52 protein-coding genes (2 of these 52 only partly in view) are annotated in these 57,671 nt (G+C 55.9%); 25 read left to right on the forward strand and 27 right to left on the reverse strand.

All coding sequences use genetic code 11. The features are described 5' to 3' along the window. The 6 genes from cysT to WFN75_RS11740 all read right to left on the reverse strand — a co-directional run. Nucleotides 1–56, reverse strand: the 5' portion of a protein-coding gene (gene cysT / locus WFN75_RS11715) for a sulfate/thiosulfate ABC transporter permease CysT (protein ID WP_040074581.1). The gene continues 778 nt to the left of window position 1, outside the view; only the first 56 of its 834 coding nucleotides appear in the window; the start codon lies at nt 54–56; its stop codon lies beyond the left edge, outside the window. Then, entirely contained in the window at nt 56–1,072 is a 1,017-nt protein-coding gene (gene cysP, locus WFN75_RS11720; protein ID WP_212478486.1) for a thiosulfate/sulfate ABC transporter substrate-binding protein CysP, read from the reverse strand. The genes cysT and cysP overlap by 1 nt, the downstream gene beginning before the upstream one ends. Nucleotides 1,073–1,243: 171 nt before the next feature. Next, nucleotides 1,244–2,143, reverse strand: a complete 900-nt coding sequence (locus tag WFN75_RS11725; RefSeq protein WP_040074579.1) for a Dyp-type peroxidase — start codon at nt 2,141–2,143, stop codon at nt 1,244–1,246. A gap of 94 nt (nt 2,144–2,237) precedes the next feature. Then, nucleotides 2,238–2,813 carry an RpoE-regulated lipoprotein gene (locus WFN75_RS11730; RefSeq protein WP_040074578.1) on the reverse strand — a complete coding sequence of 192 codons (576 nt, stop codon included), beginning with the start codon at nt 2,811–2,813 and terminating at the stop codon, nt 2,238–2,240. Between the two features lie 62 nt (nt 2,814–2,875). Next, on the reverse strand, nt 2,876–3,325 hold the full coding sequence (locus tag WFN75_RS11735) for a DUF2919 domain-containing protein (protein ID WP_040074577.1): 450 nt from the start codon (nt 3,323–3,325) through the stop codon (nt 2,876–2,878). Then, the gene (locus tag WFN75_RS11740) at nt 3,312–3,737 is read right to left on the reverse strand and encodes a GNAT family acetyltransferase (protein WP_040074576.1); all 426 of its coding nucleotides are present in this window, start codon (nt 3,735–3,737) and stop codon (nt 3,312–3,314) included. Before WFN75_RS11740 ends, WFN75_RS11735 begins: the two co-directional genes overlap by 14 nt. 213 nt (nt 3,738–3,950) lie before the next feature. On the opposite strand from WFN75_RS11740, the gene amiA reads away from it, so the two are divergent. Beyond that, the gene (gene amiA, locus WFN75_RS11745) at nt 3,951–4,823 is read left to right on the forward strand and encodes an N-acetylmuramoyl-L-alanine amidase AmiA (RefSeq protein WP_046884640.1); all 873 of its coding nucleotides are present in this window, start codon (nt 3,951–3,953) and stop codon (nt 4,821–4,823) included. After that, complete coding sequence (gene hemF / locus WFN75_RS11750; protein ID WP_207292181.1) at nt 4,823–5,722, forward strand: oxygen-dependent coproporphyrinogen oxidase; 900 nt, start codon at nt 4,823–4,825, stop codon at nt 5,720–5,722. The genes amiA and hemF overlap by 1 nt, the downstream gene beginning before the upstream one ends. A gap of 201 nt (nt 5,723–5,923) precedes the next feature. On the opposite strand, the gene maeB is transcribed toward hemF, so the two are convergent. Further along, nucleotides 5,924–8,203: an NADP-dependent oxaloacetate-decarboxylating malate dehydrogenase gene (gene maeB / locus WFN75_RS11755; RefSeq protein ID WP_336996184.1), complete on the reverse strand. Its 2,280-nt coding sequence runs from the start codon at nt 8,201–8,203 to the stop codon at nt 5,924–5,926. Between the two features lie 292 nt (nt 8,204–8,495). On the opposite strand from maeB, the gene tal reads away from it, so the two are divergent. Continuing rightward, nucleotides 8,496–9,446 (forward strand): transaldolase, encoded by a 951-nt coding sequence (gene tal, locus WFN75_RS11760; RefSeq protein WP_207292182.1) that lies wholly within the window; start codon nt 8,496–8,498, stop codon nt 9,444–9,446. Between the two features lie 19 nt (nt 9,447–9,465). Then, the gene (gene tkt / locus WFN75_RS11765; protein ID WP_040074571.1) at nt 9,466–11,454 is read left to right on the forward strand and encodes a transketolase; all 1,989 of its coding nucleotides are present in this window, start codon (nt 9,466–9,468) and stop codon (nt 11,452–11,454) included. Here tkt and WFN75_RS11770 read toward each other — a convergent pair. The 3 genes from WFN75_RS11770 to aegA all read right to left on the reverse strand — a co-directional run bounded on the left by WFN75_RS11770 (nt 11,451) and on the right by aegA (nt 15,224). Next, entirely contained in the window at nt 11,451–12,494 is a 1,044-nt protein-coding gene (locus tag WFN75_RS11770; protein ID WP_336996185.1) for a DUF1176 domain-containing protein, read from the reverse strand. The genes tkt and WFN75_RS11770 overlap by 4 nt on opposite strands. Nucleotides 12,495–12,617: 123 nt before the next feature. Continuing rightward, nucleotides 12,618–13,193, reverse strand: a complete 576-nt coding sequence (nudK, locus tag WFN75_RS11775; RefSeq protein WP_336996186.1) for a GDP-mannose pyrophosphatase NudK — start codon at nt 13,191–13,193, stop codon at nt 12,618–12,620. 66 nt (nt 13,194–13,259) lie between these two features. Then, complete coding sequence (aegA, locus tag WFN75_RS11780) at nt 13,260–15,224, reverse strand: formate-dependent uric acid utilization protein AegA (RefSeq protein WP_336996187.1); 1,965 nt, start codon at nt 15,222–15,224, stop codon at nt 13,260–13,262. A gap of 216 nt (nt 15,225–15,440) precedes the next feature. Here aegA and narQ point away from each other — a divergent pair, with 216 nt between their 5' ends. Together narQ and acrD are read left to right on the forward strand one after the other, a co-directional pair. Further along, nucleotides 15,441–17,114, forward strand: coding sequence for a nitrate/nitrite two-component system sensor histidine kinase NarQ (gene narQ, locus WFN75_RS11785; protein ID WP_336996188.1), 1,674 nt, complete (start codon nt 15,441–15,443; stop codon nt 17,112–17,114). A 220-nt stretch (nt 17,115–17,334) separates the two neighbouring features. Next, nucleotides 17,335–20,448, forward strand: a complete 3,114-nt coding sequence (gene acrD, locus WFN75_RS11790) for a multidrug efflux RND transporter permease AcrD (protein ID WP_263616894.1) — start codon at nt 17,335–17,337, stop codon at nt 20,446–20,448. Between the two features lie 107 nt (nt 20,449–20,555). Here acrD and ypfM read toward each other — a convergent pair whose 3' ends face one another. Further along, nucleotides 20,556–20,615: a protein YpfM gene (gene ypfM, locus WFN75_RS11795; RefSeq protein ID WP_001386977.1), complete on the reverse strand. Its 60-nt coding sequence runs from the start codon at nt 20,613–20,615 to the stop codon at nt 20,556–20,558. Nucleotides 20,616–21,003: 388 nt separating this feature from the next. Between ypfM and WFN75_RS11800 the strand changes: the two genes are divergently transcribed. From WFN75_RS11800 to WFN75_RS11810, 3 genes are read left to right on the forward strand one after another with little or no spacing between them, the layout of a single operon-like run. Then, the gene (locus WFN75_RS11800; protein ID WP_040074564.1) at nt 21,004–21,360 is read left to right on the forward strand and encodes an ArsC family reductase; all 357 of its coding nucleotides are present in this window, start codon (nt 21,004–21,006) and stop codon (nt 21,358–21,360) included. 3 nt (nt 21,361–21,363) lie between these two features. Then, complete coding sequence (dapE, locus tag WFN75_RS11805; protein ID WP_336996189.1) at nt 21,364–22,491, forward strand: succinyl-diaminopimelate desuccinylase; 1,128 nt, start codon at nt 21,364–21,366, stop codon at nt 22,489–22,491. A 26-nt stretch (nt 22,492–22,517) separates the two neighbouring features. Then, on the forward strand, nt 22,518–22,715 hold the full coding sequence (locus tag WFN75_RS11810; protein ID WP_040074562.1) for a YpfN family protein: 198 nt from the start codon (nt 22,518–22,520) through the stop codon (nt 22,713–22,715). 36 nt (nt 22,716–22,751) lie between these two features. On the opposite strand, the gene ypfH is transcribed toward WFN75_RS11810, so the two are convergent. From ypfH to dapA, 6 genes are all read right to left on the reverse strand, one after another. After that, nucleotides 22,752–23,447: an esterase gene (gene ypfH, locus WFN75_RS11815; RefSeq protein WP_212478479.1), complete on the reverse strand. Its 696-nt coding sequence runs from the start codon at nt 23,445–23,447 to the stop codon at nt 22,752–22,754. Between the two features lie 73 nt (nt 23,448–23,520). After that, complete coding sequence (locus tag WFN75_RS11820; protein ID WP_336996190.1) at nt 23,521–25,536, reverse strand: tRNA(Met) cytidine acetyltransferase TmcA; 2,016 nt, start codon at nt 25,534–25,536, stop codon at nt 23,521–23,523. Continuing rightward, nucleotides 25,536–26,399 (reverse strand): KPN_02809 family neutral zinc metallopeptidase, encoded by an 864-nt coding sequence (gene ypfJ, locus WFN75_RS11825; RefSeq protein WP_040074560.1) that lies wholly within the window; start codon nt 26,397–26,399, stop codon nt 25,536–25,538. Before ypfJ ends, WFN75_RS11820 begins: the two co-directional genes overlap by 1 nt. A 124-nt stretch (nt 26,400–26,523) precedes the next feature. After that, a complete protein-coding gene (gene purC / locus WFN75_RS11830) occupies nt 26,524–27,237 on the reverse strand; it encodes a phosphoribosylaminoimidazolesuccinocarboxamide synthase (RefSeq protein ID WP_046884628.1) in 714 nt (237 codons plus the stop codon). A 110-nt stretch (nt 27,238–27,347) separates the two neighbouring features. Next, nucleotides 27,348–28,382 carry an outer membrane protein assembly factor BamC gene (bamC, locus tag WFN75_RS11835; protein ID WP_040074558.1) on the reverse strand — a complete coding sequence of 345 codons (1,035 nt, stop codon included), beginning with the start codon at nt 28,380–28,382 and terminating at the stop codon, nt 27,348–27,350. Nucleotides 28,383–28,398: 16 nt separating this feature from the next. Then, nucleotides 28,399–29,277: a 4-hydroxy-tetrahydrodipicolinate synthase gene (gene dapA, locus WFN75_RS11840; RefSeq protein ID WP_040074557.1), complete on the reverse strand. Its 879-nt coding sequence runs from the start codon at nt 29,275–29,277 to the stop codon at nt 28,399–28,401. Between the two features lie 145 nt (nt 29,278–29,422). On the opposite strand from dapA, the gene WFN75_RS11845 reads away from it, so the two are divergent. Further along, nucleotides 29,423–29,992 (forward strand): glycine cleavage system transcriptional repressor, encoded by a 570-nt coding sequence (locus tag WFN75_RS11845; protein ID WP_040074556.1) that lies wholly within the window; start codon nt 29,423–29,425, stop codon nt 29,990–29,992. Beyond that, nucleotides 29,992–30,462 (forward strand): thioredoxin-dependent thiol peroxidase, encoded by a 471-nt coding sequence (gene bcp, locus WFN75_RS11850; RefSeq protein WP_040074555.1) that lies wholly within the window; start codon nt 29,992–29,994, stop codon nt 30,460–30,462. Before WFN75_RS11845 ends, bcp begins: the two co-directional genes overlap by 1 nt. 51 nt (nt 30,463–30,513) lie before the next feature. Here the strand turns inward: bcp and WFN75_RS11855 are convergent, their stop codons facing one another. Continuing rightward, entirely contained in the window at nt 30,514–31,575 is a 1,062-nt protein-coding gene (locus WFN75_RS11855; protein WP_046884627.1) for an AI-2E family transporter, read from the reverse strand. A gap of 220 nt (nt 31,576–31,795) precedes the next feature. Here WFN75_RS11855 and bepA point away from each other — a divergent pair, with 220 nt between their 5' ends. Together bepA and arsC are read left to right on the forward strand one after the other, a co-directional pair. Further along, complete coding sequence (gene bepA / locus WFN75_RS11860) at nt 31,796–33,259, forward strand: beta-barrel assembly-enhancing protease (RefSeq protein WP_207292191.1); 1,464 nt, start codon at nt 31,796–31,798, stop codon at nt 33,257–33,259. A 12-nt stretch (nt 33,260–33,271) separates the two neighbouring features. Continuing rightward, nucleotides 33,272–33,631 carry an arsenate reductase (glutaredoxin) gene (gene arsC / locus WFN75_RS11865; protein WP_040074551.1) on the forward strand — a complete coding sequence of 120 codons (360 nt, stop codon included), beginning with the start codon at nt 33,272–33,274 and terminating at the stop codon, nt 33,629–33,631. A gap of 29 nt (nt 33,632–33,660) precedes the next feature. Here arsC and WFN75_RS11870 read toward each other — a convergent pair whose 3' ends face one another. The 4 genes from WFN75_RS11870 to WFN75_RS11885 all read right to left on the reverse strand — a co-directional run bounded on the left by WFN75_RS11870 (nt 33,661) and on the right by WFN75_RS11885 (nt 38,058). Further along, nucleotides 33,661–34,362: a DnaA inactivator Hda gene (locus tag WFN75_RS11870; protein ID WP_212478503.1), complete on the reverse strand. Its 702-nt coding sequence runs from the start codon at nt 34,360–34,362 to the stop codon at nt 33,661–33,663. Between the two features lie 95 nt (nt 34,363–34,457). After that, a complete protein-coding gene (gene uraA, locus WFN75_RS11875) occupies nt 34,458–35,747 on the reverse strand; it encodes a uracil permease (protein ID WP_040074549.1) in 1,290 nt (429 codons plus the stop codon). An 87-nt stretch (nt 35,748–35,834) separates the two neighbouring features. Continuing rightward, a complete protein-coding gene (gene upp, locus WFN75_RS11880) occupies nt 35,835–36,461 on the reverse strand; it encodes a uracil phosphoribosyltransferase (RefSeq protein ID WP_040074548.1) in 627 nt (208 codons plus the stop codon). Between the two features lie 163 nt (nt 36,462–36,624). After that, nucleotides 36,625–38,058, reverse strand: coding sequence for a 6-phospho-beta-glucosidase (locus tag WFN75_RS11885; protein ID WP_288821721.1), 1,434 nt, complete (start codon nt 38,056–38,058; stop codon nt 36,625–36,627). 280 nt (nt 38,059–38,338) lie between these two features. Between WFN75_RS11885 and purM the strand changes: the two genes are divergently transcribed. From purM to ppx, 4 genes are all read left to right on the forward strand, one after another. Beyond that, nucleotides 38,339–39,376 (forward strand): phosphoribosylformylglycinamidine cyclo-ligase, encoded by a 1,038-nt coding sequence (gene purM / locus WFN75_RS11890; RefSeq protein WP_207292193.1) that lies wholly within the window; start codon nt 38,339–38,341, stop codon nt 39,374–39,376. Next, on the forward strand, nt 39,373–40,014 hold the full coding sequence (gene purN / locus WFN75_RS11895; RefSeq protein ID WP_263616824.1) for a phosphoribosylglycinamide formyltransferase: 642 nt from the start codon (nt 39,373–39,375) through the stop codon (nt 40,012–40,014). Before purM ends, purN begins: the two co-directional genes overlap by 4 nt. Before the next feature lie 212 nt (nt 40,015–40,226). Continuing rightward, nucleotides 40,227–42,287 (forward strand): polyphosphate kinase 1, encoded by a 2,061-nt coding sequence (gene ppk1 / locus WFN75_RS11900; protein ID WP_040074543.1) that lies wholly within the window; start codon nt 40,227–40,229, stop codon nt 42,285–42,287. A gap of 3 nt (nt 42,288–42,290) precedes the next feature. Next, the gene (gene ppx / locus WFN75_RS11905) at nt 42,291–43,832 is read left to right on the forward strand and encodes an exopolyphosphatase (protein ID WP_046884622.1); all 1,542 of its coding nucleotides are present in this window, start codon (nt 42,291–42,293) and stop codon (nt 43,830–43,832) included. 9 nt (nt 43,833–43,841) lie between these two features. On the opposite strand, the gene WFN75_RS11910 is transcribed toward ppx, so the two are convergent. Next, the gene (locus WFN75_RS11910) at nt 43,842–46,082 is read right to left on the reverse strand and encodes an EAL domain-containing protein (RefSeq protein WP_336996257.1); all 2,241 of its coding nucleotides are present in this window, start codon (nt 46,080–46,082) and stop codon (nt 43,842–43,844) included. A gap of 351 nt (nt 46,083–46,433) precedes the next feature. On the opposite strand from WFN75_RS11910, the gene WFN75_RS11915 reads away from it, so the two are divergent. Further along, nucleotides 46,434–46,622: a YfgG family protein gene (locus tag WFN75_RS11915; RefSeq protein WP_336996191.1), complete on the forward strand. Its 189-nt coding sequence runs from the start codon at nt 46,434–46,436 to the stop codon at nt 46,620–46,622. 44 nt (nt 46,623–46,666) lie between these two features. Here WFN75_RS11915 and WFN75_RS11920 read toward each other — a convergent pair whose 3' ends face one another. Beyond that, entirely contained in the window at nt 46,667–47,548 is an 882-nt protein-coding gene (locus WFN75_RS11920; protein ID WP_336996192.1) for a LysR family transcriptional regulator, read from the reverse strand. A gap of 97 nt (nt 47,549–47,645) precedes the next feature. Between WFN75_RS11920 and WFN75_RS11925 the strand changes: the two genes are divergently transcribed. From WFN75_RS11925 to WFN75_RS11940, 4 genes are all read left to right on the forward strand, one after another. Next, nucleotides 47,646–48,809, forward strand: a complete 1,164-nt coding sequence (locus WFN75_RS11925) for an MFS transporter (RefSeq protein ID WP_336996193.1) — start codon at nt 47,646–47,648, stop codon at nt 48,807–48,809. A 317-nt stretch (nt 48,810–49,126) separates the two neighbouring features. Continuing rightward, nucleotides 49,127–49,588: a DUF6130 family protein gene (locus tag WFN75_RS11930; protein WP_233801505.1), complete on the forward strand. Its 462-nt coding sequence runs from the start codon at nt 49,127–49,129 to the stop codon at nt 49,586–49,588. Between the two features lie 35 nt (nt 49,589–49,623). Beyond that, nucleotides 49,624–49,878 (forward strand): DUF1471 domain-containing protein, encoded by a 255-nt coding sequence (locus WFN75_RS11935; protein ID WP_212478468.1) that lies wholly within the window; start codon nt 49,624–49,626, stop codon nt 49,876–49,878. Nucleotides 49,879–49,888: 10 nt separating this feature from the next. Beyond that, on the forward strand, nt 49,889–50,638 hold the full coding sequence (locus WFN75_RS11940; protein ID WP_336996258.1) for an alpha/beta fold hydrolase: 750 nt from the start codon (nt 49,889–49,891) through the stop codon (nt 50,636–50,638). Nucleotides 50,639–50,698: 60 nt separating this feature from the next. On the opposite strand, the gene guaA is transcribed toward WFN75_RS11940, so the two are convergent. Further along, complete coding sequence (guaA, locus tag WFN75_RS11945) at nt 50,699–52,276, reverse strand: glutamine-hydrolyzing GMP synthase (RefSeq protein ID WP_040074536.1); 1,578 nt, start codon at nt 52,274–52,276, stop codon at nt 50,699–50,701. Between the two features lie 63 nt (nt 52,277–52,339). Continuing rightward, nucleotides 52,340–53,806: an IMP dehydrogenase gene (gene guaB, locus WFN75_RS11950; protein WP_207292198.1), complete on the reverse strand. Its 1,467-nt coding sequence runs from the start codon at nt 53,804–53,806 to the stop codon at nt 52,340–52,342. Nucleotides 53,807–53,964: 158 nt separating this feature from the next. Between guaB and xseA the strand changes: the two genes are divergently transcribed. Next, nucleotides 53,965–55,341 (forward strand): exodeoxyribonuclease VII large subunit, encoded by a 1,377-nt coding sequence (gene xseA / locus WFN75_RS11955; protein WP_336996194.1) that lies wholly within the window; start codon nt 53,965–53,967, stop codon nt 55,339–55,341. Here the strand turns inward: xseA and WFN75_RS11960 are convergent. After that, entirely contained in the window at nt 55,338–56,480 is a 1,143-nt protein-coding gene (locus WFN75_RS11960; protein ID WP_336996195.1) for an MFS transporter, read from the reverse strand. The genes xseA and WFN75_RS11960 overlap by 4 nt on opposite strands. A 159-nt stretch (nt 56,481–56,639) precedes the next feature. Between WFN75_RS11960 and WFN75_RS11965 the strand changes: the two genes are divergently transcribed. Continuing rightward, entirely contained in the window at nt 56,640–57,659 is a 1,020-nt protein-coding gene (locus WFN75_RS11965; RefSeq protein WP_046884562.1) for a M4 family metallopeptidase, read from the forward strand. Beyond that, nucleotides 57,660–57,671: the beginning of a protealysin inhibitor emfourin gene (locus WFN75_RS11970; RefSeq protein WP_336996196.1), read on the forward strand. 339 nt of this gene lie beyond the right edge of the window; the window shows 12 of its 351 coding nt (coding positions 1–12); it begins with the start codon at nt 57,660–57,662; its stop codon lies off the right edge, out of view.

A 57,671-nucleotide genomic window follows, 5' to 3' on the forward strand; every position in this document is an offset into this window, starting at 1 on the left:
GTCCCAAGGCTTAAAGTAAAGCCCGGCAGCACGCGTCTGGAGGAGACTGCAAACATTACTTACGCCCCGCCGCCAGCAATTTGTCTAACTCGCCGCCGCTGGTGAAGTGCGTTTTCATCACCTCAGGCCAGGAGCCAAACTTCTCTTCCACACGGAACAGCTGCGTCTGCGGGAATTTGTCTTTCAGTTTGTCCATGACTTCCGGGTTGTTCACGCGGTAGTAATAATCGGTAATGATGGTTTGCGCCTGTGGACTGTAGAGCCAGTTCAGGTACGCTTTCGCCGCTTTCTCAGTACCGTTGGCCTCGACGTTTTTGTCTACCCACGCCACCGGGAACTCCGCCAGAATATTGGTCTTCGGAATTACGACCTCAAAGCCCTGAGCTTCATACTGCTTACGGATGTTGTTCACTTCCGATTCAAAGCTGATCAACACATCGCCCAGGCCACGTTCGGCAAAGGTTGTGGTCGCGCCACGTCCGCCGGTATCGAACACTTCAACGTTTTTCAGGAACTGGGTCATGAACTGCTCGGTTTTTGCTTTATCGCCACCGTCAGCGTTATCTGCCGCCCCCCAGGCCGCCAGATAGGTGTAGCGCGCGTTACCGGAGGTTTTAGGATTCGGGAAGATCAGTTTCACGTCAGAACGTACCAGATCGTTCCAGTCGTGAATATTTTTCGGGTTGCCCTTACGCACCAGGAAGCCCATGGTGGAGTAGAACGGTGAGCTGTTATTGGGCAGGCGGCTTTGCCAGTTGGCCGGGATCAGCTTGCCCTTGTCATGCAGGATCTGCACGTCTGTCACCTGGTTGTAGGTCACTACATCCGCCTTCAGACCCTGCAGGATCGCCAGCGCTTGCTTGGAAGAACCCGCATGGGATTGCTTAATGGTCAGCTTGTCTCCGTTGTTCTCTTTCGCCCACTGCTGTTCAAACGGCGGGTTAAGGGCGGCAAACAGCTCGCGGGAGACGTCATAGGAGCTGTTAAGCAGCTCAGTTGCCTGCGCCTGCGCCACCAGCAGCACGGAAGCAGCCAGCGTCAGATATCCTTTTTTCAGTAACGTAACGGCCATTGAGCACCCTTATAAATGTGATGACTATCTTATGGTCATAATATTTATAACGAGTACGAAAGGAGTAACGGTTTTATATACCGTTTGGTGATTTACAAGCAGAAAAGAGAATAAGGGTGCGGCCTGAAGCCCGCACCCCAGCCCTCTCCCGCGGGAGAGGAAGGAAGGCTTTTACAACGCCAGCAGACGCTCGACGGACGGGGCGAAATAGTAACCACCGGTCACCGGTTTGGTGAAGCGCAGCATCGCGTCGCGCTTACCGTCAGTATCACCAAACATACTCAGCAACTGCTGCTCAATGTTATAGAGACGCGCGCAGTAGGCACAGAAGTAAAGGCCATGCGTGCCGCTCGCCGTGCCATAGGGCAGGCTCTGGCGCACAATCTTCAGCCCTTTGCCGTCTTCTTTCAGATCGACGCGGGTCAGGTGAGAGGTCACCGGGCGATCGTCGCCGTCGATCTCTTCATTGGCCTGTTTGGTACGGCCAATCATCATCTCCTGGTCATGCACGCTCATGCGGTTAAGCTGCTTCAGGTTATGCTCCCAGCGCTGAACGAATACATAACTGCCGCCCGCGTCCACGCCCTCTTTAATGACCGCCACGTCGCGGCGCGTCTCTTCCCCGGCTGGGTTTTCGGTACCGTCGACAAAGCCGCTCAGATCGCGCTCTTCAACCCAGCGGAAACCATGGACCTCGTCCTGCACCTCGATGCTGTCGCCAAAGGCTTCCAGCGCCGCCTGGGCAACAGAAAAATTCACGTCATGGCGCAGGGAAAGAATATGAATCAACACGTCATACTGGGTAGCCGGTGCCAGACCTTTCCCGTAAGGGATGAAGTCTTTCAGCTCTTCTGCCCCCTCACCGCCGCTCAGCTGACGCCAGACGTTGTTCCCGAAAGCAACGACCGCGCCCAGATGTGCCTCGGGAAATGCGGCCTGGAAAGTGGCCAGTTTATCGATAAAAATTTTGCTGGCCGCACGCAGGGCATCGACATCCCCTTTAATATTGGCTTCCATCCAAATCGCCGCGCGGCAATGCTCTGGCAAAATGCCACTCTGAACCTGAGACATCGCTCCTCCTGAAAAAAAAGATGCCACGTCAGCGTGGCATTGTTGGCGGCGATTATACCCGCTTTTTCAGCAAGGCAGATTGTCCAGACGCAATTTACTGCTGCCAGATAATTTTGCTGACTTTCCAGCTCTTCAGGGTATCGTCAGAAGGCATTAACCCTTCCGGGCCGCTCCAGCTGCCGCTAAACAGATAACGGATGTGCTGGCTCTCTTTCGCTTTACACTCAACCCCAACGCCTTCCTCTACCACGGCGCTGGTACAGTTTCCGAATGCTTTCTGATACAGGTCACTGAACGGCGTGCCGATTTTGACCCCACTGTCGGTTTCAATCTCGCTATCCAGAACTTCAACGCGTTTTACCGCACTATTATCACCGCTGATGACCAGCGCCAGCTTGTCATCTTTCAGCGCTTCGTAATAACGCACGATATTGCCATTTTCGGTTTTCATTCCGCTACGCAGGCGATAATCGCTGCTTAGCGCTGAGGCGATCGCCTCCTGCTCCATCGGCGTGGCGGAGGTGATATTGCCTACCCCCTCCTCGGTAACCTCGGTGGAGGCGCCAAACCAGTTCCAGGGATAAGCCGCAGACCAGTTAACCGACGAGAGAGTGGAACAACCCGTCAACACAACGGGGAGCGCGCAGATCAATAAACGCAGCGATTTCATGAGAGGGTCCTTTCTGGTTAATTCAACGCTTGTTGGAGTGCATCATCGGCAAAAAGTGCCGTTCAATCTTTCTCAGGTATGAAACAGGCGCGCAGACGGGGATTGGTGACCAGCCATAACAGCGCCACGATGTCCGCAATCACCAGCGTAATTCCAATGCCGCTTAACGGTTCGCCCTGCAGCCAGAGCCAGGGCTGCCAGGCCAACAGGATGAGCTGCGCCGCAATCAGCAGACTACGCAGCGCGAACCACAGGCGGGGCCAGAGATGGCGTCGTCCGCTCAGCAAAAACGCCAGCACCGCAGGCACGCCCGGTAATAGCCCGAGCCAGAAGTTATCGTGATCGGGATAAAAGAGGTTTAGCAGGGTGTTGCCCTGATCGCGTGAGGCCCCTGCCAGCACAAAGAGCACCCAGGTGCGTGCCTGAAGTAGCAATACGCACCAGAACAAGAGCGGCAAGCGCATGCGTCCCTGGCTGTCGTAGTCGCCGGGGTGAAACTCAATACTCTTCATCTTCTATCAGGCGCTTGCCGAGGGTCAGCACATCGGCGTGTTCATAAGCCAGCCGTTCGTACATCCCCAGCACCACATCGTTGTCTTCGCGAACCATGATCTGAATTTTGGGACAGCCGCGGGCAATCAATTTCTTCTCGAGACGGTTGAGCAACGCATTGGCAATACCGCGTCCACGGAACTCCGGATGCACACCAAGATAGTAGGCAGAGCCGCGATGGCCATCGTAACCGCCCATCACCGAGCCAACCACTTCGCCATTCACTTCCGCCACCAGGAACAGACTGACGTCATGATTGAGCTTACGTTCAATATCCATTTCCGGATCATTCCAGGGGCGCAGAAGATCGCAACGCTCCCACAGGGTGATGACCTCTTCGAAATCTGCCTGGCGAAAAACGCGTATCTCCATGGTATTAGCCGCCTTTTTAGGTTCAAAAACAGTGATTATCGCCCGAACGCCGCGTTGAGCCAATATTCGGGGAAAATCTCACCAAAATTTGGCATAATGTCACTCTGTCACGTATTGAAATGAAAAGTAAAACAATTATTAGCAAGGACTGTCGTAACGCGAAAGACGATACGATATAACACCGGGACCCCCATTTTTTACAATTCAGGCCGCATGAGCACATTCAAACCATTAAAAACACTCACATCGCGTCGTCAGGTTCTCAAAGCGGGGCTGGCAGCCTTAACTTTATCCGGCATTGCAAAAGCCCAGGCCAAAGAAGAGAGCACGCTTAAAACCAGTAACGGACACAGTAAACCTAAAGCTAAAAAACCGGGCGCTAAGCGCGTGGTCATGCTCGATCCGGGCCACGGCGGCATCGATACCGGAGCCATTGGCCATAACGGCTCTAAAGAGAAACATGTCGTGCTGGCGATTGCAAAAAAAGTGCGGACAATTTTACGCAGCAACGGCATTGACGCACGGCTGACTCGCACCGGTGATACCTTTATTCCCCTGTACGATCGGGTGGAAATTGCCCACAAGCACGGCGCGGATCTGTTTATGTCTATCCACGCGGACGGCTTTACTAATCCGAGCGCGGCCGGTGCCTCGGTGTTCGCCCTTTCGAACCGCGGCGCCAGTAGCGCCATGGCGAAATATCTTTCGGATCGCGAAAACCGCGCCGATGAAGTCGCCGGGAAAAAAGCCACCGATAAAGATCATCTTCTCCAGCAGGTGCTGTTTGACCTGGTGCAAACCGACACCATCAAAAACAGCCTGACCCTCGGGTCGCATATTCTGAAGAAGATTCGCCCCGTGCACCGTCTGCACAGTAAAGGGACCGAGCAGGCTGCCTTTGTGGTGCTGAAATCGCCCTCCATCCCCTCTGTGCTGGTGGAAACCTCCTTTATTACTAACCCGGAAGAGGAGCGCTTACTCGGCACTACCGCGTTTCGCCAGAAGATCGCTAACGCCATCGCCTCCGGGATAATCAGTTACTTTAACTGGTTCGATAATCAAAAAGCCCACGTGAAGAGACGCTGATGAAACCAAATGCGCAACGGGTTAAAACCTTCTTGCTACAGTTGCAGGACCAGATTTGCCAGAAATTGACCGCGGTTGACGGCGGAGCGTTTCAGGAAGATGAGTGGCAGCGCGAAGGCGGCGGCGGCGGACGCAGTCGGGTGCTGCGTAACGGCGGTATCTTTGAGCAAGCCGGCGTGAATTTCTCGCACGTCCATGGCGATACAATGCCTGCCTCGGCCACCGCTCACCGTCCAGAGCTGGCAGGCCGCAGCTTCGAGGCGATGGGGGTTTCGCTGGTGGTCCATCCCCACAGCCCTTTTGTACCGACCAGCCATGCTAACGTGCGCTTTTTTATTGCCGAAAAACCCGGCGCCGAGCCGGTATGGTGGTTTGGCGGTGGCTTCGATTTAACGCCTTTTTACGGCTTTGAAGAGGATGCCGTTCACTGGCACCGTACGGCCCGCGATCTTTGCCAGCCCTTCGGTGACGAGGTGTATCCCAAATACAAAAAATGGTGTGACGACTATTTCTATCTGAAGCACCGCGACGAGCAGCGGGGTATCGGCGGGCTCTTTTTTGACGATCTCAACACGCCGGATTTTGATACCGCTTTCGCCTTTATGCAGGCGGTGGGTAACGGCTTTACCGACGCGTATCTGCCCATTGTGGAACGGCGTAAGGATACCGATTACGGCGTACGAGAGCGTGAGTTCCAGCTTTATCGCCGGGGGCGTTACGTAGAGTTTAATCTGGTGTGGGATCGCGGCACGCTGTTTGGTTTGCAGACCGGCGGGCGTACGGAGTCGATTCTGATGTCGATGCCGCCGCTGGTGCGCTGGGAGTATAATTTCGAGCCGAAAGAGGGCAGCCCGGAGGCTGCCCTGAAGAATTTTATTCGGGTTCGGGACTGGGTGTAGCCTTTACCCCCTCACCCCGGCCCTCTCCCTGAGGGAGAGGGAGAAAACGGGGGGTTCCCGTCAGTCCCCTCTCCCCGTGGGAAAGGGAGAAAACGGGGTTCCCGTCAGTTCCCTCTCCCCGTGGGAGAGAGAAAAAACGGGCGTTCCCGTCTGTCCCCTCTCCCCGTGGGAGAGGGTTAGGATGAGGGGGAGAAATAAAAACTACAGCGGCTGCGTCTGCGCCTCTACCACCGCCAGCGCCACCATGTTCACAATACGACGTACAGAGGCGATCGGCGTCAGCACATGTACCGGCTTCGCCACCCCCATCAGCACGGGACCAACCGTCACCCCTTCGGAGCTGGAGACACGCAGCAGGTTGTAGCTGATACGCGCCGCTTCGACGTTCGGCATAATCAGCACGTTCGCCGAGCCTTTCAGCGGGCTATCCGGCATACGCTCATTGCGGATACTCTCCACCAGCGCGGCATCACCGTGCATTTCACCATCAATCATCAGCTCAGGCGCACGCGCACGCACCCGTTCCAGCGTCTCGCGCATCTTGCTCGCCGCCGGGGATTTTGATGATCCGAAGTTTGAGTGCGACAACAAGGCTACCTTTGGTTCGATCCCGAAACGACGCACGGTTTCTGCCGCCATCACGGTGATTTCAGCCAGTTGCTCCGGCGTCGGATCGTCATTCACATAGGTATCAGCGATAAAGGTGTTACCGCTTGGCAACAGCAGCGCGTTCATCGCCCCCGCCGTATGGACACCCTCACGATAGCCGAAGATCTCCTGCACCACGGTAAAGTGCTCGTGGTAATCCCCTACCGTGCCGCAGATCAGGGCGTCGGCTTCACCGCGGTGGACCATGATCGCGCCGATCACCGTGGTATTGCTGATGACCGCTTTCTGCGCCTGCTCCTGGGTGATCCCGCGACGTTTCATGATCGCGTAATATTCGTTCCAGTACTCTTTAAAGCGCGGATCGGATTCGTTGTTCACGATCTCAAAATCCACGCCCGGTTTAATCTGCAGCCCCAGCTTCTGGATACGCATCTCAATCACGCTCGGACGGCCAATCAGAATCGGCTTCGCCAGACCTAAGGTGATCAACTCCTGCGTGGCATGCAGCACGCGCGCCTCCTCACCCTCTGCCAGCACCACGCGCTTCGCGTCTGCGCGTGCCTGGGAGAAGATAGGCTTCATAAACAGGTTCGTTTTGTAGACGAACTCGGTCAGTTTATCGACGTAGGCATCAAAGTCCTGAATCGGACGCATGGCTACACCGGAGTCCATCGCTGCCTTCGCCACTGCCGGAGCGATCTTCACAATCAGGCGCGGGTCGAACGGTTTCGGAATAATGTAATCCGGACCAAAGCTGAGATCCTGATCGCCGTAGGCCGAAGCTACCACTTCGCTCTGTTCGGCGTGAGCCAGTTCGGCGATGGCGTGAACGGCGGCCAGCTTCATCTCTTCGTTGATTGCCGTCGCACCCACGTCCAGTGCGCCGCGGAAGATGAACGGGAAGCAGAGCACGTTGTTCACCTGGTTTGGGTAATCAGAACGGCCGGTACAGATAATGGCGTCTTCACGCACCGCTTTCGCCAGCGGCGGCAGAATTTCCGGCTCCGGGTTGGCCAGCGCCAGAATCATCGGCGCACGAGCCATCTTCTTCACCATCTCCTGGGTCAGCACTTTCGGGCCGGAGCAGCCGAGGAAGATATCCGCGCCATCAATCACATCATCCAGCGTGCGCTTGCCGTCATCCACGACCGCATAGGCGGCTTTGGTTTCAGCCAAATTGGGTTCGCGATCTTTGTAGATAACCCCTTTTGAGTCGCAGACCACAATATTGTGCTTCTGCATACCCAGCGCCACCAGCAGGTTCATACAGGCGATGGCTGCCGCACCGGCACCGGATACCACCATACGCACGTCAGAGATGTTTTTCTCTACCACCCGCAGGCCGTTCAGAATGGCGGCTGTACTGATAATAGCGGTGCCATGCTGGTCGTCATGGAACACCGGAATATTCATCCGTTCGCGCAGTTTTTGTTCAATATAGAAACACTCTGGCGCTTTGATATCTTCGAGGTTAATACCGCCGAAGGTTGGCTCCAGCGCGGCCACCACGTTGATAAACTTATCGGGATCGAGCTCATCGACTTCGATATCAAACACGTCGATACCGGCGAACTTCTTGAACAGAACACCCTTCCCTTCCATCACCGGCTTACCCGCCAGCGCACCGATATTGCCAAGTCCCAGCACCGCGGTACCGTTAGAAATCACCGCCACCAGGTTGCCGCGCGCGGTGTATTTGTAGGCAGCGAGCGGATCTTTCTCAATTTCCAGGCAAGGGGCGGCAACGCCCGGCGAGTAGGCTAGCGCCAGGTCACGTTGCGTGGCGAGAGGTTTGGTGGGGGAAACCTGGATTTTACCGGGAACAGGGAATTCATGAAAATCGAGGGCACTCTGTTTCAACTGATCGTCCATCTTATCCTTCCTTTAACGTATCGTTCAAAATGGGTGCTGTTTTTCTGTCCTGAGGCACACCCTGGCGTGCCGCATAGTATCGCCGCTGGCTGCGGTTCAAACTTTGAAGGCTGCCAAACTCTGACCAACAAACAACAAAATTTGTTATCAATTTATAACAAGCCTGTTACCCACCCGCCAAAGCAAGACCCTCCTCGTCTGCTATGCTTTTTTGTTAAGCACGTCGCGAATTTTCCAGAAGTGTGATCCAACGCACTCGACTAACTCTTTTGATTTCAAGGAGTCATACTTTATGAACCAACTAGACGGCATCAAACAATTTACCACCGTCGTTGCTGACAGCGGTGATATTGAATCTATCCGTAGCTACCAGCCGGAAGATGCGACCACCAACCCTTCGCTGCTGTTAAAGGCGGCGGGATTGACCCATTTCAGCCATCTCATTGACGACGCCATCGCTTATGGTAAGCAGCGCGGTAAAACGCAAGAGCAACAGGTGGCAGAGGCCAGCGACAAACTGGCGGTAAATATTGGTGCGGAAATTCTGAAAAGTATTCCCGGCCGTGTTTCAACCGAGGTTGACGCCCGCCTCTCCTTCGATAAAGAGAAGAGCATTAACAAGGCCCGTCGTCTGGTTGAGCTTTATCAGGACCAGGGCATCGATAAGTCGCGCATTTTGATCAAGCTGGCCTCGACCTGGGAGGGGATCCGGGCGGCGGAACAGCTGGAGAAAGAGGGAATCAACTGTAACCTGACGCTACTGTTCTCATTTGCTCAGGCCCGTGCCTGCGCCGAGGCTGGCGTCTATCTTGTCTCCCCGTTTGTTGGCCGCATCTATGACTGGTATCAGGCAAAAGAGCCGATGGACCCCTACGTGGTCGAGCAAGACCCCGGCGTGAAATCCGTACGTAATATCTACGATTATTACAAGCAGCACCGCTACGAAACCATCGTGATGGGTGCCAGCTTCCGCCGCACTGAACAGATCCTCGCCCTGGCCGGCTGCGACCGCCTGACCATCTCCCCGGATCTGCTGAAAAAGCTGCAGGACAAAGACGAGACCGTCATGCGTAAGCTGATCCCTACCTCAACCGTGCTGCCGAAGCCGAAAGCGATGACCGAAGCCGAATTCCGCTGGGAGCATAACCAGGATGCAATGGCCGTCGAAAAACTGGCAGACGGCATTCGTCAGTTTGCCGTTGACCAGCGCAAGCTTGAAGATCTGCTCGCCGCCAAACTTTAAATCAGCCATGGAGTGAACTATGTCCCGTAAAGAGTTAGCCAACGCCATACGCGCCCTAAGCATGGATGCCGTGCAAAAAGCCAATTCCGGCCATCCGGGGGCACCGATGGGCATGGCCGATATCGCCGAAGTGCTGTGGAACGACTTTCTGAAGCACAATCCTAACGACCCGGCATGGTACGACCGCGATCGCTTTATTTTGTCTAACGGCCACGCCTCCATGCTGCTCTATAGCCTGCTGCACCTCTCTGGCTACGACCTGCCGCTGGAAGAGTTGAAAAACTTCCGTCAGCTGCACTCCAAAACGCCAGGCCACCCGGAGCTGGGCTACACGCCGGGCGTTGAAACCACCACCGGTCCGCTGGGCCAGGGGCTGGCCAATGCCGTGGGGCTGGCCATCGCAGAGCGCACCCTGGCGGCGCAATTTAATCAGCCGGGCCATGACATCGTCGATCACTTTACCTACGTCTTTATGGGCGACGGCTGTCTGATGGAGGGGATCTCGCACGAGGTCTGCTCCCTGGCCGGCACCCTGGGGCTTGGCAAACTGATCGGTTTTTACGATCACAACGGCATCTCCATTGATGGCGAAACCGAAGGCTGGTTCACCGACGATACGGCCAAGCGCTTCGAGGCGTACCACTGGCACGTTGTTCACGAAATTGACGGCCACGATCCTGAGGCGGTGAAAAAAGCGATTCAGGAAGCGCAGAGCGTGAAGGACAAACCGTCCCTGATTATCTGCCGGACCACCATCGGCTTCGGCTCGCCGAACAAAGCGGGCAAAGAAGAGTCGCACGGCGCGGCGCTGGGTGAAGAAGAGGTGGCGCTGACCCGCCAGAAACTGGGCTGGAAATATCCCGCCTTTGAGATCCCGAAAGAGATCTATAGCGCCTGGGATGCCCGCGACAAGGGGAGCAAAATCCAGGCCTCGTGGAATGAGAAATTTGCCGCGTATAAAAACGCGCATCCGGAGCTGGCCGCCGAGTTCACCCGCCGGATGAGCGGCGGTATGCCAGAAGCCTGGGAAGAGAAGACCCAGGCGCTGATTGAGGAGCTGCAAGCTAATCCGGCGAAAATCGCTACCCGTAAGGCGTCGCAAAACACCCTTAACGCACTGGGGCCGATTCTGCCCGAGCTGCTTGGCGGTTCCGCGGACCTGGCGCCCAGCAACCTCACCATCTGGTCGGGGTCGACATCGATTAAAGAGGACCAGGCCGGTAACTACATCCACTACGGTGTACGTGAGTTTGGCATGACCGCCATCGCCAACGGTATAGCCCATCACGGCGGTTTTGTGCCTTATACCGCGACCTTCCTGATGTTTGTGGAGTACGCGCGTAATGCCGCGCGCATGGCGGCACTGATGAAAGCGCGACAGATCATGGTGTATACCCACGACTCCATCGGGCTGGGGGAAGATGGGCCGACCCACCAGGCGGTGGAACAGCTGGCGAGCCTGCGCCTGACGCCAAACTTTAGCACCTGGCGTCCTTGCGATCAGGTCGAGGCCGCAGTGGGCTGGAAGCTGGCCATAGAGCGCCATAACGGCCCGACGGCGCTGATCTTGTCGCGTCAGAATCTGGCGCAGATTGAACGTACGCCGGAGCAGGTCAAAAACATCGCCCGCGGTGGCTACATCCTGAAAGACAGCGGCGGCAAGCCGGACGTGATCCTGATTGCCACCGGCTCGGAAGTGGAGATCACCGTGAAGGCGGCAGAAAAACTTACCGCTGAAGGTCATGCGGTACGTGTAGTTTCTCTGCCTTCGACGGACATTTTTGATGCCCAGGATGAGGAATACCGTGAGTCGGTGCTGCCTTCAGATGTGAGCGCCCGCGTGGCGGTCGAGGCCGGAATTGCCGACTACTGGTATAAATATGTCGGCCTGAAGGGGGCGATTGTCGGCATGCGGGGATACGGCGAATCGGCCCCGGCTGATAAGCTCTTCCCGTACTTCGGCTTTACGGTCGAAAACGTGGTGGAAAAAGCGCAGAACCTGCTTTAACGGGTGATCCACAAGGTGGGCCAGGCATCTGGCCCATGCCAGTTATCGCAGCTTGGCTCTTCAGCATACCGCACCAGACGAAAGCGCTGGCCATTAAAACGCCAGCGCGTCTGGATGCCACAATCGGCAATACCCCGCCCTAACGCCAGGGTGGTGAGTTCGCGATTTTTCTCATCGAAACCCGCATTCATCAGCTCCATATCGCTGCTCTCGCTTGCGGCAACAAACGGCAGACGCAGGCGGACAGGCCGTGCGGCAAAGGGTTTTTTACGCGAAACCAGCCACGCCAGATCCACGGTATTGTAGGCCCCCGCTTCACAGCTAATCATCATCAACGCTTTATCATCGGTCAGGGCCGTTACCCGTACCTCCCGGCGCGCCGGATCGAGCGAGCACTGGCTGTTATTCATCCGCCAGGTACCGTAATCAATTAAATCGCTGCGCTCCTGGCGCGTCAGGGGCGTAGGCGTTGGATTAATTACCGCTACCTCTTTTAGCGCCGGTGCGGGTGGCACGCTGAGCGGCGGATCGTCGCCCTTTTTAATCCAGGCGGTTTCACTGCCCACACGCTTTTGCTGGCTGTCGATAAACAACAGCGTGGCCTTCAGGCCATCGAGGGAGATCTCTTGCTTGCCCCGGTTCAGGGCGATCATATGCTTTTCCTGAATAGTGGCCAGGAACGCATTAATAGTGGCGGTATCGTCAGTTGATAAACGCCAGGGGGAGAGTTGCCAGTGCCGGGTATCGAGCGCTAACGGTTCGCCGTCGAGGAGTAAACGGGGGGCGATCGCCGGTTCGCCGGTAGAAGGGGTCGCCAGCCCGCCGAGTTCAATGCGCAGGACCGCATCGGTTTTGGCACCGGCGCTACGGCTCAGGGTCATCACCAGCCCTTTATGCTCGTTAATATTGCGCGCAATGCAAAAATTCTGATTGTTGCAGGTCACCTGCCAGTCAGAAAAAGCTCGCTGCGCGGGGGCCGCCTGCACATAAAGTGCCGGCAGCATAGTGAGCATAAAGATAAATAAATAGCAGTGACGCATGTATGGCACGATCCCGGAAGCATGACTCAAAAACTGGCCGTATCTTCCTGCGCAAACCGGGATGGCTCAATCGGATTTATCGGATAGATTTATTTAAAATACATCTTATTAACATTAATAAGATCAAGTCATTAAGCCGGACGTCTGAAGATATTGCAGTAATATCACCGTCTTGCCATCCCGGATTTCGCCGGTTTTAACCTTCTCCAGCGCCTCCGTGAAAGGCATCTCCAGTACCTCGATCTCTTCATCTTCAATGCCGCCGCCCGCATTGGCGCGGTGAGCGTCGCTGTATTCCGCAACAAAAAAGTGAATGAGTTCGGTGACACCGCCCGGGGACATATACAGCTCAAAGACTTTACGCACTTCGCTGACGGCGAAGCCGGTCTCTTCAATTGCCTCTTTACGGACGCAGACGTCGGGTGCATCGTCATCCAGCAGACCGGCACAGGTTTCAATCAGCATACCGTCGGGATTGCCATTAACCCAGGTCGCTACCCGGAACTGACGGATCAGCACCACGGTTTTTTTATCCCGGTTATAGAGCATCACCGTTGCGCCATTACCACGATCGTAGACCTCACGCTTATGGCGCACGACTTCGCCGTTTTCACGCGTTAGATCGTAGGTCATGTTGCGAAGCAGAAAGTAATTGTCGGAGAGGATTCTATCTTTGATTAGGTCAATTTTCAGGGTCATGCGGACTCCACAGCGCAAAATATCCTCGTCATACTACGCCGTGAAGTCCGCTTTGTCGTGGCCGGGTTAATGGATAAGATTCTGATTTACGCCCAGCCAGTCGGCGATGCCCTGCGCCGCATGCCGCCCTTCGGCCATGGCGGTCACCACCAGATCAGCACCGCGAACCGCATCTCCACCGGCGAAGATTTGCGGGTTACTGGTCTGATAGCGGTAACGGCTATCCACGCCGGCGACAATCCGTCCCCACTCATCCACGGCAACCCCCTGCGCCTGCAGCCACGCCGCGGCATGCGGAGTAAAGCCAAAGGCCATGATTACCGCATCGGCAGGGATCACGAATTCACTGCCGGCAATCGGCACCGGACGCCGCCGCCCCTCGCCATCCGGCTCGCCGAGCTGAGTGCGCAGTAGACGAACTCCGTTGACCCGTCCGCTGTCATCCAGCGCCAGCGCCACCGGCTGGACGTTGAATTCAAAGGCGGCCCCCTCCTCTTTGGCATTTTTCACCTCTTTACGGGAACCGGGCATGTTGGCTTCGTCGCGACGGTAAGCGCAGGTGACGTTTGCCGCCCCCTGACGCAGAGCGGTACGCACACAGTCCATCGCCGTATCGCCGCCCCCCAGTACTACCACGTTGAGCCCGGCGGTATCGATAAAGGGATCGGCCACCGAGGCGGGCAGCCCCATAAGCTGACGGGTATTGCCCACCAGATACGGCAGCGCATCGTAAACACCCGGCGCCTCTTCGTTAGGGATGCCGGCTTTCATCGACCGCCAGGTACCGACTCCGATAAAGAGCGCATCATACTTCCGCTGAAGTTCAGCCATCGACACATCCTTACCCACCTCGCAATTGAGTACAAAACGGATCCCCATCGCGGTAAAGATGTCGCGACGGCGGGCCAGCAGCGACTTATCCAGTTTGAACGACGGTATGCCAAAGGTCAGCAAACCGCCAATCTCCGGGTGACGATCGTAGACGGTCACACTAAGGCCACGGCGCACCAGCGCGTCTGCGCAGGCTAACCCCGCAGGCCCGGCACCGATAATGGCCACACGTTTATCGACCGGCACCACCTGGCTGAGATCGGGCCGCCAGCCTTTCGCCAGCGCCTGGTCAGAAATATAACGTTCAAGGTTGCCGATGGTGACCGCGCCGGACGCCTCGCGCACCGTGCAGGCCCCTTCGCAAAGTTTGTCTTGCGGGCAGACTCGCCCGGTGATCTCCGGCAGGCAGTTGGTCTGGTGTGATAACTCGACCGCCGCCTCGATATCACCGGCTTTTACCCGCTCAATCCACTGCGGGATATGGTTGTGCAGCGGACAGGTCCATTCACAAATCGTGTGCTCGCCGCAGGTAAGACAGCGCGATGCCTCCCGCTGCGCCTGCTCTGTTCGAAATGGCAGATAAATTTCTGCAAAGTTGCCCACGCGCGCCTCAGGGCTGAGCTTATCCGGCTCGCCACGCGGGCTAAGCGCCTGCAGCTGCGCCTGCTTTCCGCCGGCTTTCACCGCCGCCGGGGCAATACCTTTCCATGGCTGCGCCTCATGACTCGCCGTACGCAGTCTGCGCGCGCGGGAGAGTTGATTCAGTGCGTCAGGGGTGGCAAGCGTCAGGACATCTGCCGGGCAGTTTTCCACGCAGGCTGGCCCCTGCGGTCGTCCGGCACAGAGATCGCACTTCTGCGCGGTGGCTTCACCCTGGGCGGTAACCACGATGTCCATCGTGCCAAAGGGGCAAGCCACGACGCAGGCTTTGCAGCCAATACAGCGCTGTTGATTCACCTGCACGCTGTCGTTTTCGCGGGCGATAGCCCCATTCGGACAGCTCTGGATGCAGGGGGCATTTTCGCAGTGATGGCAGGTGACGGTGTTGAAGCGGCTCCCCTCTTTCACCACGGTGATTCGTGGCGTGAATTCCCGCTGACTCAGCGCATGTTGTTCATTATGATGTGCCATCACGCAGGCGACTTCGCAGGCGTGACATCCGATACATTGCTGGCTGTTGGCCATAATAAAATGATTCATAGCGACACCTGCCCTGGTTATTAACCTTATCTTTTACAGGGGCTAAGTATTTACGCACCGGGGCGGGTTCAGGCAATGTTCATATGCCCAGAAACGCGAACTTTCTGCCCTGAACCTGAGTGAGATCAAATATATTTTGCGTAAAGGGAATAGCGTTTCCTTCGGCTGGTGCAGTCGCGCCGGACCTTTGTTCAGACATCATTCAGGAAGCCATGTGTGATAGTAAAACGACCCGTCTCGCGAAGCCTTGCCCGGGCATTCATCTCCATTATTGTGTTATCGGTCCTGTCCAGCGCAGTAGCGCTATTGACCCTTGCCAGCAGCCAACGCGATGCAGAAGCCATTAACATTGCCGGCTCCCTGCGTATGCAGAGCTATCGTCTTGGCTACGAGCTGCAGCGTGGTGGGAGCGATCTGCATGAGCACTTGCTTACCTGGCAAAACACGCTGAATGCGCCAGCGTTAACATCGCTGGATAAGTGGTATGTGCCGGAGGAGGTAAAGCAACGCTATCATCAGTTGCAGGCGGCATGGCAGGTGATGAATGAGCATTTATTGCAGGGCAACGAGGCGTGGTACCAGGCGCATATCAAAGAGTATATCGGGCGAATGGATGCCTTTGTGCTTTCACTGCAACATTATGCCGAACACAAGATGCAGCTGGTGGTGATCATTTCGCTGGCGGGCGGCGGCGGGATCCTGCTGTTGGTCTTTATCACGCTGCGTCGCATTCGCCGCCAGGTCGTCGCCCCGCTCAACCATCTGGTAAGCTCCAGCCTGCAGATTGAACAAGGCCGCTTTGATACCCCCGCTCCGGACAGCGATCTGCCCAACGAGCTGGGCCTGCTGTCGCGTACCTTTAACCATATGGCCGAGGAGTTGCACACTCTGTACCGCTCCCTGGAAAGCTCCGTAGAAGAGAAAACCCATCATTTGCACGAGGCCCACCAGCAGCTGGAGATGCTTTTCACCTGTTCACAGGCCCTGAATGCCAGCCAGACAGACAGCCACTGCTTTCGCCACATTTTGCAAATTGTGAAGGCGCATACCGGCATGCGCTATCTGGCGCTAAGCACCAGCGACGGCTGGCAGATGAGCGAGGGCTACAAAAGCGATCGTTTACCCATGCAGCAGTTGCCGGTGGTGATGCAGGAGACGCGATTTGGTGAACTCTGTTGGCAGAACGAGCACGGTACGGTGTCAGGGCCGCTAATGAAAAGCGTGGCCACGATGCTGGGGCGCGGTATCTATGTGAACCAGTCGCAGAAGCACTTCCAGCAACTGCTGTTGATGGAGGAGCGTGCCACCATTGCCCGGGAATTGCACGACTCGCTGGCCCAGGTACTCTCTTATTTACGCATTCAGCTAACGTTGTTAAAACACGCCGTACCGGAGGAGAACCAGCCGGCGCAGACCATTATTAGCGACTTCTCGCGAGCGCTGAACGATGCCTGGCTTCAGTTACGCGAACTGCTGACCACCTTCCGCCTGACGCTTAATCATGCCAACCTCCCCGCGGCGCTCCAGGAGTCGCTGGATGGCTTACAAAGCCAGACCCGCGCGAAACTCTCTTTAGATTGTCGTCTCTCCTCCCTCGCCCTCGATGCGCAAAAGCAGGTGCACCTGCTGCAGATTGTGCGCGAAGCGGTGCTGAACGCCATTAAGCATGCGCAGGCCAGTGAGATTGCCGTCGCCTGCGTGACCACCGCCAGCGGCGAGCACATCGTTTCTATTCGCGATAACGGGATTGGGATTGGCGATGCCAGCGAACCCCCTGGCCATTACGGGCTCAATATCATGCGCGAACGCGCTCTGCGACTGGGCGGTAGCCTGCACTTCTCGCGTCCAACTGAGGGGGGAACGCAGGTGGAGGTGCGTTTTCCGCAGTGAGCCGTGCAGAGGGTAAATAAGCGTAAAAAACCCTCGCATCTCATTAGAACGCCACGCGCATGCGTAATACTCAGCCGCACAGGAGGCGCGATTGCGCTGTAAACGCGCATGATAATTTACACTATCTCCTTATTTTCTCCACGTTTGACATCCGCCTTGCCGCTAGAGTGATGCGGGCAATGTACAATAACAATTCGACGCTAAATGAGGTCCTGGTTCAATGGCGAATTTTTTCATCGATCGCCCCATTTTTGCCTGGGTACTGGCAATCTTATTATGCCTGACCGGCACCCTGGCCATTTTTTCACTTCCTGTTGAGCAATATCCCGACCTGGCACCGCCGAATGTGCGTATCACTGCCAACTATCCGGGGGCGTCGGCACAGACGCTGGAAAATACGGTCACCCAGGTTATCGAGCAGAATATGACCGGCCTCGATAACCTGATGTATATGTCTTCCCAGAGCAGCGCTACCGGTATGGCAACGGTCACGCTGAGCTTTTCCGCCGGCAGCGATCCCGACGAAGCGGTGCAACAGGTGCAAAACCAGCTGCAGTCAGCCCTGCGTAAACTGCCCCAGGCGGTGCAGAATCAGGGGGTGACGGTGCGTAAAACCGGGGACACCAATATCCTGACCATCGCCTTCGTCTCTACCGATAACTCAATGGATAAGCAGGACATCGCCGACTACGTCGCCAGTAATATTCAGGATCCGCTGAGCCGTATTAACGGCGTGGGGGATATCGACGCCTACGGCTCACCATACTCCATGCGCATCTGGCTTGACCCGGCGAAACTGAACAGCGTTCAGATGACGGCGAAAGATGTGACCGACGCTATCGAGTCGCAAAACGCCCAGATTGCCGTAGGCCAGTTGGGCGGGACGCCCTCCATCGACAAGCAGGCGCTGAACGCCACCATCAATTCGCAATCATTACTGCAGACACCGCAGCAGTTCCGGGACATCACGCTGCGCGTGAATCAGGACGGCTCCGAGGTGCGCCTCGGAGACGTGGCGACGATTGAGATGGGTGCCGAGAAATATGACTATCTTAGCCGGTTCAACGGCAATGCAGCCTCCGGGCTGGGGGTGAAACTGGCGTCGGGGGCCAACGAAATGGCCACCGCCAAACTGGTCATCGACCGCCTCGATGAACTGTCGCATTTCTTTCCCCACGGGCTCGAATACAAGGTCGCGTACGAAACCACCTCCTTCGTGAAAGCCTCTATCGAGGACGTAGTCAAAACGCTGCTGGAAGCCATCGCGCTGGTGTTCCTCGTGATGTATCTGTTCCTCCAAAACTTCCGCGCCACCCTCATTCCAACCATCGCCGTACCTGTGGTACTGATGGGGACCTTCTCCGTGCTTTATGCCTTTGGCTACAGCATTAACACCCTGACGATGTTCGCTATGGTGCTGGCAATAGGGCTACTGGTCGATGACGCCATTGTGGTGGTGGAAAACGTCGAACGCATCATGAGCGAGGAGGGGCTCTCCCCACGGGAGGCCACCCGAAAATCGATGGGGCAGATCCAGGGGGCGCTGGTGGGTATCGCCCTGGTGCTGTCGGCCGTCTTTGTGCCAATGGCCTTCTTTGGCGGCACTACGGGGGCTATCTATCGCCAGTTCTCCATTACCATTGTCTCGGCAATGGTACTGTCCGTGCTGGTGGCGATGATCCTGACCCCTGCCCTCTGCGCTACCCTGCTTAAGCCGCTACACAAAGGCGAGCATCACGGGCAAAAAGGCTTGTTCGGGTGGTTCAACCGCATGTTCAATCGCAACGCGGCACGCTATGAAGCGGGCGTGGGGCGAGTTTTGCAGCACAGTCTGCGCTGGATTGTGGTGTACGTGCTGCTGCTGGGCGGAATGGTGTTCCTGTTCCTGCGCCTGCCCACCTCATTTTTACCTCTGGAAGACCGCGGCATGTTTATTACCTCGGTGCAGCTTCCCAGCGGTGCGACGCAGCAGCAAACGCTGAAAGTGGTGCAGCAGGTCGAACAGTATTTCTTCACCAAAGAGAAAGAGAACGTCGTGTCGGTGTTTGCCACCGTCGGCTCTGGCCCTGGCGGCAACGGGCAGAACGTGGCACGTATGTTTGTACGCCTGAAAGATTGGGAGCAACGTGATGCAAAAACTGGCACCTCGTTTGCCATTATCGAGCGTGCCACCAAAGCGTTCAGTCGGATTAAAGAAGCGCGCGTCTTTGCCAGCAGCCCGCCGGCCATCAGCGGCCTGGGCAGCTCCGCCGGTTTTGATATGGAGTTGCAGGATCACGCCGGTGCGGGACATGACGCCCTGATGGCGGCGCGCGATCGCCTGCTGGAGCTGGCCGGGGAAGAGCCCAATCTGACCCGCGTACGCCACAACGGCCTTGATGACAGCCCCCAGTTACAGATCGATATTGATCAGCGTAAAGCGCAGGCGCTGGGCGTCTCTATTGATGATATCAACGACACGCTGCAGACCGCGTGGGGCTCCAGCTACGTGAATGATTTTATGGATCGTGGCCGCGTGAAGAAGGTCTACGTGCAGGCGGCCGCCAAATACCGCATGCTGCCGGAGGATATCAACCTCTGGTACGTACGCAATAAAGAGGGCAGCATGGTGCCCTTCTCCGCCTTCGCTACGTCACGCTGGCAAACCGGCTCGCCCCGCATGGAGCGCTACAACGGCTATGCGGCGGTGGAAATTGTCGGGGAAGCCGCGCCAGGCGTCAGTACCGGTACGGCAATGGATGTGATGGAAGGGCTGGTCAGTCAGCTTCCGGCAGGCTTCGGGCTGGAGTGGACGGCCATGTCGTATCAAGAACGCCTCTCCGGCGCGCAGGCGCCTGCGCTCTATGCGCTGTCGCTGCTGGTAGTCTTCCTTTGTCTGGCCGCGCTCTATGAGAGCTGGTCAGTTCCCTTCTCGGTCATGCTGGTGGTGCCGCTGGGGGTAATTGGCGCCCTGCTGGCCACCTGGATGCGCGGGCTGGAGAACGACGTCTACTTCCAGGTCGGGTTGCTGACGGTTATTGGGCTATCGGCGAAGAACGCCATATTGATCGTCGAATTTGCTAACGAGATGAATGAGAAGGGCCAGGATCTGGTAGCCGCTACGCTGGATGCGTGCCGTCAGCGATTGCGTCCAATTCTGATGACCTCACTGGCGTTTGTTTTTGGCGTACTGCCGATGGCGACCAGTTCCGGTGCCGGTTCGGCAAGTCAGCATGCGGTAGGGACCGGCGTAATGGGCGGGATGATCGCGGCCACGATACTTGCCATCTACTTTGTACCGCTCTTCTTTGTGCTGGTGCGCCGTCGCTTCCCGCTAAAAGCGCGCCCGGAATAAGGCGTTAGAAATAAAAAAGGCGGCCTCACTAGCCGCCTTTTTTGTGTGCTTTTGTGCACACTATCATTATTTTACAACCAAGTGCTTTTTGCTGTTCTTCCTGAATTTCATTTACGAAGCATGACTTCGATAAAATCTTTCCAGTTCCCCAGTTCACGTTCAATCATAACAACCTCTCTTATTATTATGGGCATTTTACGAGAATATATCGACAATGTGAAGAATCTTTAATCAATCACTGCGATTGCCCTACCCTGCTATCACAGGGCTTGTAAGTAATATGGAGGGAGAACGATAAACTTTATGTGACGTACTGCAATATTTTGAAACAACCCTGATTTAAGTCGATGAAATAAATCCAGGCCGTTTTGCCAGGCATTTATTTGATTCTGGAGGGCTATGCAGCGGGAGTGAAAGAATATTCACAATTTCCCTTAAGCAGCGGTACGTAGCGTGTTTAAATAAAGTCATAAACTGAATGTGTTATATTTGTGCATCACTAACATATTCGAAAATACTGTGCGTTTGAGCGTAATTAATACAAAAGGATTCACCATGACCCAGCTCTATGGCATCAAAAATTGCGATACCATCAAAAAAGCACGCCGCTGGCTTGAAGATAACAATATTGACTATCGTTTTCACGACTATCGCGTGGACGGACTGGATGCAGATTTGCTGCAAAAATTTATCGCTGAACTGGGTTGGGAAGCGTTGCTGAACACCCGAGGGACGACCTGGCGTAAGCTGGATGAGAGCCTGCGCGCCAGCATTAATAACGCCGACAGCGCGGCGGCACTGATGATCGAAATGCCTGCAATCATTAAACGCCCATTGCTCTGGACGCCAGGTCAGCCTATGCTGCTGGGCTTTAGTGATTCCAGTTACCAACGCTATTTTGACGAGGTGTAGTTTATGTCATGCCCGGTCATTGAGCTGACTCAGCAGCTTATTCGCCGCCCCTCCCTCAGCCCGGACGACGCTGGTTGTCAGGCGCTAATGATAGAACGCCTGCGCGCTATCGGCTTCACCGTTGAAGCGATGGATTTTGGCGATACGCAAAACTTCTGGGCGTGGCGTGGCGAGGGCGAAACCCTGGCCTTTGCCGGACACACCGACGTGGTGCCTGCGGGCAAAGCCGACCTCTGGATCAACCCGCCTTTCGAACCCACCATCCGCGACGGTATGCTGTTTGGTCGCGGCGCGGCAGACATGAAAGGCTCGCTGGCGGCCATGGTTGTGGCGGCTGAACGCTTTGTCGCTCAGCATCCGAACCATAAAGGCCGTCTGGCATTTCTGATCACCTCTGATGAAGAGGCCAGCGCTAAAAACGGCACCGTGAAGGTAGTCGAAACCCTGATGGCGCGTAATGAACGCCTGGACTACTGCCTGGTGGGTGAGCCCTCCAGCACCGAAGTGGTGGGGGATGTGGTGAAAAATGGCCGTCGGGGCTCACTCACCTGCAACCTGACCATCCACGGCGTGCAGGGCCATGTTGCCTACCCACACCTGGCCGATAATCCGGTACACCGCGCAGCCCCTATGCTCAACGAGCTGGTGGGTATCGAGTGGGACAAAGGCAATGAGTACTTCCCGCCCACCAGCATGCAGATTGCCAACATCCAGGCCGGAACCGGCAGTAACAACGTGATCCCGGGCGATCTGTTCGTTCAGTTTAACTTCCGCTTCAGCACTGAGCTGACCGACGAGATGATCAAAGCCCGCGTGGCCGCGCTGTTGGATAAATATGCGCTGCGCTACAGCGTGGATTGGTGGCTCTCAGGCCAACCTTTCCTGACCGGACGCGGCAAGCTGGTCGATGCGGTCGTTAACGCTATCGCGCACTATAATGAAATTAAACCGCAGCTACTTACCACGGGCGGCACATCCGATGGGCGCTTTATCGCCCGTATGGGTGCGCAAGTGGTAGAACTTGGGCCAGTGAACGCCACCATTCATAAAATCAATGAATGCGTGAATGCGGCTGATTTACAGCTACTGGCTCGTATGTATCAACGTATCATGGAGCAGCTCATCGCCTGATGAGTGTTCTGTAAAAGGAAAAGCGAATGGACTGGCTGGCAAAATACTGGTGGATTCTGGTGTTGGTTTTCCTGGTGGGCGTGCTGATCAATGTCATCAAAGATCTGAATCGCGTGGACCACAAGAAATTCCTCGCCAACAAACCCGACCTCCCGCCGCATCGTGATTTTAACGATAAGTGGGATGATGACGACGACTGGCCGAACAAAGACCAGAAGAAGTGAAAATCAGCCCTCTCCCCACCGGGAGAGGGCTTTTTATTACAAGAACTCTACGATGTCATCGTCGTTAGGCTTACCGCCGCTCAGCGCTTCGTCAAAATAGTGCTTCGGTACGGTAAAACGCAGATGGTCCAGTGCGAACTGCATACTGCGATCGTCAATGGCGTGACCCAGATCTTCAACGATATCCAGCGTCACATCTCCTCCCGCCCGCAGCAATGCCTCCTGGGCGTCGACGGCGTGCGATAACTCAATGACCCGGTCTTCACCACCGTGAATCAGATGGATGGTCGTGGCGGTATCGGCACGTTGCGGCAGGGTGGCGTAGCGGCCATTAAAGGCAATTACCCGTGATGCCAGGCCCGGCTCTGCTTTTATACTTTCCAGCGACATAATTGAGCCCTGCGAGAAACCAATCAGCGCGGTGGCATTGGCGCCTACCCCACTCTGCTGCTGCCAGTAGTGCACCGTTTCGATAAATCGCGGCATGATGGCGTCCACCCGCCCCTGACGGCTCTCTTCGGTCACTCCCTGCACGGCGAACCACTGGCGGCCGTTCGGGCCGCACGGCTCTGCGCCACCGATGCTGACAATAAGCGCATCCGGGAAATGCGGCGCAAACCAGGATCCGATCTGCGCCATGTTAGCCGCGCTATCGCCTACGCCATGAAACAGCAGCAATAATTGTTTTGCCGGTTGCACCGGGCTTTGAACAACAAAATGATCATGTTTCATGGCACTCTCCTTATTTGATGAACCCGATTTTACGCCTGATGGGCATATTAACCATGCCAGTTCATTGAAGAAGTCATTGAAAAAATTGCCATTGCAATATGTCGTTTTTGAGCTGCTGGCTACGCGGCAGATCCTGCTGCGCCAGTGTCTGGCCGGTTTCGGCACGCAACCGCGCTAACAGCGCTTTACGCCCGTTTAGCCCCAGCCTGCGGCTCATTTCGCCCTCCTCCAGCTGCAGCTCGATTTTGCCCCTTAACGCCTCCAGCGGTGCTGAGGTGGCATTTAACAGCCGGGTGAGGCTGCTCACAGAGGCGGAAAACGGGCGATGACCCCAGGCGAATCCCGCCAGCTCCAGCCAGTCATCATCCGTAAGGGTAGTCGACTCAAGCGTCTCTACCGGGATCTTTTCACCGTTCCAGCGCTCAATGATGCGGGCATCCCGGCGCAGGCGTTGATGCTCATGCGCGCAAAGCGCTCGCCCTGCATCGCTGAGGGGACGTATCGCCATGGCGCTGTAACAGCCGCTGCTCGCCTCCCGGTGGCTGCCTATTCGTACCAGCACAAAACCGCAGCGCTGCCAGAAGCGCCAGAGCTCCTCGGTATAGCCAAAGCTGACCGAGAGGTAATCGACCGTTGCGCTGGCCGCCGCGCTGGCAATCAGCGCCTGACCGAGCCCCTGCCGCTGGTGGCCGGGATGGACGGCCACCCGGGTTATTCGTCTGCCGCTGAGGGTCGCGGCAAGCGGCGAACCGCCATGTGCTGCCAGAGACTGCGCCACCAGATTACCGCGCGGCCGCCGGTACCCGGCCCAGACCGCCCGGCTGAGCCCAGGCGCTAAACCGCCTTCATCGACCAGCCACACTGCCCCCGTTACGCGATCCCCCGTGTAGGCGACGGTAAAATGTTGGCCCGGAGCATCCATCATCCGCCGTAAGTCGAGCGGAGAGGTACGATAATGGGCGGCACACAGGAGTTTATAGACCGCGGTTGGCCGGGCGGGGGCAGAGAGCCAGGCTTCCGGCTCAAGGGGTAAAAAACGGACCTCGCCCTGCGCTGGCTCACTGTCAGGGCGATCGTCAAACAGCAGCACCTCATCGATAAAGCGCTCCAGCGGACAGCCGATGGCCCAGCGCATCGGCTCGGAAAGCGGGAAATAGCGCAGCCCGGCAAAGCGAGCGCAGAATTTCAGTAAAAATCCCCGGCCCGTGCCTTCGTACCCCTGTACGGTTGTGGTTAACAGTACCCGCGGAAAACGACTCACCAGCTGTTCCAGTAGCGGGCCGGGGATGGCAGCAGCCTCGTCAACAATGAGCCAGTCAGCCACTCGCCCTGAGGCCAGCAGCGCGTCCGGCGCCATAAAGTGAAAGTGCTTATCGGCGAAGTGGGCAATAACGTCCGTGGCGCCTCTGGACGGTGCCGTCACGATTGCGTTGCCGGTAATACGTTGCAGTAGCATGCCCGCCAGCGCCGATTTGCCTCGCCCGCGGGGGGCAGTAACGGCGGTGATGCCTGGAGGCTGGGTCAGTAAACGCTCGAGGATTTGCGCCTGCTCGCGCTGGGGTTCACCGCTGGCGGGTTGCCAGGGGATCGCTGGCGGTAGGTCCGGAAGGATCAACGGGTCGCCCTGCTGCCACAGGAGCACCTGCGGATCGGCAGCGAGGTGGCGACAAAAGTGCTGCACGAAACGCGGTGTAGCAATTGGCTCCGCGCTGTCGCTCCAGCGCACGGCGTCCTGATCAGGTTTGGATGGCCACTGGGGTAAAGGGGGCGTCAGCAGGACTAGCAGACTGCCGGCGCGCAGTGTGCCGCAGAGCGCCGCCAGTGCGGCCACGTCAAAGCCGTAACGTGCATCAAACACGGCGTGAAGATGCTCTCGCCCCAGCAGGTTACTTAATGCCTGCGGGGCGCAGGCGTTCGGAACCGGCGCGTTATTGCCCACCCAAAGCCAGTCGCCGGCAAGCGTATCGCAAAGGGTGAGCGCCTGCTGCTGCGCCCATTCATCGTCACCGCTGACCACCAGCAGACGCCGATGCCCGGCACGCGTCAACTGCAGTTGAAACCGGGATAATGCCTCAACGCCCTCAGACATTACATTGCGCGGCCAAAGGTATTGCACTGCGCCGGGTCACCGCTATCGAAACCGCGTTTGAACCAGGTGTAGCGCTGCTGCGAGCTGCCGTGAGTGAAGCTGTCGGGGACGACGTGCCCCTGGCTTTGCTGCTGCAGGCGATCATCACCAATGGCTTCGGCGGCGTTGAGCGCCTCTTCCAGGTCGCCCGCTTCCAGCACGCCTTGCTGCTGCATATTGTGTCCCCACACGCCGGCGTAGCAGTCGGCCTGTAGCTCCATGCGCACCGACAGCGCGTTTACTTCAGTCTGGCTGGCATTTTGTTGCAGCTGACGCACCTTTGGCTCGATACCCAGCAGCTTCTGCACGTGGTGCCCGACTTCATGGGCAATAACATAGCCCTGAGCGAAATCGCCATCGGCGCCCAGTTTTGATTTCATGTCATCATAAAAAGAGAGATCGATATAGACGGTTGAATCGGCCGGACAGTAGAACGGCCCCATTACCGACTGGCCGGTGCCGCATCCGGTGCGCGTGGCGCCGCGATACATCACCAGTTTCGGCTGCTGATAGGTTCGACCCATTTTGTCGAACAGCTGGCTCCAGGTGTCTTCGGTCGTGGCCAGGATCACCGAAGTGAATTTTGCCGCTTCGTCCTCATTAGGGCTAATGGAACGCTGCGATTGCTGCTGTTCCATCGGTTGGCCGGTGAGTAAACCGGTCAGGTCGACGCCGTAGTACCCTGCTACCAGCACCACCACCAGCAGAACCAGCCCCCCTTTACCGCGAGGTAAGCGAAAGCCCGGGCCGCCCATCATCGGACCGCCGCCACCGCTGCGCCTGTCTTCTACATTGTCACTTTCACGACGCCCTTGCCAGCGCATATCCCACCTCAATAATATCGCATTGATAATATGTCTGATCGTAGGCGTTTAAGGGAAAGATTACCACAGGCAACACGGATGAAACGTCAGAGGCAGGTATCTACCTCTGACGGAAAAGCGGGGATTAATCGAGGTTCACACCCAGACGATGGGCAACGGCTTCATAGGCTTCAACCACGCCACCCAGGCTCTGGCGGAAGCGGTCTTTGTCCATTTTATCCAGGGTCTCTTTATCCCACAGACGGCTACCGTCTGGAGAAAATTCATCGCCCAGTACCACTTCGCCTTTATAAAGTCCGAATTCCAGTTTGAAGTCGACCAGAATCAGGCCGGCGTCATCGAAGAGTTTTTTCAACACGTCGTTGGCTTTGAAGGTCAGCTCCTGCATGCGCGCCAGATTCTCTTTGCTCACCCAGCCAAAGGTTTCGCAGTAAGACTCGTTCACCATAGGGTCGTGCATCGCATCGTTTTTCAGGAACAGGTCGAACAGTGGCGGGTTCAGTTCAATACCCTCTTCAACGCCCAGACGTTTCACCAGGGAGCCAGCGGCACGGTTACGGACTACGCACTCAACCGGAACCATATCCAGTTTTTTCACCAGACATTCCGTATCGGACAGCAACGCTTCCATCTGCGTCGGAATACCCGCTTCCGCCAGTTTGCTCATAATGAAATAGTTAAACTTGTTGTTCACCATCCCTTTACGATCGAACTGCTCAATGCGCGCGCCATCTCCTGCTGACGTATCATTGCGGAACTCGAGCACCAACAGATCGGGATTTTCCGTGCTGTATACGGTTTTCGCTTTGCCACGATACAACTCAGCTTGCTTCTGCATCTTCTCTACTCCTGGTGTGATGATTTGTGTACAAAACCCGGCGTATTATGCCACGCACACGTTTGCGTAGCACTAAAATAAAAAGGGCTGGATAAACCAGCCCCTTTTTTTTATTTGCTGAATGCGGCCTGGAAGGCAGCAACCAGCGCATCGTTTTGCGACTGGGTCAGCGTATGCCCTTTCGGGTCGATAAATTGCAAACTACTGCGGTTATCCAGATCCCCTACCTGCAACTTATAGTCGCCGGCTGCGAGGCCTGGGTCACGCGCGCCAAGCTCTTCCCAACTGCTATCGGAAAGCGGCTTGTAGGTCACCGCCATGCTGCCGGTAGAGCGGGTGCTGTCGTTGACCTTCATCCCTACGCGCTCCAGCGTCGACGGCAGACGTTGCCAGACCTGGTTGAACGGACCACGTACCACGAGCATCGGCAGGCCAGTATCGTCTGCAGCGCTCTGTACATCGAAGGTGGCGCCGTTACGGCTCTGCGCCGCGTTCGCCGCGTCGGTAGCGTTTTTATCAAGGCCCGCAGAGATCACGTTCAGCATCTCGGCGCTGTAGCGCTGCAGAGAAGCAGCATCAGCAACCGGTTTACCCGCCTGCTCCAGGTTCAACAGTTTGACCACCACGGCCTGTTGATAACCCTGAGCCTTAACAGAGACTTGATAACGACCACGGTACTGCTGATCTTCATCCAGACGGTTCCATTCGATCCAGTCCGTTGTCAGCGTCTGGCTGGCATCATCACGTTTATCGATGGTGTAGTTCTTCGCCTGCAGCACGCTAACCACCTGTGGCCACAGGTTAGCGTTACGCGCGCTTTCAACCTGCAGGGTGGCGGTATCACCGGTAAACTGCGTGCGCGCTCCGCTCACCAGCGCCAGCGGCTGTGCCGGCGGACGGATATCCAGCGCTTTACCCACCGCGCCACTGCCATTGGTGACAGGAATGGTGTAATCGCCATTCTCAACCGGCAGGATCATGCCCGCAGGAGCATGAAGTTCAGCAAGCGGCGTAGCATCCAGGTAGGATTCGTCACCGCTCACCTGGCGTTTATAGCGTGAATCTGAGCTACAGGCCGCAAGCAGCATAACAAGCGAAACACCCGCAACCTTCGCCAGGCGCGATTTCTGTACTGAGTAAGCCATCAAATCTCCCTAAACTTTACAGCAAACCAGCATGCTTCAACGCGCCGGTAACCACTTCACGACCATGGTCGGTGATGGGGGTCATCGGCAGACGCAGCGTGTCAGTTGCTACAAGTCCCAACTCCTTACATGCCCATTTCACTGGGATCGGATTGGGTTCGACAAATAATTTATTGTGCAGCGGCATCAGACGCTGGTTGATCAACCGTGCTTCCTGGAAATGCCCTGCGGCAGCCAGTTTGCACATTTCAGCCATATCACGGGCCGCGATGTTTGAGGTCACGGAAATGACCCCATGACCACCGAGCTGCATAAAGTCCAGCGCAGTGGCATCATCCCCGCTGAGCAGGATGAAGTCGTCTGAAACCAGCTCTTTGATCTGGTGAACACGGCTTAAGTTCCCGGTCGCCTCTTTAATCGCAATAATATTTTTTACTTTGGCGAGACGGCCCACGGTTTCTGGCAGCATATCGCAGCCAGTACGCGACGGCACATTATACAGGATTTGCGGCAAGTCAGTATGTTCGGCGATAGCTTTGAAGTGCTGGAACAGACCTTCCTGGGTAGGACGGTTGTAGTATGGTGTTACCGTCAGGCAACCCACAACGCCGCTGTCGTTAAAACGCTGCGTCAGGCTGATGGCCTCAGCAGTAGCATTGGCGCCAGTTCCGGCAATGACCGGGATGCGGCCGTCAGCCAGTTCAAGGGTCATCAATACGACATCGCCATGCTCATCGTGGCTCAGCGTGGCAGATTCACCGGTAGTCCCTACCGATACAATCGCCGAGGTTCCGCTGGCGACATGATAATCAATCAGTTTCTTCAGGCTTGACCGGCAGACATTACCTTTTTCATCCATCGGTGTAACAATCGCGACAATACTTCCCGTGAACATGGGCCATCCTCAATGCGTGCAAGAGCCTCAATGGTACGTTTGGAACTGTAATAAAAGCAAGCGACCTGAGGCCCCCAGGTTGTTGTATGCCGGTTTTTTTTATGCTTTCCTTAGTAAGACTTAACCACGCAAAGGAAGAACAGGTTTGACAACCCCATCACAACATTACCTGGTTATCACTGCGCTGGGTGCCGACAGGCCTGGTATTGTGAACACCATCACCCGTCACGTCAGTAGCTGCGGCTGTAACATTGAAGATAGCCGGCTGGCGATGCTGGGCGAAGAGTTCACGTTTATTATGCTGCTTTCCGGGTCATGGAACGCCATTAACTTAATTGAGTCGACGCTGCCGATGAAAGGGGCTGAGCTGGACCTGCTCATCGTCATGAAGCGCACCACTGCACGCCCTATTCCGGCCATGCCCGCAACCGTCTGGGTGCAGGTCGAGGTGAATGACTCACCGCATCTAATCGAACGTTTCACTGCGCTGTTCGACAGCCATCAAATGAACGTCGCAGAGCTGGTTTCTCGCACGCAGCCCGGAAATGATGAGAATGCCCCACGGCTGTTCATTCAGATTACCGCTCATAGCCCCGCCTCGCACGATGCGTCAAATATCGAGCAAGCGTTCAAAGCCCTATGTACAGAATTGAATGCGCAAGGCAGTATAAACGTCGTCAACTATTCACAGCATGAACAGGATGGAGTTGAGTAATGAATCCACTGAAAGCCGGTGACATCGCACCGAAATTTAGCTTGCCCGATCAAGACGGTGAGCAAGTAAATTTGGCCGACTTCCAGGGACAGCGTGTTCTGGTCTATTTCTACCCGAAAGCCATGACGCCAGGCTGTACCGTACAAGCGTGCGGTTTACGCGATAACATGGACGGTTTGAAAAATGCAGGCGTTGACGTGCTGGGTATCAGCACTGACAAGCCTGAAAAGCTCTCTCGCTTCGCCGAAAAAGAGCTGTTGAACTTTACGCTGCTTTCCGACGAAGACCACAAAGTTTGCGAAAGCTTTGGCGTCTGGGGTGAGAAATCCTTTATGGGGAAAACCTATGACGGCATTCACCGTATCAGTTTCCTGATTGACGCCAACGGCAAAGTCGAACATGTGTTTGACGATTTTAAAACCAGCAATCACCATGACGTGGTGCTTAACTGGCTAAAAGAGAACGCCTGATTCAAAACAAAACGGCAACCCTGAGGTTGCCGTTTTTCATGTTGAGGCTCGCTACTCTTCTACCGCAGGAACATCTGGCCATGCGTGCACCACGGCCTTGATGAGCGTCGCCAGTGGAATTGCAAAGAACACGCCCCAGAATCCCCATAGCCCGCCAAAAATCACCACCGACAGAATAATCACCAGCGGATGCAGGTTCACCGCTTCAGAGAAGAGCACCGGGACCAGCAGATTGCCATCCAGCCCCTGGATAATCAGGTACACCGCGAAGCAGCTCCAGAACTCAGTACCCAGGCCAAACTGGAATAGCGCGACCCCGACCACCGGAATCGTCACCACAAATGCCCCGATGTAGGGGATCAGCACCGAGAAGCCGACCAGCACTGCCAGTAGCAACGAATAGTTGAGCCCAAAGATGACGAAGCCAATCCAGGTCGCCACACCCACTACAATCATCTCCAGCACTTTGCCGCGAATGTAGTTCGTGATTTGCTGATTCATCTCTTGCCATACCTGCCCAGCCAGCCCGCGGTTCCGCGGCAGTACGCGGCGTACCGCGTTGAGCATCTGCTCTTTATCCTTCACCAGGAAGAAGACCATCAGCGGCACCAGAACCAGATAAACCGCCAGCGTCAGCAGCCCGACCAGCGAGGCGAGGGAAAATTTCACTACCGTATCCCCCATCGTCATGATGCGGGTACGCACATTTTCCGCCATGGCATCAATGATGCCCGCGTCCATCAGCGCCGGATATCGGCGCGGCAACGTAGCGGCAAAATCGGAGAGCTTGCTGAGCATACCGGGCATATCGCGTATCAGGTAGATGCCCTGCTGCCAGGCAATGGGCAGAACCACAAAGGACATCAGCAGTAAGATTCCGACAAAGAGCACCAGCACGATGGTGCTTGCCCAGCGGCGAGAGCAGCCGATATGTTCCAGGCGAACGGTAGGCCACTCCAGAAGATAGGCCAGAACGATGGCGACCAGTAGCGGTGCTAAAAGTCCGCTAAAGAAGAAGAGAATGCCAAATCCGGCAACAAGAATAACCAACAAAGCAATGGCTTCCGGATCGCTAAAACGCCGGCGATACCACTGCATCAATAACTCAAGCATACAGTCCTTACCTGGGGAGGTGGCGAGAGAGAACAGGCGAATTGTATCGAAGAGTCGTTGAAAAGACTTTCGCTTTTTATCGTCTTGTCGCAAAACGCAAAAGCTGAGACGGGGGATTTTCTTATCGCCCCGACACGGCTACACTCGCAAAGCAGCCGCTGGTGAACGATATACGGGTTCGCCGGTCAAAATAGCACACCCAACAGACAGGACCGAGGTTATGTTCAGGCAGTTGAAAAAAACGCTGGTTGCAACGCTTATCGCTGCTCTGACCGTGGGTCAGATGACGCCAGCCTTTGCCGATTCGGCCGATTCATTGCCGGATATGGGCACCTCAGCAGGAAGCACGCTCTCCATTGGCCAGGAGATGCAGATGGGCGATTTTTATGTCCGCCAGCTTCGTGGCAGCGCGCCGTTGATCAACGATCCCCTGCTGGTGCAGTACATTAACTCACTGGGCATGCGGCTGGTCTCCCATGCAGATTCAGTGAAGACACCGTTCCACTTCTTTTTGATCAACAACGACGAGATCAACGCCTTCGCCTTCTTTGGCGGTAACGTGGTATTGCACTCGGCGCTGTTCCGCTATGCCGATAACGAAAGCCAGCTGGCGTCGGTGATGGCGCACGAAATCTCCCACGTTACCCAGCGTCACCTGGCTCGGGCCATGGAAGATCAAAAACGTAGCGCCCCGCTGACCTGGGTTGGCGCGCTGGGTTCGATCCTGCTGGCAATGGCAAGCCCCCAGGCCGGTATGGCCGCCCTGACGGGTACGCTGGCGGGCACCCGCCAGGGGATGATCAGCTTTACCCAGCAAAACGAACAGGAAGCCGACCGTATCGGTATCCAGGTATTGCAACGCTCTGGCTTTGATCCGCAGGCTATGCCCACCTTCCTTGAAAAATTGCTCGACCAGGCGCGTTACTCCTCCCGTCCGCCGGAAATCTTGCTGACTCACCCCCTGCCTGAGAGCCGCCTTTCTGATGCCCGTAACCGTGCCAATCAGATGCGTTCGGTGGTGGTGCAGTCTTCAGAAGATTTTTACATGGCGAAGGTGAGAACGCTCGGGATGTATAACTCTGGTCGTAATCAGTTAACCAGCGATCTGCTCGACAGCTGGGCTAAAGGGAATGTGCGCGAACAGCGCGCGGCGCAGTATGGCCGGGCCCTGCAGGCGATGGAGGCGAGTAATTACGATGAGGCACGCAAGAATCTGCAGCCTTTGCTGACGGCTGAACCGGGCAATGCCTGGTATCTCGACCTCGCCACCGACATTGATTTGGGCCAGAAACGCGCCACAGAGGCGATTAATCGCCTGAAGGGCGCACGCGATCTGCGCAACAATCCGGTGCTGCAACTCAACCTGGCGAATGCTTACTTACAGGGTGGTCAGCCGCAGGAGGCTGTGACCATCCTCAATCGCTATACCTTCAGCTATAAAGACGACCCCAACGGCTGGGATCTGCTGGCGCAGGCCGAAGCCGCGCTGAACCATCGCGATCAGGAGCTGGCCGCGCGCGCCGAGGGTTATGCCCTTGCCGGACGCCTGGATCAGGCTATCTCGTTGCTGAGCAGCGCCAGCTCGCAGGCGAAGCTGGGGAGCCTGCAGCAGGCGCGCTACGATGCCCGTATCGATCAGCTGCGACAGTTACAACAGCGCTACCGCCCGTATGAAAAGATGTAAAAAGGAGAACAGATGACTAACGCGGTAAAGATCTACCATAACCCTCGCTGCTCCAAGAGCCGCGAAACGTTAAGCTTGCTGCAATCGAACGGTATTGAACCAGACGTGGTGCTTTATCTTGAGACGCCGCCGGATGCCGACACGATCAAGGCGCTGCTGCAAATGTTGGGAATGGGTAGCGCACGTGAACTGATGCGCCAGAAAGAGGAGCTCTATAAATCGCTCAACCTGGCTGACAGCCACCTGAGCGAAGCCGCGCTAATCCAGGCGATGGTAGAGAACCCGAAACTGATTGAGCGGCCGATTGTGGTCGCGAACGGTAAAGCGCGTATCGGACGCCCGCCGGAACAGGTACTGGATATCGTCAAGTAAGAAGAGGTCAACCCGGCAGTCGGCCGGGTTCAGAGCGCCAGAATATCTTTTACGAAAGGAATAGTCAGCTTTCGCTGGGCGGTAATAGAGGCATGATCCAGCTTGTCGAGCGTGACAAACAGCGTGCGCATTTCACGATCCAGCCGCTTCAGCAAGAAGCGCCCCACATCTTCCGGCAGTTCAAAACCTCTCAGCCGCGCCCGCAGTTGCAAAGCCTGCAGTTTGTCTTCGTCTGACAGCGGTTGCAGCTTATAGATCTGTCCCCAGTCCAGTCGCGACGCCAGATCCGCCAGCCCCAGGTTCAACTGGCGCGGAGGACGATCGCCGGTGATCAACAGCCGGGTGTTTCCGGATTCAAGGATGCGGTTGTAGAGATTAAAGATCGCCATCTCCCAAAGTTCATCACCCGCCACGCACTCAATATTGTCGATACAGACCAGGGAAAGCTGCTCCATACCATCAAGCACTTCGGGTACAAACCAGGTGCGTTTATCGAGCGGAACGTAACCCACGGCGTCACCACGCTGAGAGAGCTCAGCACAGGCTGCGTGCAATAAATGGCTGCGGCCCGCACCTTCGCGCGACCAGATATAGATGTAACCGCTATGCTCCTGGCGCAGCACGTTTTGCAGTGCAGCCAGTAAAGAGGGGTTATCACCCGGCCAGAAACTGGCAAACGTTTCGTCGTCGGGTAAATAAAGTGGCAAAGAGAGCTGTGCCGGTGCGTTCAGAAATACCTCAACCAGGTCTTACTCGTAATCGGCAAAGAGTTTAGCACGGAACATGCAGGGAGAGAACCGGGCGGAACGGCCGCCCGGTTTATCGATCAATGTGCGGATTTTTCGCTCTCTTCCGCATCCAGAACTACCTCTTCCGGACGCAGAACCGAGATCGCTTTGAAGATCAGGCTCAGGGCGATGCCGACAATCGTGGCCAGCGCCATCCCTTTCAGCTCTGCGGCGCCGATGTGTACCTTCGCACCGCTCACGCCGATGATCAGAATCACGGAGGTCAGGATCAGGTTCTGCGCTTTGCTGTAATCGACTTTGGATTCGATCAGGACGCGGATACCGGATGCGCCAATCACGCCGTACAGCAGCAGCGACACGCCGCCCATTACCGGAACCGGGATAATCTGAATCGCCGCAGCCAGCTTACCCACGCATGAAAGCAGAATGGCGATGATGGCCGCGCCGCCAATTACCCAGGTGCTGTAGACGCGGGTGATCGCCATAACGCCGATATTCTCACCGTAGGTGGTGTTTGGCGTGGAGCCGAAGAATCCGGAAATCATGGTCGACAGGCCGTTCGCAAACATTGAGCGATGCAGGCCAGGGTCGCGGATAAGATCGCGCTTAACGATATTCGCCGTGACCACCAGGTGGCCGACGTGCTCCGCAATCACCACCAGCGCAGCAGGCAGGATGGTGAAGATAGCGAACCACTCGAAGCGCGGAGTATAGAAGGTTGGCAGAGCGAACCAGTGCGCCTGGGCAATAGGGGTGGTATCCACAACGCCCATTGCGAAGGAGAGCGCATAACCCGCCAGCACGCCGATCAAAATCGGGATAATGGCCATAAAGCCACGGAACAGCACGGAACCAAATACCGTTACACCCAGCGTGACCAGCGAGATGATAATGGTTTTAGAATCCGGCGATTGTCCCTCAGCAGGGAGTAATCCCGCCATATTGGCCGCCACGCCTGCCAGTTCCAGACCGATGACGGCCACGATCGCCCCCATCGCCGCAGGCGGGAACATGACGTCCAGCCAGCCGGTACCGGCTTTCTTCACAATGAAAGAGACCAGACAGAACAGCACGCCACACATGATAAAGCCGCCCAGCGCCACTTCATAACCCAGCGGCAGCAACAGCAGCACCGGAGAGATAAATGCAAAGCTGGAACCCAGGTAAGCCGGGATTTTACCTTTACAGATGAAGAGGTAAAGCAAGGTGCCGACACCGTTAAACAGCAGCACGGTAGCCGGGTTAATGTGGAACAGGATGGGCACCAGCACGGTTGCGCCAAACATGGCAAACAGGTGCTGCAAACTAAGCGGGATCGTCTGTAAAAGCGGCGGTCTTTCACTCACCCCGATAGCACGGCGCGTCATAGTGTTGTCCTCTGAGTAATGATTATTGTGGGTGTTGTATTCAAAAAAAAGCCGACTATCAAAGTCGGCTTCTTTATCGTTATTCGATTACTTAGTACCAAAAATCTTGTCGCCGGCATCGCCAAGCCCCGGGATAATGTACCCGTGCTCGTTCAGCCCCTGATCAACGGACGCGGTATAGAGCTCGACGTCCGGGTGCGCTTTTTCCAGTGCCGCGATACCTTCCGGTGCCGCCACCAGAACCAGCACTTTAATGCTGCTGCAGCCCGCTTTTTTCAGCAGGTCGATAGTGGCGATCATCGAACCGCCGGTCGCCAGCATCGGGTCAACGACCAGCGCCATACGCTCGTCGATGTTGGAAACCAGCTTCTGGAAGTACGGCACGGGCTCCAGGGTCTCTTCGTCACGGTAGATACCCACTACGCTAATACGTGCGCTGGGTACGTGCTCCAGAACGCCTTCCATCATGCCCAGACCTGCGCGCAGGATCGGCACAACGGTAATTTTTTTACCTTTGATCTGCTCAACCTGCACCGGGCCGTTCCAGCCTTCGATGGTCACTTTTTCGGTTTCGAGATCGGAGGTCGCTTCGTATGTCAGTAAGCTGCCCACTTCAGAGGCCAGTTCGCGAAAACGTTTCGTGCTGATGTCATGCTCACGCATCAGGCCCAGCTTGTGTTTTACCAGCGGGTGTTTCACTTCAACAATCTTCATACTTTTCTCCTTCGGGGGTGGCAGCCACAAAAAAAATCGCCGGATTATACCGCTTTTTCGGGATTGCGCCATACCCAACTTGCTTGACGCAAATCAAGCAAAGTGTTCTGAGCATAAAAAAGCCGGAGAACAAGCTCCGGCTTTTTAACGGCATTTTGCCCGCTTATTCAATATTAGCGCCGTTGCTGGCAATTACCTGTTTATACCAGTCAAACGACTTTTTCTTACTGCGATTCAGGGTGCCATTGCCTTCGTTATCTTTATCTACAAAGATAAAGCCGTAGCGTTTTTTCATCTCACCGGTGCCGGCGGAGACCAGATCGATACAACCCCATGGGGTATAGCCCATCAGATCCACGCCATCCTCAATGACCGCTTTTTTCATTTCGCTGATGTGGGCAGAGAGATAATCAATGCGGTACTGATCGTTGACCGTGCCGTCACTCTCCTGCACGTCGATAGCCCCGAAGCCGTTTTCAACAATAAAGAGCGGTAACTGATAGTGATCCCAGAACCAGTTCAGGGAGTAACGCAGCCCCACCGGGTCAATCTGCCAGCCCCAGTCCGATTTTTGCACGTAAGGGTTGGAGACCAGACTCTTGCTCTCGTCGTAATCCAGCTGCGGGTTGTCGGGGGTCGCTTTGGTGGCAAACGACATGTAATAGCTGAAGCCGATGTAATCCACACAGCCCTGCTTCAGCGCAGCGATATCCCCGTCGGTGATATCCAGCGCGAAGCCGCGGCGCTCGAAGTAGTTGAGCAGATGTTGCGGATAGGCGCCGCGCACATGTACATCGGTAAACCAGTAGCGACGGTGCATCGCATTCATCGCCATCATCATGTCGTTTGGCGCGCAGGAGAACGGATAGATCGGGCACATGGCAATCATGCAGCCAATCTGCAGCGACGGGTTTATCTCCCGCCCTGCTTTCACCGCCAGCGCGCTGGCCACCAGCTCATAGTGCGCGGCCTGGAACATCACGGGCTCGCGCTCTTCTCCCGGCTGATATTTCAGGCCGGAGTTAGTAAAGGGGGCGAAGTCTTCATGGAAGTTAGCCTGGTTGTTGATCTCGTTGAAGGTCATCCAGTACTTCACTTTATGTTGATAACGCTCGAACACGACGCGGGCAAAGCGTACGAAGAACTCAATCAGCTTACGGTTGCGCCAGCCGCCATATTCGCTAACCAGGTGATACGGCATTTCAAAATGTGAGAGGGTAATAACCGGTTCGATGCCGTGCTTAAGGCACTCATCAAACAGATCGTCATAAAACTGCAGACCGGCCTCATTCGGGGTCTGCTCATCCCCTTTCGGGAAAATACGCGTCCAGGCGATAGAGGTGCGGAAACACTTAAAGCCCAGTTCGGCGAAGAGCTGAATATCGTCTTTATAGCGATGATAAAAATCGATGGCTTCGTGGTTAGGGTAATTTTTGCCCGGCATCACGCCGTCGGTGATCTCACGCGGAACGCCATGCGCGCCGGCGGTCATAACATCTGCCACGCTTACGCCTTTGCCACCCTCCTGCCAGCCGCCTTCAAGTTGATGCGCCGCAACCGCGCCGCCCCACAGAAAACCCTCTTTAAATCCTGACATGCGATATCCCTCATTCAGCGTTAATTATCGGCAAAATTGAGCACAGAAACCGGTTTCAGTGGAATGATGTTCATTCATCGTAACGGTTGCAAGAACAAGACTGTACCCGGTTTCATTTTCGTGAACAGTATCAACTTTGTACCGCCTCGCTGGCTGATGCAGAGCAAAAATCTTCATGCAAACTTCTGTTGCAGAATAGGCTCGCAAACGTTTGCCTGGACTGTTAGAATTGCGCCGATTTTTCTTACTATCGCAATGCAATCGCGTGGGGACTTGAGCCGTGACCAACAAAACTTCTCTCAGCTACAAAGATGCCGGTGTTGATATTGACGCAGGTAATGCGCTGGTTGACCGAATCAAAGGTGTGGTGAAAAAGACCCGCCGCCCTGAAGTGATGGGTGGTCTGGGTGGATTCGGCGCACTGTGCGCACTGCCACAAAAATATCGTGAACCGGTACTGGTCTCTGGCACCGACGGCGTAGGCACCAAATTGCGTCTGGCAATGGATCTGAAACGCCACGACACTATCGGTATCGACCTGGTCGCTATGTGCGTTAACGATCTCGTCGTCCAGGGCGCTGAGCCGCTCTTCTTCCTCGACTACTATGCGACCGGAAAACTGGATGTCGACACCGCAGCAAGCGTCATCAGCGGCATCGCTGAAGGCTGTCTGCAGTCTGGCTGTGCGCTGGTGGGCGGTGAAACCGCAGAGATGCCAGGCATGTATCACGGTGAAGATTACGACGTGGCCGGTTTTTGCGTAGGCGTGGTAGAAAAATCAGAAATTATCGACGGTAGCAAAGTTGCAGATGGCGATGTGCTGATCGCGCTGGGCTCCAGCGGCCCACACTCAAATGGCTATTCACTGGTGCGCAAAATCATTGAAGTGAGCGGCTGTGATCCTGAAACAACCGATCTGGAAGGTAAACCGCTGGCCGACCATCTGCTGGCACCGACCCGTATCTACGTGAAAAACATTCTTGAGCTGATCGAGAATGTCGATGTCCATGCTATCGCTCACCTGACCGGCGGCGGCTTCTGGGAAAACATCCCGCGCGTTCTGCCTGACAACACCCAGGCCGTGATCGACGAATCCTCCTGGCAGTGGCCGGCTGTCTTCAACTGGCTGCAGGAAGCCGGTAACGTCAGCGATCATGAGATGTATCGTACCTTCAACTGCGGCGTAGGCATGCTCATTGCCCTGCCGGCAGCCGAAGCCGATAAAGCCGTGAGCCTGATGCAGGCCAAAGGTGAAAACGCCTGGAAAATCGGTATCATCAAAGCCTCTGATTCCGAAGAGCGTGTGGTTATTGCATGAAAAACATCGTGGTGCTCATTTCCGGTAACGGAAGTAATTTGCAGGCCATTATTGATGGCTGCAAACAGAAAAGAATTAACGGCACCATCCGTGCAGTATTCAGTAACAAGGCCGACGCGTACGGTCTTGAACGCGCTCGTGAAGCCGGCATTCCGGCGCACGTCCTTGAGGCGAGCCAGTTTGCGGGCCGGGAAGCGTTTGATCGGGAGCTGGTGCAAGAGATCGACGCTTACGCCCCCGATGTCGTCGTGCTGGCAGGCTACATGCGTATTCTCAGCCCGGCGTTTGTTGCACACTATGCCGGACGCCTGCTGAACATCCACCCTTCCCTGCTGCCAAAATACCCGGGCCTGCATACCCACCGCCAGGTCCTGGAAAACGGCGACGAGGAGCACGGCACCTCCGTTCATTTTGTTACTGACGAGCTGGACGGTGGCCCGGTCATTCTGCAGGCCAAAATCCCGGTGTTTGACGGCGACAGCGAAGAGGACATTACGCACCGCGTTCAGGCACAAGAACATGCCATCTACCCGCTGGTAGTAAGCTGGTTGGTTGATGGCCGCCTCGCCATGCGTAACGGTGCGGCCTGGCTGGATGGCGTACAACTTCCCCCGGAAGGACATGCCTCCGAAGCGTAACGTGATACCGAGCCGGCGATTGCCGGCTTTTTTTTATCTGCAAATCGCAAAAACTGTAAAAAATCAGGCGTCTGATGACGGTTATGCCCCTCCTGCGGTCAGTTAACTGTCATACTTTTCTGGCACAGTTGGACATATCGTGACAATGCTCGCCATAATAAGGTTGAGACGGATTTGCCACGTCCTGTGATTGAACTGGAGTGTGAGTAGTAATGGGTCAGGAAAAGTTATACATCGAGAAAGAGTTAAGCTGGTTAGCATTCAACGAGCGTGTCCTTCAGGAAGCGGCTGACAAGAGCAATCCGCTGATTGAGCGTATGCGTTTTCTGGGGATCTATTCCAATAACCTGGATGAGTTTTATAAAGTTCGCTTCGCTGAGCTGAAGCGCAGAATCATCATTAGCGAGGAGCAGGGACTCAACTCGAATTCACGCCATCTGCTCGGTAAGATTCAATCCCGCGTTTTGAAAGCCGATCAGGAATTCGATAGCCTGTATAACGAATTGCTGCTGGAAATGGCACGCAATCAAATCTTCCTCATCAATGAACGCCAACTCTCTGTCAACCAGCAAAGCTGGCTACGTCACTACTTCAAACAGTACCTGCGCCAACATATCACGCCCATTCTTATCAATCGTGAAACCGATCTGGTGCAGTTCCTGAAAGATGATTACACCTATCTGGCGGTAGAGATTATTCGTGGCGATAACATTCGTTATGCGCTGCTGGAGATCCCGTCAGACAAAGTGCCGCGTTTCGTTAACTTACCGCCGGAGACCCCACGCCGACGTAAGCCAATGATCCTGCTGGATAACATCCTGCGCTACTGTCTGGATGATATCTTTAAAGGTTTCTTCGATTACGATGCGCTGAACGCCTACTCCATGAAGATGACCCGTGATGCCGAGTACGACCTGGTACACGAAATGGAAGCCAGCCTGATGGAGCTGATGTCATCGAGCCTGAAACAGCGCCTGACGGCCGAGCCGGTACGCTTTGTCTATCAGCGCGACATGCCCGATGCCATGGTGGAGATGCTGCGCGATAAGCTCACCATCTCACGCTATGACTCCATCGTGCCCGGCGGGCGTTATCACAACTTTAAAGACTTCATTGGCTTCCCGAACGTTGGCAAAGCCAACCTGGTGAACAAACCGCTGCCGCGTCTGCGCCACCTCTGGTTCGACAAATTCCGCAACGGTTTCGATGCCATTCGCGAACGCGATGTCCTGCTTTATTATCCGTACCATACCTTCGAGCACGTGCTGGAGTTGATGCGCCAGGCCTCATTCGATCCGAACGTGCTGGCGATCAAAATCAACATCTACCGCGTAGCGAAAGACTCCCGCATTATCGATGCCATGATCCACGCCGCCCATAACGGTAAAAAAGTGACCGTAGTGGTTGAGCTGCAGGCGCGTTTTGACGAAGAGGCCAATATCCACTGGGCCCGTCGTCTGACAGAAGCCGGGGTACACGTTATCTTCTCCGCGCCGGGTCTGAAAATTCACGCCAAACTGTTCCTTATTTCGCGTAAAGAGGGTGAAGAGGTGGTGCGTTATGCCCACATCGGTACCGGCAACTTTAACGAGAAGACGGCGCGTATTTATACCGACTACTCGTTATTGACCGCCGATGCGCGTATCACCAATGAAGTGCGGCGGGTCTTTAACTTTATCGAGAACCCTTACCGTCCGGTGAGCTTCGACTATCTGCTGGTCTCTCCGCAGAATTCGCGTCGCCTGCTGTATGACATGATCGATCGTGAAATCGCCAATGCGCAGCAAGGGGTGCCAGCAGGCATTACCCTCAAGCTGAACAACCTGGTCGATAAAGGGCTTGTTGATCGTCTGTACGCGGCCTCCAGCTCCGGTGTGCAGGTGAATCTGCTGATCCGCGGTATGTGCTCTCTGATCCCGGAACTGGAAGGTATTAGCGATAATATTCGCGTTATCAGCATCGTCGACCGCTATCTGGAGCACGATCGCGTCTATATTTTTGAAAACGGCGGCGACAAACGGGTGTATCTCTCCTCCGCCGACTGGATGACTCGCAACATCGACTACCGCATCGAAGTGGCGACACCGCTGCTTGATCCGCGGTTGAAACAACGCATTCTCGATATCATTGAAATCCTGTTAAGTGATACCGTAAAAGCACGTTATATCGATAAAGAACTGAGTAATCGCTATGTGCCGCGCGGTAACCGCCGCAAAGTGCGGGCGCAGCTGGCGATTTACGACTATATCAAATCACTCGAGCAACCCGATTAACCTATGCCGATAAATGATACGACCCCACGACCGCAGGAATTTGCCGCGGTCGACCTTGGTTCTAACAGCTTCCACATGGTCATCGCCCGTGAGGTGGATGGCGCGATGCAGATCATCGGTCGCCTGAAACAGCGTGTCCATCTGGCGGATGGTCTGGATGAGAACAGCATGCTCAGCGAAGAGGCTATTGAGCGCGGGCTGAACTGCCTGTCGCTGTTTGCTGAACGCCTGCAAGGTTTCGATCCCTCAAGCGTCTGCATCGTGGGCACCCATACGCTGCGTCAGGCGCTCAACGCGTCAGAGTTCCTAAAGCGCGCAGAGAAGGTCATCCCCTACCCGATCGAGATTATCTCGGGCAATGAAGAAGCCCGGCTGATCTTCATGGGCGTGGAACATACTCAGCCGGAAAAAGGGCGCAAGCTGGTAATCGATATCGGCGGCGGCTCCACTGAGCTGGTGATCGGCGAAAACTTTGAACCGCATCTGGTTGAAAGCCGCCGGATGGGCTGCGTAAGCTTTGCCCAGCTTTACTTCCCGGGCGGCGCCATCAGTCGCGATAATTTCCAGCGCGCGCGCATGGCCGCCGTGCAGAAACTGGAAACGCTGGCCTGGCAGTATCGTATTCATGGCTGGAACGTAGCGCTGGGCGCCTCAGGCTCCATTAAAGCCGCCCACGAAGTGCTACTGGCGATGGGTGAAAAAGATGGATTTATCACCCCTGAACGTCTGGTTATGCTGACGGAAGAGGTGCTCAAACATAAGAGCTTTGACGCGCTGAGTCTGCCTGGTCTCTCTGATGAGCGTAAAGCCGTGTTTGTGCCGGGGCTGGCAATTCTGTGCGGCGTTTTTGACGCGCTGGCGATTAAAGAACTCCGTCTCTCTGACGGCGCCCTGCGTGAAGGGGTGCTCTACGAGATGGAAGGCCGCTTCCGTCATCAGGATATCCGTAGTCGTACGGCTCAGAGCCTGGCCAATCAGTACAATATCGACCGCGAACAGGCGCGCCGCGTACTGGAAACCACGACCCATATGTATGAACAGTGGGAAATCCAGAATCCGAAGCTGGCGCATCCGCAGCTGGCAGCCCTCCTTAAATGGGCGGCCATGCTGCACGAGGTGGGGCTGAACATCAATCACAGCGGGATGCACCGCCACTCGGCCTATATTCTGCAAAATAGCGATTTGCCCGGCTATAACCAGGAGCAGCAAACCATGATGGCCACCCTGGTGCGCTATCATCGCAAAGCGGTGAAGCTGGATGATATGCCACGCTTTACCCTGTTTAAGAAAAAGCAGTTCCTGCCCATGATTCAGCTGTTACGTTTAGGCGTGCTGCTGAATAACCAGCGTCAGGCGACCACAACGCCGCCTACGCTGACGCTCACCACGGATGATAACCACTGGACGCTGAGCTTCCCGCACGACTGGTTCAGCCAGAACGCGCTGGTCTTGTTGGATCTGGAAAGAGAGCAGCAATACTGGAGCGCGGTTACCGGCTGGAACCTGAAAATCGAGGAAGAACACTCCCCGAACGTGGCGGCATAAAACCCGCGATCAGGCGCTCAGACCGGGCGCCTGATCGATGAGCAGATTCGTCATGACTTCGGGTTTGCCGATCAAATACCCTTGCAGATAATCAATGCCCAGCGCCACTGCAGCATCGCGGATTTGTTCGTTTTCGACATACTCTGCCACCACCTGCATATTCTTCATTCGCGCCAAATGGCATATCGAGGCCACAATCTGGTAATCCAGGCTGTTACTGACAATATTACGAATAAAACTGCCATCGATTTTCAGGATATCCGCATCCACATCCTTCAGGCGAGCATAGCTGGCGTAGCCGGTACCAAAATCATCTATCGCAATCCGACAGCCCATTTTTTGCAGCTGGCCCATGATCTGGTTCGCCAGCCCCGCATTGCCGAAACTGCTGCTTTCGGTGACTTCAAAAACAAGCTGCCAGGGCTCAATGGCATATTTTTGCAGCAGACGATTGACCTCAAGCGGCAACGGGGCGCGGCAAACCGCGCTGGGTGAAAGATTGATCGCAAAGCGCTGACCCGGCAGAGAGACGCGATTGTCGGCCATAAACTGCAAAGTCTTCTCCAGCACCCACAAGTCGATCCGCGAAGAGAGGCCAAACTCCTGGGCCACGGGTAAAAACAGATCCGGAGAGATCATTTCGCCTTTATCGTCGCGCATCCGCAGCAGCACCTCATGATAGTGATCCCCGCGAATTCCCTGAACAGGCTGCACCATCAGAACAAAGGCGTCGTTTTCCAGCGCCCGCTGCACGCGGTTCATCATCTCGACTTTATCTTTCAGGCCGCGCTGCATATTAAGGGCACCACGCTGCTGCAGATTTTCTGGATGACAGGTGGAGAGGGAGAGATCGGCGATGGTGCTCAGCTCCCCCAACAAAAGATAGAGATGGGCGACGGGCGAGCGCACGTAGCAGTAGCTCACTCCCACCTGCGGTTGTAGCGGCATCCCGTCCCAGTAGAAACGAAAGCGTTTAATTTGCTGATCCAGTTCCTCAATCCGGGTCTGGTAGGATTCGGTATTGAGGCGTAGCGCCAGATCGTGTCCGGAAAGTTGATAGACGCACTCATCAGGCTGCAGGTAACCGTTCAGCCACTCCGCCAGTTTCTGTTTGTACTGTATCCGGAGCAGGACGCCGTAATTACGCCCCAGCACTTCCAGCTCCGGTATGCGCAGGAAACAGAGCGCTGACCAGGGCCTTTCACCCAGCGCGCGGCTGAGCGCACGCAGGTTAGGCATATGGACGACCGGATCCAGAAATGCCAGACGACGAGCACGAATGCTGATGGCGCGCTGACGTGTCGCCAGCATGCCCATGTACACCACGACGAAGGTAAAGACGAGGTAGCTGGACGAGGTGATCGTGAGCTGGATGTCATACCCCTCTGACAGCGGAATATAGCGATAGAAATAGTGTATAGAGACAATCAGCACCGGCGTCCAGAGCAGTGACATCAGCTTATAACCGAAACGCATTGAGCCCCAGAGCATAACCGGCATCAGCAGTGACAGGGTATAGTTGGTGCTGAAGATAGAGCTGTTCTCGTTCATCGGCCATAACAGCATTCCCAGCAGGATGCCGTTGATGATAAGCCAGAGCACGATCTCCAGCGCGGTGACCTTCGGGTCGAATTGAGCACGAATCTGCGACACCAGGCTGCGCAGATAGCGCGGGTGGCGGATTGCGCGCAGCAGCACGTAGCAGAACGGGACCCCGGTCAGACAGCCTACCAGCAGCCCCTGGTAATTAATTAACGAGCGGATACCCGTGTCGCTGAGCCCGGCCAGGTGAAAACGGGTTTCGTAAACGCCAAAATAGACAGCGAACTGAAAAAGTAAAAAGAAAAGCGTCGCCGGGCAAAACATTTGCCAGAACAGGCGTGATGCCATTAGCCGGGTATTACCGTAGGCGACACGATTACGCCGCGGCGAAAAGACCCGGTATCCTCCCCAACTGAGTATGACCGGAATAAGAAAATGTGCGGTGGCAATGGTGGTCTCAAAACCGCCTATTGCGGGGTAGTAATGAAGTACCAGCGCCAGAATCATGCCCGGCAGCGCCGCAAGACCATAAAAGAGGGTTAGCGCCAGTAGAAAGGCCAGGGGCATATAATAAAGTACGACGATACCGCCTTCGACCTCGGTATAGGTTGTAGCCTGGCGCACCAAAGGCATCAGCAGAAGGGGCAGGATCAGGGGCAGCGCCCACCAGCGATTTTTGTATTGTTGATATAATGCGAAAATTGTCATAGATGCCATTTAAACCCGCTCGTCCCCAAGGGTAATTTCAGACAGGCATCCAACCTGACGCTTGTTAACCGTGGAGGCTTGAAGGAGGCTCTCACGGAGGAGGTGAGATTTTATAAAGCATCCCTGCGCGGCAATTGACTTAAATCAAACTTTTTAATATCCAGAATCAATAATCACATTTTTTAACGATATTTTTGTGCGATTTATCAATGGTGTAAATTAACTGATTAATATACATAACAATGGATTATTTAAATGCTGACAGAATTTTACATAAGCATTAATTGACCCCGCTTCGCCGCTATGCCTTAATGAGCCTATCGCCCGGAAGGGTATTATCTGGATAACATTGTGAGTCAGGCTACACGTATGCGAAAACGACATCGGTTTAACACTCGGATGACGCGCATCATTTTGCTTATTAGTTTTCTCTTCTTCTTTGGCCGCTTCGTTTATTCCTCGATAGGTGCCTGGTATCATCATCAGGACAAACTCGAGTTGCAGCAATCCTCCCTCTCTGTTGATACTGCCGTTCGGTAACCCTTATTGCGGAATAAATAAAATTCCTTCAGTGACCTTGCCTGCTATTTTTCCTGCTGCAGCAGTCTGATCAACCCACTTATGCCTTTGCTAAGAATTTTGTCCTGACGCATGACAATGGCCAACTGGCGATGTAATACCGGCGTTAATGACAATACGCATAACCCTTCGCGATCGGCCACCTGCTCTACCGCCATACGTGGAACGATGCTGTACCCCAGCCCGGCGCGAACCATCCGTTTTATCGCTTCGATGCTACCCAGCTGCATCACCGGTTCCGGCTGTAACCCACTCGCCTGAAACCAGCCGTCAATAAGCGCACGCGTTCCACTTCCCGACTCAAACGCTATCAGCGGCAGGGTGTGTAACGAATCCGGCGTGGGCTCACACTCCTCCTCCTCCTCCTGCGCAGAAATACAGACAAACTCCTCATCGAGAATCGGTGTAATTTCCAGCCCTCTGCCGCTGACCGGCATCGTCACTAGCCCCAGGTCGAGGCGATTCTCTTCAATAGCGCGCACCACGCCGGGGGTATTGCCGGTAGTCACCCCCACCTTCAGCAGCGGGTACGTCTCCCGTAACTGCTGCAACAGCGGCGGTAGCAGATGAATACAGGCCGTCGCCCCTGTGCCAAGCGACACTGTCCCGCTCACTTCATGGCTGAACGCATCCAGCGAACGCAGGGTCTCTTCGACCGCCTGCTCAATACGTTCGCCGTGGGTCAGCAATGCCAGACCGGCGGCAGTGGCCTTTACGCCCCGTCCGGTGCGCTCGAGCAGTCGTGAACGTAAAAAATGTTCCAGTTGCCGGATTTGTAAACTGACGGCAGGCTGCGAGATCCCCAGCACGTCTGCCGCTGCGGAAAAGCTTCCCCGCTGAATAACCAGCCGGAAGGTGGCCAGATGTGCCAGGTTGAGCGTCGTCATACAAAGTTTCTCTTATACGGGTGATAACCGTCAGGACCTGCCTGCACCTTACCGCGCCCAGTATGCTCGGGACAACTGCATAACGGAATGAAAAATAATGAAAACGTCTGCCCTCCCCCGCGCATTACCCCTTGCCGCTGGCTGTAATCAACTCATCAACTGGGGGATTTCGTTTTATATGCCCGGGACCTTCGCCCGGGCGATTTCCGCCGACAAAGGCTGGTCATCTGTGCAGATCTATCTCGGCCTGACCTTCGCGATGCTGGTGATGGCGGGCGTGTCGCCTTTTGTTGCCCGCCTGCTGGCGCGGTTTGGCGGGCGGCGGGTGGTAATGAGCGGCACCTTATTGATTGCGGCCAGCTGCGTGGGGATGGCTTACACCCCCTCACTCGCAGGCTGGTACGGCGCCTGGCTGCTGGCCGGCATCGGTATGCGCCTGTCGCTCTACGACGCTCTCTTCGCCTCTCTGGTTAATCTGTATGGCCAACAAGCACGAAAAACGATATCCCGCGTGACGCTGGCGGGTGGACTGGCCTCCGCCGCCTTCTGGCCGTTCGGCGACGCCCTGCTTAACATCATGCGCTGGCAAGATGCGCTACTGATCTATGCGCTTTGTGGCGTGCTAAGTGCCATTTTGATTCGCCAGCTTCCGTCCCAGCGCTGCCCGGTGAAGCGAACCCCGCCGGCCCGCGCCACAGGTAATGACCGACGTAACGCAGGGTGTTATGCCGCCTTCATTGCGTTAATCACTTTTGTCTCTAACGGCACCTCTACCCACCTTCCGGAATTTATCGCCAGCTGTGGCTTACCCATGGCTATCGGTATGTTGTGGGGTACAGGACAAACCGGCGCACGTTTTATGGAGGTGGTGGCAGGCCAGCGTCTTACGCCGCTTCGGCTCACGCTGATTACCGCCCTGGCCATGCCGCTCTGTTTTTTACTCGGGTTGAGCAGTTCATTTTTTGCCTGGTCCGCCGCCGGGTTTGTGCTGGGCTATGGGGCGATTAACGGACTGGTGACCATTGTGAAAGCCACCCTGCCGCTGCAGCTGTTTGCCCCAGAAGAGTACGCCAGACGCACCGGGGTGCTGTTGATCCCGGCCCAGCTGATGGCCGCAGTCTCTCCGCTGGCCTATGCGTGGTTGAACCGGACATTGGGGATTACCGGTGCGATGTGGCTGTCATGGGGGCTGACGCTGGTAATTACCGGGCTGGCGGTGTCTATTGTAAAAAATCAGCCGGGGCATCCCTGCCCTGCGTGATTGAAACACAACGCCACCGTCAATGGTCAGGCTTGCTCCGGTGATATAGCCGGATGATTCCCCGGCAAGCCATGCCGCCATGTTGATAGTTATACGTCGTGGCGCCAGATCCAGGCCGGGGATGTGCACCCTCGCTGCAACAGCCGCTTTACTCATGGCATACACGTGCTGCCCGCATGCGCGGAATGTATCGCACTGTATCCACCTCTCCCTGCTTACGCAGCCATACAAAAAAGCCGCCCGCAGCAAACAGACCCTATACATAAAAATGGTCTTCTATGTCTGTCGCAAATGATTACCGAAGAGGAGTTCCCCGAATGAAGCATCGAAATTTACTGCTGGCGCTGCTCGCACTGACGTCAGGCTGCACCTGGGCCGCGTCGTTAAGCGGACTGAGTGCCGCGGAGGTTAATGGCCCCGCTGCCGTTGCGCCGCTTGAACAGCCCCAGCCTCCGGCGAAGCTGATTGTCGATCCGCCCCTGGCGGGCCCGCTGAGTAAAGGCGCGGTCTTTATTCAGTACCGCACAGAGAACATGCGCATCGAACCCGTTTTCGGGCCCGAGGCGCTAAAAGTGACGCCACGCATTGGCCATATTCACGTCATCGTCGATGACAATCCCTGGCACTGGGCCGACGCCAGCGGCGAGCCGGTCATTCTGGTGGGGCTGCCTGCTGGCCAGCACAAGGTGACGATTATTCTCGCCGACCCAACCCATAAGCCTGTTGATCGTAAAACCATTGAATTCACCGTGCCGCCGCATGCTGCGGTTATGCACTGAACACAACCACTGACCTATTTTTGAGGATTTTAACCATGAAAACATTACTGATTGCTGTTCTGACCTTCTCTGCTGCCATGGCTTCTTCCGCTTTCGCTGCTCAGGAAATTAACCAGCCTCACGGGCAACAAAAGATTGGCACCATTTCCGACAGCAGCGGCGCAACGTCGCTTACGGATCTGGAGGCGAAACTGCAGGCCAAAGCCGCCGAAGCGGGCGCCAGCGCGTTCCGCATTACCTCCGCCGGGGGCAATAACACCCTGTCTGGTACCGCAGATATTTATCGCTGAGGTCGTCATGATGAAAAAACTGTTTACGCATACGCTAGCAGCAGGCCTGCTGCTGGCCGCCGCCAGCGGCGTAGCGCTGGCGGGCAGCGATAAAACCGTGGTGTTGGTGCATGGTGCTTTTGCCGATGGCAGTAGCTGGAACTCTGTGATCAATAAATTGCATAACCAGCATACCGAGGTCATTGCCGTTCAGCTGCCGCTCACCTCGTTAAAAGATGATGTTGCCGCGACTCAGCGCGCCATCGCCCGGGCGCACGGGGATGTCGTACTGGTGGGGCACTCCTGGGGCGGGACGGTAATTAGCGAGGCGGGCAACGATGCACGGGTAAAAGCGCTGGTCTATGTGGCGGCATTTGCCCCGGATTCGGGCCAGTCGACGGCGGATCTGGCCGGAAGCTACCCTGCCCCACCGGGCAGCGCAGGCATCGCTAAGACCGCGGACGGTTATCTTTACCTGCCGGGCAAATCGGTACGCGAGGATTTTGCGCCGGACATTAAGGCGGGCGAGCAGAACGCGCTGACCGCCACCCAGGGCCCGATCCGTGCAGATGCCTTTGCGGAAAAGGTGACCCATGCGGCCTGGCACGACAAACCGAGCTGGTATGTGGTCAGCAAGAATGACCGGATGATCAACCCGGATCTGGAGCGCGCCATGGCGAAGGCGATTCATGCCAAAACCACCGAAGTGGCGGCAAGCCATGTCTCGATGGTGAGCCATCCGGAGGAGATTGCCCGGACGATTGAGCAAGCGGCGCAATGAGCAGGCAATAAAAAGCCCGCGGGTAGCGGGCTTCAATAAAACGCGATTATCGGGCGGGGATTATTCCCACTCGATCGTCGCCGGTGGCTTACCGCTGATGTCATACACTACGCGGGAGATACCGTTCACTTCATTGATGATGCGGTTTGAGACGCGGCCCAGGAAATCATACGGCAGATGCGCCCAGTGTGCGGTCATGAAGTCGATGGTTTCCACCGCACGCAGGGAGACAACCCAGTCGTATTTACGGCCATCGCCCATTACGCCTACAGAGCGAACCGGCAGGAACACGGTGAACGCCTGGCTCACTTTGTTATACAGGTCGGCTTTGTGCAGCTCTTCAATGAAGATCGCATCGGCACGGCGCAGCAGGTCGCAGTACTCTTTCTTCACTTCGCCCAGTACGCGCACCCCTAGACCTGGCCCCGGGAACGGGTGACGGTAAAGCATATCGTACGGCAGACCCAGCTCCAGGCCGATCTTACGCACTTCGTCTTTAAACAGCTCACGCAGCGGTTCAACCAGGCCCATCTTCATCTCTTTCGGCAGGCCGCCCACGTTGTGGTGAGATTTGATGACGTGTGCTTTACCGGTGGCAGAGGCCGCAGACTCGATTACGTCAGGATAGATGGTACCCTGCGCCAGCCATTTCACGTCTTCCAGCTTCAGCGCCTCTTCGTCGAACACTTCGACAAACACGCGACCGATGATTTTACGTTTCGCTTCCGGATCGTTTTCACCGGCCAGCGCGTCCAGGAAGCGCTTCTCGCCTTCCACGTGAACGATGTTCAGACCGAAGTGGTCGCCGAACATGTCCAGCACCTGCTGGGCTTCGTTAAGACGCAGCAGACCGTTGTCCACGAAGACGCAGGTCAGATTTTTGCCAATAGCGCGGTGCAGCAGCATCGCGGTCACGGAGGAGTCCACGCCGCCGGAGAGGCCAAGAATCACTTTGTCATCACCAACCTGCTGGCGGATACGCTCCACGGCGTCGTCGATGATTTTTGCCGGGGTCCAGAGGGCTTCACACTGGCAGATGTCACGCACGAAGCGCTCCAGCATGCGCATACCCTGACGGGTGTGGGTCACTTCCGGGTGGAACTGCACGCCATAGAAGCGTTTTTCTTCGTTCGCCATGATCGCGAACGGGCAGCTTTCGGTGCTGGCAACGGTCACGAAGTCGGACGGGATAGCGGTAACTTTATCGCCGTGGCTCATCCATACGTCCAGCAGCGGTTTGCCGTCTGCGGTCAGGGAGTCTTCGATACCGCGCACCAGTGCGCTATCGCTCACCACTTCTACCTGCGCATAGCCGAATTCACGTTCAGTAGAGCCTTCTACGTGGCCGCCCAGCTGCATTGCCATGGTCTGCATGCCGTAGCAGACGCCAAAGACCGGCACGCCCGCTTCAAACACGTACTGCGGTGCGCGTGGACTGTTCTCTTCGGTGGTGCTTTCCGGGCCGCCAGACAAGATGATGCCGCTTGGGTTGAACTCGCGAATCTGTGCTTCCGTGACATCCCATGCCCACAGCTCACAGTAAACGCCCAGCTCACGGACGCGACGTGCCACCAGCTGCGTGTACTGAGAACCGAAATCGAGGATAAGAATGCGATGTTTATGAATGTTTTCCGTCATTGACGCTAATTCCGAGGCAAGTGAAACAAAATCGCCCGGCATATAGCCGGGCGTGGAAACTTATCAGGAGCCCATACGGTAGTTCGGGGACTCTTTGGTGATGGTCACGTCATGGACGTGACTTTCCTGAATACCCGCACCGCTGATACGCACAAATTCCGCTTTAGTACGCAGCAGGTCGATAGTACCACAGCCGGTCAGACCCATACAGGAGCGCAGGCCGCCCATCTGCTGGTGAATGATCTCTTTCAGGTAGCCTTTATAGGCTACGCGGCCTTCGATACCTTCCGGCACCAGTTTGTCTGCCGCGTTATCGGTCTGGAAGTAACGGTCAGAGGAGCCTTTAGACATCGCGCCCAGAGAGCCCATCCCACGGTAGGATTTGTAAGAACGGCCCTGGAACAGTTCGATTTCACCCGGGGACTCTTCGGTACCGGCCAGCATGGAGCCAACCATCACCGCTGCCGCACCGGCCGCGATCGCTTTGGCGATGTCGCCAGAGAAGCGGATACCGCCATCAGCGATAACCGGGATACCCGTGCCTTCCAGCGCTTCAACCGCGTCGGAAACGGCGGTGATTTGTGGAACGCCCACGCCGGTGACGATACGGGTCGTACAGATGGAGCCTGGGCCGATACCCACTTTCACCGCGCTGCAGCCGGCTTCTGCCAGAGCGCGAGCGCCTGCGCCAGTCGCGACGTTACCGCCAATAATCTGCAGATCAGGATATTTTGCACGGGTTTCACGAATACGTTGCAGCACGCCTTCGGAGTGGCCATGAGAGGAGTCAATCAGCAGCACGTCAACGCCTGCAGCAACCAGCGCATCAACGCGCTCTTCGTTGCCAGCACCTGCGCCAACCGCAGCACCGACGCGCAGACGTCCATGCTCGTCTTTACAGGCGTTCGGTTTACGTTCTGCTTTCTGGAAATCTTTTACGGTGATCATGCCGCGCAGATGGAAGCTATCATCCACCACCAGCGCTTTCTCAACGCGTTTTTCGTGCATCTTCGCAAAGACCACTTCGCGGGATTCACCTTCACGCACGGTAACCAGACGCTCTTTCGGAGTCATATAAACGCTAACCGGCTGGTTCAGGTCGGTGACGAAGCGGACGTCGCGGCCAGTGATAATACCCACCAGTTCGTTATCGGAGGTTACAACCGGGTAGCCTGCAAAGCCGTTACGCTCGGTCAGCGCTTTAACTTCGTGCAGCGTGGTGGTTGGCAAAACAGTTTGCGGGTCGGTAACGATGCCAGATTCATGTTTCTTCACGCGGCGAACTTCTTCTGCCTGACGCTCGATAGACATGTTTTTATGAATAAAGCCAATGCCGCCTTCCTGAGCCAGGGCGATAGCCAGGCGCGCTTCAGTCACGGTGTCCATTGCCGCGGAGAGCATAGGAATGTTCAGGCGAATGGTTTTGGTTAACTGCGTGCTGAGGTCGGCAGTATTCGGCAGAACGGTGGAGTGAGCGGGAACGAGGAGGACGTCGTCAAACGTCAGTGCTTCTTTAGCGATACGTAGCATGGGCAATATCTCTGACCTGGGTGGTTAAATATTGCCGTGGCATTATACAGAGCGTAACCGATTGCATCTACACTTTTTTAGAAAAAAGCTTGCGATCGCCTCTCAGCAGGTTACTATCGACTGAATAACTTGCTGATTTAAAATTTGATCCCGCTCACATGTTATCCTCTCAATCCCCCTCAATTTTTACTGTCAGCCGCCTTAACCAGACGGTGCGTTTGCTGCTTGAGCAGGAAATGGGGCAAGTCTGGATCAGCGGTGAGATCTCTAACTTTACCCAGCCCTCTTCCGGCCACTGGTACTTTACGCTAAAAGACGACACCGCTCAGGTGCGCTGTGCAATGTTCCGCAACAGCAATCGTCGCGTCACGTTCCGTCCTCAGCATGGCCAGCAGGTTCTGGTACGCGCCAATATTACGCTGTATGAACCACGCGGTGATTATCAAATCATCGTCGAGAGCATGCAGCCTGCGGGCGAAGGGCTGTTGCAGCAAAAATATGAACAGCTAAAAGCGAAACTCTCTGCAGAGGGGTTGTTCGATCAGCAATATAAACAACCTCTGCCCGCTCCGGCTCACTGCGTTGGCGTAGTTACCTCGAAAACCGGTGCGGCCTTGCACGATATTCTCCACGTTCTGAAGCGTCGCGATCCCTCCCTGCCCGTCATCATCTACCCCACTGCGGTTCAGGGGGATGATGCCCCAGGCCAGATCGTGCGCGCCATTGAGCTGGCGAATGCGCGCCGTGAGTGTGATGTGTTAATTGTCGGGCGCGGTGGCGGTTCGCTGGAGGATCTGTGGAGCTTTAACGAGGAGCGCGTAGCACGGGCCATCTTTGCCAGCGCCATTCCGGTGGTCAGCGCTGTCGGCCATGAAACAGACGTCACCATCGCCGATTTCGTGGCGGATTTACGCGCCCCGACGCCGTCCGCCGCGGCCGAAGTGGTGAGCCGCAATCAGCTGGAGCTGCTACGACAGCTTCAGAACGGGCAGCAACGCCTGGAGATGGCGATGGATTACTTCCTCGCAGAACGTACGCGTCGCTTTACCCAGCTCCAGCATCGCCTGCACCAGCAGCACCCTCAGCTGCGTCTTGCGCGTCAGCAAACCGTGCTAGAACGTCTGCGCCAGCGCATGAACGTTGCGCTGGAGGGCCAGCTCAAACGTGCGACCTTGCGTCAGCAACGCGTGGCCCAGCGCCTGAACCAGCAAAATCCGCAGCCGAAAATCTACCGTGCGCAAACCCGCATTCAGCAGCTTGAGTATCGGCTGGCCGAGAATCTGCGTGCGCGGCTCAGCAGCACGCGCGAACGCTTTGGCAACGCGGTTACCCATCTGGAGGCGGTCAGCCCCCTCTCTACCCTGGCACGCGGTTATAGCGTCACCACCGCGACCGATGGCAAAGTGCTTAAACAGACCAAACAAGTCAAAGCCGGCGATGTGCTGACGACCCGCCTGTCAGACGGCTGGGTCGAGAGTGAAGTGAAAGGCGTGACGGCCGCGAAAAAACCGCGGGCCCGAAAAAAACAGCCCTAATCTGTAGGCGTATCGCCCCCCGGCGTGACGCAAAGCATCAGCCAAGATAAGACAGAAAAAGTCATCAGCGCGCCAGCCGCGCCTATCGCTCCATACAGCTGCCCGAAGACAATCGCCCCGACAATCTGCCCGACCGCCAGCATTAAAAAGGCCAGACTCACCCCCATCGCGGGTGCAGAGGCGGCAATCGCCGCCCCCTGAACTAATAGCACCCCGGAGAGGATCACATAGCCCGCGCCGTTCAATGCCACGGCGGGTATCAGCCACCCGCTAAAGCCGTGGATCAGGGCGAGCAGAATAAGCGAAACCGCCATAAAAACTTGCGATCCCCGGTAGACCACCCGCATCCCTGTGCGCTGAGCTACGCTAGCGGTTAATACCGCCGCAATGCCCGCTCCCCCGCTGATCAGCCAAAGAATATTCGTGGTGCCGCTCTCCAGCCCGGTATGACGTTGAAGCAGCTCCGGACCAAAACTCCACCACGCCGCGCTGGCGATACCGCTGACAAACGCGATCAGTAATAATCGCAGCATCGCCGGTTTAGCCAGCTGGGCCCGCCACCCCTGTTGCGCCGCAGCCTGGGGGGCTTTACCCGCCGGGAGAAAGCGCCAGACAGGGATCAGGCAAAGCAGAGCCAGTAGCGCAAAAGCGACACAGGCGAATCGCCACCCTCCCGGCAGAAAAAACAGTATCGGTACCGAGAGGATGATCCCTCCGCTGGTACCCGCATTGATGACCGTGTTCACTTGCGTGTTACGCTCAGGCGGTATTACCGCGCTGACCGCGCCGGCCAACGAGGGGGACGCCAGGCCTGAGCTCAGTCCCGCAATAAACAGCCCGATGGCCAGACAGAGCGGCGAAGGTGAAACGGCCAGAATCAGCAGCCCGACGGCCGCGGTGATGGCCGCGAGCGACGCCGTGAACCGGGCACCGAATCGGTTGGTTAATAACGACGCAAATAATACCGACAGGCAGTATGCCGCGTAGCTACAGGCGGCAATCAGACCGGCGGTTTCCACAGAGAACGGAATGGCCTGTTTTATATCGGGCAGCATAATGCCCCATGAAAACCTTGCCATCCCATAGGTCACGGCGATCAAGACAAAACCGCTGAAGGCGAATGCCATGCTTTTTTTCATTATGATCCTCGTTATGTACCCCGCTAAAACCTAATCCCTGAACCAGTAGAGTGCCAGTTTTACGCTGCGCGATTTGTCCGACTTATGCCCATCCCCGTGTCGATGGCTTACACTTACACTGGTTCTTTTTTCGGCATTGCCAGAAAACAGGAGAGCAGCATGACCCAGCCTTATAGCGTTATTCCCCCCTACATCTTGCGCCGCATCATCGATCGCGGCTCTGAATTACAGCAGCAGTGTGCTCGCCAGACATTAACCCACGTGCAGACCTTAATGGCCCATATGCCCGGCAAACCCGCCGCCCCGCACGTCAACAATGCCGGTCAGCTGGAGCGTGATATCTACGATGCCCGGAATCTGCAGGAGCTACCAGGAACGCAGGTTCGCTATGAAGGACAACCCTCAACCGGCGATATCGCGGTGGATGAGGCCTATGATTACCTCGGCGTCACGCATGACTTTTTCTGGGAAAACTATCAGCGCGATTCGCTGGATGGTAAGGGGCTAATATTGACCGGCACCGTACATTATGGCCGGGAATATCAAAATGCTTTCTGGAATGGCGAGCAGATGGTGTTCGGCGACGGCGACGGCGAAATATTTAACCGCTTTACCATCGCCATCGACGTGGTGGCCCATGAACTGAGTCACGGCGTGACCGAAACCGAAGCGGGATTAATTTATTACGAACAATCCGGCGCGCTGAACGAATCGCTTTCAGATGTCTTTGGCTCGCTGGTTAAGCAATACCATCTTAAACAGACCGCCCAGGAAGCCGACTGGCTCATTGGTGAAGGGTTGCTGGCATCCGGAATTAACGGGAAAGGGCTACGCTCCATGAAGGAGCCCGGTAGCGCCTATGACGACCCTCTGCTGGGTAAAGATCCGCAGCCGGGCCATATGAATGATTTCCTGAAAACCCGTGAGGATAACGGGGGCGTGCATATTAACTCCGGGATACCTAATCGCGCATTCTATCTCGCCGCGACCGCGCTGGGGGGCTATGCGTGGGAGCAGGCCGGATATGCCTGGTATGATACGGTTTGCGACCGGGCCCTCCCGCAGGATGCCGATTTCGAGACTTTCGCCCGATTGACAATCAACCACGGGGGCAAACGGTCCGGCAGCGCGGTGGCAGCAGCAATCGAGGCGGCCTGGAAAACCACAGGAGTGCTGTAAATGCAGATTCCG

Origin of the sequence: Leclercia sp. UBA7405, assembly GCF_037152215.1 — a bacterium.
GTDB classification, from domain to species: Bacteria; Pseudomonadota; Gammaproteobacteria; order Enterobacterales; family Enterobacteriaceae; genus Enterobacter; species Enterobacter pneumoniae.

Excerpts from the sequence above, each read along its gene's own strand:
- cysP (WP_212478486.1), bottom strand. The coding sequence starts at position 1,072 with ATGGCCGTTACGTTACTGAAAAAAGGATATCTGACGCTGGCTGCTTCC.
- WFN75_RS11725 (WP_040074579.1), bottom strand. The coding sequence starts at position 2,143 with ATGTCTCAGGTTCAGAGTGGCATTTTGCCAGAGCATTGCCGCGCGGCG.
- WFN75_RS11730 (WP_040074578.1), bottom strand. The coding sequence starts at position 2,813 with ATGAAATCGCTGCGTTTATTGATCTGCGCGCTCCCCGTTGTGTTGACG.
- WFN75_RS11735 (WP_040074577.1), bottom strand. The coding sequence starts at position 3,325 with ATGAAGAGTATTGAGTTTCACCCCGGCGACTACGACAGCCAGGGACGC.
- WFN75_RS11740 (WP_040074576.1), bottom strand. The coding sequence starts at position 3,737 with ATGGAGATACGCGTTTTTCGCCAGGCAGATTTCGAAGAGGTCATCACC.
- amiA (WP_046884640.1), top strand. The coding sequence starts at position 3,951 with ATGAGCACATTCAAACCATTAAAAACACTCACATCGCGTCGTCAGGTT.
- hemF (WP_207292181.1), top strand. The coding sequence starts at position 4,823 with ATGAAACCAAATGCGCAACGGGTTAAAACCTTCTTGCTACAGTTGCAG.
- maeB (WP_336996184.1), bottom strand. The coding sequence starts at position 8,203 with ATGGACGATCAGTTGAAACAGAGTGCCCTCGATTTTCATGAATTCCCT.
- tal (WP_207292182.1), top strand. The coding sequence starts at position 8,496 with ATGAACCAACTAGACGGCATCAAACAATTTACCACCGTCGTTGCTGAC.
- tkt (WP_040074571.1), top strand. The coding sequence starts at position 9,466 with ATGTCCCGTAAAGAGTTAGCCAACGCCATACGCGCCCTAAGCATGGAT.
- WFN75_RS11770 (WP_336996185.1), bottom strand. The coding sequence starts at position 12,494 with ATGCGTCACTGCTATTTATTTATCTTTATGCTCACTATGCTGCCGGCA.
- nudK (WP_336996186.1), bottom strand. The coding sequence starts at position 13,193 with ATGACCCTGAAAATTGACCTAATCAAAGATAGAATCCTCTCCGACAAT.
- aegA (WP_336996187.1), bottom strand. The coding sequence starts at position 15,224 with ATGAATCATTTTATTATGGCCAACAGCCAGCAATGTATCGGATGTCAC.
- acrD (WP_263616894.1), top strand. The coding sequence starts at position 17,335 with ATGGCGAATTTTTTCATCGATCGCCCCATTTTTGCCTGGGTACTGGCA.
- WFN75_RS11800 (WP_040074564.1), top strand. The coding sequence starts at position 21,004 with ATGACCCAGCTCTATGGCATCAAAAATTGCGATACCATCAAAAAAGCA.
- dapE (WP_336996189.1), top strand. The coding sequence starts at position 21,364 with ATGTCATGCCCGGTCATTGAGCTGACTCAGCAGCTTATTCGCCGCCCC.
- WFN75_RS11810 (WP_040074562.1), top strand. The coding sequence starts at position 22,518 with ATGGACTGGCTGGCAAAATACTGGTGGATTCTGGTGTTGGTTTTCCTG.
- ypfH (WP_212478479.1), bottom strand. The coding sequence starts at position 23,447 with ATGAAACATGATCATTTTGTTGTTCAAAGCCCGGTGCAACCGGCAAAA.
- WFN75_RS11820 (WP_336996190.1), bottom strand. The coding sequence starts at position 25,536 with ATGTCTGAGGGCGTTGAGGCATTATCCCGGTTTCAACTGCAGTTGACG.
- ypfJ (WP_040074560.1), bottom strand. The coding sequence starts at position 26,399 with ATGCGCTGGCAAGGGCGTCGTGAAAGTGACAATGTAGAAGACAGGCGC.
- purC (WP_046884628.1), bottom strand. The coding sequence starts at position 27,237 with ATGCAGAAGCAAGCTGAGTTGTATCGTGGCAAAGCGAAAACCGTATAC.
- bamC (WP_040074558.1), bottom strand. The coding sequence starts at position 28,382 with ATGGCTTACTCAGTACAGAAATCGCGCCTGGCGAAGGTTGCGGGTGTT.
- dapA (WP_040074557.1), bottom strand. The coding sequence starts at position 29,277 with ATGTTCACGGGAAGTATTGTCGCGATTGTTACACCGATGGATGAAAAA.
- bcp (WP_040074555.1), top strand. The coding sequence starts at position 29,992 with ATGAATCCACTGAAAGCCGGTGACATCGCACCGAAATTTAGCTTGCCC.
- WFN75_RS11855 (WP_046884627.1), bottom strand. The coding sequence starts at position 31,575 with ATGCTTGAGTTATTGATGCAGTGGTATCGCCGGCGTTTTAGCGATCCG.
- bepA (WP_207292191.1), top strand. The coding sequence starts at position 31,796 with ATGTTCAGGCAGTTGAAAAAAACGCTGGTTGCAACGCTTATCGCTGCT.
- arsC (WP_040074551.1), top strand. The coding sequence starts at position 33,272 with ATGACTAACGCGGTAAAGATCTACCATAACCCTCGCTGCTCCAAGAGC.
- uraA (WP_040074549.1), bottom strand. The coding sequence starts at position 35,747 with ATGACGCGCCGTGCTATCGGGGTGAGTGAAAGACCGCCGCTTTTACAG.
- upp (WP_040074548.1), bottom strand. The coding sequence starts at position 36,461 with ATGAAGATTGTTGAAGTGAAACACCCGCTGGTAAAACACAAGCTGGGC.
- WFN75_RS11885 (WP_288821721.1), bottom strand. The coding sequence starts at position 38,058 with ATGTCAGGATTTAAAGAGGGTTTTCTGTGGGGCGGCGCGGTTGCGGCG.
- purN (WP_263616824.1), top strand. The coding sequence starts at position 39,373 with ATGAAAAACATCGTGGTGCTCATTTCCGGTAACGGAAGTAATTTGCAG.
- ppk1 (WP_040074543.1), top strand. The coding sequence starts at position 40,227 with ATGGGTCAGGAAAAGTTATACATCGAGAAAGAGTTAAGCTGGTTAGCA.
- ppx (WP_046884622.1), top strand. The coding sequence starts at position 42,291 with ATGCCGATAAATGATACGACCCCACGACCGCAGGAATTTGCCGCGGTC.
- WFN75_RS11910 (WP_336996257.1), bottom strand. The coding sequence starts at position 46,082 with ATGACAATTTTCGCATTATATCAACAATACAAAAATCGCTGGTGGGCG.
- WFN75_RS11920 (WP_336996192.1), bottom strand. The coding sequence starts at position 47,548 with ATGACGACGCTCAACCTGGCACATCTGGCCACCTTCCGGCTGGTTATT.
- WFN75_RS11925 (WP_336996193.1), top strand. The coding sequence starts at position 47,646 with ATGAAAACGTCTGCCCTCCCCCGCGCATTACCCCTTGCCGCTGGCTGT.
- WFN75_RS11930 (WP_233801505.1), top strand. The coding sequence starts at position 49,127 with ATGAAGCATCGAAATTTACTGCTGGCGCTGCTCGCACTGACGTCAGGC.
- WFN75_RS11935 (WP_212478468.1), top strand. The coding sequence starts at position 49,624 with ATGAAAACATTACTGATTGCTGTTCTGACCTTCTCTGCTGCCATGGCT.
- WFN75_RS11940 (WP_336996258.1), top strand. The coding sequence starts at position 49,889 with ATGAAAAAACTGTTTACGCATACGCTAGCAGCAGGCCTGCTGCTGGCC.
- guaA (WP_040074536.1), bottom strand. The coding sequence starts at position 52,276 with ATGACGGAAAACATTCATAAACATCGCATTCTTATCCTCGATTTCGGT.
- guaB (WP_207292198.1), bottom strand. The coding sequence starts at position 53,806 with ATGCTACGTATCGCTAAAGAAGCACTGACGTTTGACGACGTCCTCCTC.
- xseA (WP_336996194.1), top strand. The coding sequence starts at position 53,965 with ATGTTATCCTCTCAATCCCCCTCAATTTTTACTGTCAGCCGCCTTAAC.
- WFN75_RS11960 (WP_336996195.1), bottom strand. The coding sequence starts at position 56,480 with ATGAAAAAAAGCATGGCATTCGCCTTCAGCGGTTTTGTCTTGATCGCC.
- WFN75_RS11965 (WP_046884562.1), top strand. The coding sequence starts at position 56,640 with ATGACCCAGCCTTATAGCGTTATTCCCCCCTACATCTTGCGCCGCATC.